Origin of the sequence: Streptomyces sp. NPDC005393 (genome assembly GCF_040606675.1) — a bacterium.
Taxonomy (GTDB): domain Bacteria; phylum Actinomycetota; class Actinomycetes; order Streptomycetales; family Streptomycetaceae; genus Streptomyces.
On sequence record NZ_JBEXFG010000031.1, the window covers coordinates 1 to 55,506 of the forward strand.

The window sequence follows — 55,506 nt, forward strand, 5'->3', positions numbered from 1 at the left end:
ACCCCCGAGCCCTACGGCCTCACCGGTTAGAGTGCGCAGCGATGACCGCTGACCGTTTCCACCGGGCCCTCGGGAGCCTGCGCGGACTGGCCGTGCCCCCACGGTCCGCCCGCCGCCCGCCGCGTCGGCCGTCCCGGCCGCACGCGCGGCGGCGGCACCGGCGGCAGGTACGGACTCAGCGCCTTCTGCGGCCTGGCCGCCGGCCACCGGATGACTCTCTTCGGCCTTACGCGCCGCAGCGTCCGGCTCGGCCGCCGACACACCCTCCGCCCCGGCCTCGCCGACCGCGGGCCGGGGCGCCGACGCGTCCGCGGTCTCGGCCGCACGCGCGGCGGCGCCCGCCCCGGCGGCGGGCACGGCGTCGGCCGCAGGCGCGGCCCCCGCCCCGGCGGACCGGGTGGGGGGCGTCAGGGGGCTGGGGCGGAGTTCCAGGGGGCGGGGGGTCATGTCGCGGGCGCCGTGGACCAGGTCCGGGCGGACCGCCATGACCGCGCCGACCGTCAGCGCCGTGATGGCCGCCTCGCCGATGCCGATCAGCACATGGACGCCGACCATCGCCGTGAAGACCTTGTCGATCGGCACGTCCGTCGTCCCGCCGAGCGCGTAGATCGCGGTGAAGGCCACCGCCGCGGCCGGTACGGAGACGAGGGCCGCCACGAAGGACGCGACGGTGACCGTACGGCGCCGTCGCGGGCCCAGCTTCAGCAGGGCGCGGAAGATCCCGTACGCCACGACCGTGGTGACCACGGCCATGTCCGTGATGTTGACGCCGAGCGCGGTGAGGCCGCCGTCGGCGAAGAGGACGCCCTGCATCAGCAGTACTACGGAGACGCACAGCACCCCCGTGTACGGACCGACGAGTATCGCGGCCAGCGCGCCGCCGAGCAGATGCCCGCTGGTCCCGGCGGCGACGGGGAAGTTCAGCATCTGGACGGAGAAGATGAAGGCCGCGACAAGACCGGCCAGGGGCGCGGTGCGCTCACCGCCCCCTCCGCCACCGCCACCGCCAGCGCTCCCGCCCGCGCCCGCCGTGTCGGCCAGCTCGCCGCGGGCGCCGCGCAGGCTGACGGCGACGGCGACGGCGGCGACCGCACCGGTCGCCAACGAGACCGGGGCGTCGATGAATCCGTCGGGCACATGCATGGCGAGGCTCCGCTCCTGAGCTGCGGGTATCCGCTCGATGGTAGCGCCTACCTGCAAACAGCTCGCAAGAGCGCAGTCAGCGCGAAAACGGAAACACCGACGGCGGCCTTCCCGGAAGAAGGCCGCCGCCGTCGGCTGGGTTCACGCACCCACTAGACGCGCGTCAGCTCCGCGTCCTGCTCCGTCCGCGCCGGGGAGGCCGACTCGAGCTGCTTCCGCAGGCCCTCGCCCTCCACGTCGACGTTCGGCAGGGCCTTGTCCAGCCAGCGCGGCAGCCACCACGCAGACTTCCCGAGGAGCGCCAGCACCGCCGGGACGATGGCCATACGGACCACGAACGCGTCGAAGAGGACCGCGGTGGCGAGGCCGAAGCCGATCATCTTCACCATCGACTCGGACGAGCCGATGAATCCGGCGAAGACGCTGATCATGATGACCGCGGCGGCGGTGACGACCCGGGCGCCGTGCCGGAAGCCGGTGACGACGGCCTGGCCGGGCCGCTCGCCGTGGACGTAGGCCTCCCGCATCCGGGTCACCAGAAAGACCTCGTAGTCCATCGCCAGACCGAAGACCACACCGATCATGAAGATCGGCATCATGCTCATGATCGGGCCGGTCTCCTCGACGTTGAACAGGCTCGCCGCCCAGCCCCACTGGAAGACCGCGACGACCGCGCCCAGCGCCGCGACGACGGACAGCAGGAAGCCGAGCGCCGCCTTGAGCGGGACCAGCACGGACCGGAAGACGACCATCAGCAGCAGGAAGGCCAGTCCGACGACGAGGGCCAGATACGGCATCAGCGCGTCGTTCAGCTTCTGCGAGACGTCGATGTTCATCGCCGTCTGGCCGGTCACCAGCACCTCGGCACCGGTGTCGGATTTGAAGGAGCCCGCGTGGTCCCGGATGTCGGAGACGACCTTCTCGGTGTCGACGCTGCTCGGCTTGTACTTGGGTACGACCGTCAGCATCGCGGTGTCACCGGCCTTGTTGAAGACGGCCGGGCCCACGCCGGCGACGCCGTCCAGACCGGCGATGGTCGTGCGGACCTTGTCCACCGCGGCCTTGGGGTCGTCGCTGCCCTTGGCGTCGCCGGCCACCATCAGCGGCCCGTTGTAGCCGGGGCCGAAGCCGTCGGAGATCATGTCGTACGCCTTGCGCTTGTGGCTGCTGACCGGCTGCGAGCCGTCGTCCGGCAGACCGAGCTCCAGGCTGAGCGCGGGGACGGCGGCCGCACCGAGGCCGACCACGGCCAGCAGCAGCACCGCCACGGGGCGGCGCAGGACGAACCGCGCCCAGCGGGTGCCCATGTTGGGCTTCTCCTCGGCGCCCGAGGCGCCCGAGGCGCCCGAGGCCCGCTCCTCCATCCGCCGGCGCGCCTTGCGCCCGTACACCCGCTTGCCGACGAAGCCCAGCAGCGCGGGGATGAGGCTGATCGCGATGAGGACGGCGATGACGACCGTACCGGCCGCGGCGAAGCCCATCTTGGACAGCATGGGGATGTTGACGACCGCGAGGCCGACCAGCGCGATGACGACCGTGAGACCGGCGAAGACGACCGCGGAGCCCGCGGTGCCCACGGCACGCCCGGCGGCTTCCTCCCGCTCCCGCCCCTCGGCCAGCTCCGCGCGGTAGCGGGAGACGATGAACAGCGCGTAGTCGATGCCGACCGCGAGGCCGATCATCATGGCCAGCGTCGAGGTGGTGGAGGAGAGCCCCAGGGTGGTGGCGAGCGCGGTGATCGAGGAGATCCCGATGCCGACGCCGATGAGCGCGGTCAGCAGCGGCAGTCCGGCGGCGACCAGCGAGCCGAAGGTGATGGCGAGGACGACCGCGGAGATCGCGATACCGATGACTTCAGTGGAGCCGGTCTCCGGCATCTCCTGCAGCGCGTCACCGCCGATCTCCACCGTCAGACCCGACTTCTGGGCCTTCTCTCCCGCCTCCGTCAGCCCGTCCTTGGCGGCGTCCTTCAGCTCCAGGGCGTTGACCTTGTAAGTGGTCAGGATGTACGCCGTGGAGCCGTCCTTGCTGACGGCCTTGGTCTTGTACGGGTCGTCGACCGAGGCGACCTGCGGAGAGCTGGCCTTCAGGTCGGCGACCGTCTCGTTGACCACGGCCTTGTTGTCCGGGTCGGTCATCTTCTCGCCGCCCGGGGCGCGGAAGACCACACGGGCGGTGGCGCCGTCGGCGTTACCACCGGGGAAGCGCTGTTCCAGCAGGTCGAAGGCCTTTTGGGCCTCCGTGCCCGGGATGGAGAAGCTGTCATTGGCGGGCGGCGAGGCAGTGGCGGCGCCGACGCCCGCGACCGCCAGCAGCGCCACCCATATCAGGGCGACGAAGCGGCGGCGCCGAAAGGCGAACCGGCCGAGTTTATAGAGGAACGTGGCCACGAGGAGAGGTGCTCCCGTCGAGTAGGTGTCACTGGCAGGGGTGGGTGAACCAGACCGGCGACGAGAGCGGCGCGCCGATCGGGACCTTATGGGTTGTGGGTGGTGCAGGTGATGCGGGGGGAAAGGGGCTATGCGCCGAGAGCGGGGAGGATCACGGCGTCGATGTATTCCTGGAGATACGCGAGGTCGGGCTCCTTGGCCTCGATCAGCGGCCGGGCGACATACGCGCCGCACATCATGTGCGGGACATAGCCGAGGGCGGGTGCGTCCGGGGCGATCTCGCCCCGGTCGACGGCGCGCCCCAGCAGCGCGTTGAGCGCGGCGATCTCGGGATAGAACAACAGCTCCCGCAGGGCCTCCTGGAGGTCCTCGTTGTCATGGATGGCCTGGGCGAGCCCCCTCATGAGCGCGGTATCCCGCTCCCGGGCGCTGTCGGAGCACCGCACGATCTCGTGCAGATCGCCGCGGAGCGATCCGGTGTCGATCTCCTCGAGCGAGACGGGCTTGGTCTGCCGCAGGGCGGTGACGACCAGCTGGGGCTTGCTCTTCCACTGGCGGTAGAGCGTGGCCTTGCTGGAGTGCGTACGGGCCGCGACGGCATCCATCGTCAGTGCCTCGTAGCCGACCTCTCCGAGAAGCTCGATGACGGCCTCGTACAACTCCCGCTCGCGCTCGGGGGAGAGCCGAGTGCGGCGCACCTGGGCAGTGGGCCGGTCTTCTGTCTGGTGGTCCGTAGCGTGCACGCCGCGCCTCCCTCCGAACGAAACGGTTTCGTACCGCTCCAGCATACGTCCGGCCGTATCGAAACTGCCACGTTTCGCTCGTGGTGTCGGTCACAGAACCGAGTTGCTCCGAACGGCCTAGCTCGAAAACATGGGTAGGTGAGCAGCGACTCCGTGAGCGACGCACGCGAGGCCACCGGGCGGCACCAGGCCACGAAACCCGCACCTTCGCCTCGCGGGCGGAGAAGCGAACAAAAGGACGCCGTGAGCGACGCACGCAAGGCCACCGGGCGGCACCAGGCCACGAGACCCGCACTTCCGCCGCCTCGGGGGCGGAGAAGCGAGCAAGAGGAGACCGTGAGCGACTCCGTGAGCCACACACGCGACAGGGACCGCGCGTATCTGCGGTACCCGCATCTGCACGGCGACTTGCTGTGCTTCGCGGCCGAGGACGATCTGTGGGTCGCTCCACTGACCGCCCCCGGGAAGCCTCCCGGGCGGGCGTGGCGGCTGACCGTGGACCGTACGCGCGTGGGCCATCCCCGGTTCTCCCCCGACGGCTCGCAGATCGCTTTCACCACCTGGCGCAGCCTGGATCCGGAGGTCCATCTCGTCCCCGTGGACGGCGGTCCGGCCCGCCGGCTGACCTACTGGGGCAGTACGGACGCCCGGGTCTGCGGCTGGACGCCGCCCGACCCGGACGGCACCTCGCACATCCTGGCCGTCTCCTCGCACGGCCAGCCGTTCTCGCACTTCTCCTGGGCCTACAGCCTGCCCACCGACGGGGATCCCGGGGGGCGGCTGCCCTGGGGGCCGGTGTCCGATATCGCGGTCGCCGACTTCGGCGGTGAGCGCCGCACTCTGCTGCTGACCGGCAAGCCGCCGCATGAGCCGGCCACCTGGAAGCGCTACCGGGGCGGCGCCATGGGCCGGCTGTGGCTGCACGGCACCCGGCTCGTCCCGGAGCTGGAGGGCCATCTGGACGCGGCGATGTTCGTCGGCGGCCGGATCGCCTTCCTCTCCGACCACGAGGGCATCGGCAATCTCTACTCCTGTCTGCCCGACGGCTCCGATCTGCGCCGCCACACCGACCACGCGGACTTCTACGCCCGGCACGCCTCGACCGACGGCTCACGCGTCGTCTACCAGTGCGCGGGCGAGCTGTGGCTGGTGGACGATCTGAGCCCGGACGGTGTGCCGCGCAGGCTCGGGGTGCGGCTCGGCGGGGCGCGGGCCGGGCGGCGGTCCTACCAGATTCCCGCCGCCTCCCACATCGACTCGCTGTCCGTGGACGCCACGGGCCGGGCGAGCGCGGTGTGCGTCCGCGGCAGCCTCTACTGGCTGACGCACCGCGACGGCCCCGCCCGCACCCTCGCCGACACCCCGGGCGTCCGGGTGCGGCTGCCCGTGATCCTGGGCTCCACCGGACGCGTCGCCTACGTCACGGACGCGGAGGGCGAGGACGCGATCGAGATCAGCTTTCTGCCCCGGGCCAGCGAGCCGGGCGAGCCGCGCCGGCTGGCCGCCGGGCAACTGGGGCGGGTGCACGAGGTGGAGCCCTCGCCGGACGGGGACCGGCTCGCGGTCGCCTCGAACGACGGACAGCTGCTCCTGGTGGACACCTCGGCGGAGGGGGACGGCCAGGTCACCGAGCTGGTCCGGTCGCTCAACGGGCCGGTGGGCGACTTCGCCTTCTCCCCCGACTCGGCGTGGCTGGCCTGGTCCCATCCCGGCATCGGCCGCTCACTGCGCTCGATCAAGATCGCGCGGCTGACCGACCGGACGATGGTGGACGTGACCAGCGGGCGGTTCGAGGACGAGGAGCCGGTCTTCACCAGTGACGGCCGCTATCTCGCCTTCCTCTCCTGGCGCGGTTTCGACCCCGTCTACGACGTGCACACCGGTGACCTCTCCTTCCCGCTCGGCTGCCGCCCCTATCTCGTACCGCTGTCCTCCGCGACGCCGTCGCCCTTCGCGCTGTCCCCCGAGGGCCGCCCGGCGGCCGGCGGGCTCGACCCGGACGACAGCGGGGGCGAGGGCGAGGGCACGGTGACGGTCGAGGTGGAGGGGCTGGCCAGCCGGGTCACGGTCTTCCCCGTCTCCGCCTCGAAGTACTCCTCGCTGTATCCGGTCAGCGGCGGCGGTCTGGTGTGGCTGCGCTGGCCGATCTCGGGCGCGCTCGGCGAGACGTTCGCCAATCCGGCCGACACCTCGGCCCGCCCCACCCTGGAGCACTTCAATCTGGCGAAGGCCAAGCGCACCGAACTCACCAGTGAACTGGACTGGTTCGCGGTCAGTGGCGACGGCTCTCGGCTGGTGCTCCACGACGACGGCGATCTGCGGGCGGTGCCCGCGACCGAGACCGCCGACAGCGACTCGACCGTCCAAATCGATATGCGGCGCATCCAGCACACCGTCGAACCGGCGGCCGAGTGGCGGCAGGCGTACGAGGAGGCGGGCCGGATCACCCGCGCCTACTTCTGGGACCCGGGAATGTGCGGCATCGACTGGGACGGAGTGCTCGACCAGTACCGGCCGCTGGTCGAACGGGTCGCCTCGCCGGACGAGTTCGCCGATCTGCTCCGCGAGGTGCTGGGCGAGCTCGGCACCTCGCACGCGTACGTCGCCGCAGCGCGGCGGAACGAGGGCCCGGCCCACTACCAGCGCCCCATCGGACTGCTCGGCGCCAACTTCACCCGCACCAAGGAGGGGGCGTGGGTGGTGGCCCGCATTCTGCCCGGCGAGTCCTCCGACTCCCGGGCGCGCTCGCCGCTCGCGGGCTCGGGCATCCGGGAGGGCGCCAGGCTCACCCATGTCGACGGGCGCCCGGTGGATCCGGTGGCCGGTCCGTATCCGCTGCTGGCGGCCGCGGGCGGGACGACGGTGGAGCTGACGTTCAGCTCGCCGGACGGGGAGGGGCCGCCGCGCCGGGTCGCGGTCGTCCCGCTGGTCGACGACCGGCCGCTGCGCTACCAGGACTGGGTGGCCAAGCGGCGGTTCGTCGTACGGGAGTTGAGCGACGGGCGGTGCGGCTATCTGCACATCCCCGACATGGGCGGCTCGGGCTGGGCGCAGTTCAACCGGGATCTGCGCCGTGAGGTGTCGCTGCCCTCGCTGATCGTGGACGTACGGGGCAACGCGGGAGGCCACATCAGCGATCTGGTGATCGAGAAGCTCACCCGCACCGTGATCGGTTGGGACCTCACGCGCAACGCCCAGCCCGTCTCGTACACCAGCAACGCACCGCGCGGCCCGATCGTCGCGGTCGCCGACGAGATGACCGCCTCCGACGGCGACATGATCACCGCGGCCTTCAAGGTAGAGGGCATCGGCCCGGTGGTGGGGCTGCGCACCTGGGGCGGGGTGGTCGGAATGACCGGCCGGCACCGGCTCGGGGACGGTACGGCGATCACGGTGCCGATGAACGCCGCGTGGTTCGAGGCCTATGGCTGGGGCATCGAGAACCACGGGGTGGAGCCGGACATCGAGGCGCCGCGCTCGCCGCTGGACTGGGCGGAGGGGCGCCATCCGCAGCTGGGCCTCGCCGTCCGTACGGCACTTGAGCTGCTGGACCGGCATCCGGCGGCGACCCCGCCCGACTACTCGGACGTGCCGGACCTGCGTCGCCCGAAGCTGCCGCCGCGCCACCGGAATTGAGCGCACCGGAATTGAGCGTGCGAAGGGGCGCATCCGTCACGGATGCGCCCCTCCCGCACTCTTCTTGCGCCGCCTGCTGCCGGCGTCACATCTCTTCGAAGGGCTCCTGGTCCTGCATCTCGTCGCCCCGGCCCTGACGGCGCTCACGGCTCATGCGCTGGGCCTGCTCGCGGTCCTCGGGACGGCCCTGCTGCGGACGGCCCTGCTGCGCATGGTCCTGCTGATGGGCGCGCTCGCCCATCCGCTCGCCGGACTCCTGGCCGCGCCGCGGCTCCTGGCTCCGCTCGCCCTGCGTCTTCCGCTCGCCCTGCGTCTTCCGCTTGCCCTGCTGAGCCTTCTCGTTGGACTGGTCCTTGGTGCCCATCATGTCACTCCTCATCGGGTGAAAGGGGTCGGGCCCGACCAGAGTTACACGCACCGACATACTCCGCATTTCGGATCGACGGAGGTGAAGAAGGCGCAGGTCAGCGCGGTTGACAGAGCGTTACTGGTGACGCTGAGTGCCTGCCGCCCTCGCCTTCTCGTCGGCCGCGCCGCCCTCGCCCACCAGACCGCCCCGCTCGCCTCGCGTCGCCGCCAGCCGCGGCTCGGCCCGGCGCATCTCGCGCTGCCCCACCGTCGCGATGAGCGCGGGCAGATAGCCGCGCACCGACTGCATTCCGCGCAGCCACCACTGCGCGTACACATGGGCGGACCGGCGCTCGATCCCGGCCACCAGCCGGTCCACGGCCGGGCCCAGCGGATAGGTGCGGTTGGCGGGCCAGGGCAGCCGCTGCCTGAGCTCCCGCATCACCTCGTCCCGGTCGGCGCCGCGCACCATGTCCGTATCCGTCCAGCTGAGATAGCCGACGCCCACCCGCACGCCGCGATGGCCCACCTCGGCCCGCAGACAGTGCGCGAACGCCTCCACCCCCGACTTGGAGGCGCAGTACGCCGTCATCATCGGTGCGGGCGTGATCGCGGCGAGCGAGGCGATCTGCAGCAGATAGCCCCGGCTGGCGGTGAGCGCGGGCAGGAAGGCGCGGGCCGTGGTGACGCTGCCCAGCAGATTGACCTCGATCACCCGCCGCCAGGCCGTCTCCTCGGATTCGAGGAACGGACCGCCCTGCGCGACACCCGCGTTGGCGCAGACGATGTCCACCGCGCCGAACCGCTCCACGACCTCCCGCGCGACCCGCGCCATCGCCTCGGAGTCGGTGACATCGGCGCACCAGTGGGCGGAGTCGGCCGGCAGCCGCTCCGACACCCGCTTCAGTTCGTCCGGCTCCAGACCCACCAGGGCCACCTTGGCGCCGCGCGCCGACAGCTTGCGGGCGAGCAGTTCGCCGACGCCTCGCGCCGCTCCCGTCACCACCGCGACCTGGCCCTCCAGGCTCCTGCGCGCACTCATGTCGTCTGCTCCTCAGCTTTTGCGGTCGGTGATTTCGGGGCCGACGCCGCGGGGTCCGCGTACGAGATGACGAGGTCACGGATGACCCCGGCCACGGCCGCGGGATCCTCGACCGGGGTCATATGGCCGAGCCCCGGCAGCTCGGTGAGGCCGGTGCAGCGCGGCAGCCCGGCGGCGAGCTCCTGTGCGAGTGCGGGCGGAGTGAGCCGGTCGGCGGTGCCGACGATGACGGCCGCGGGCATGGTCAGTTCGGCCATCCCGGCCTCCAGATCCAGCTCGTCGAGGACCTGCGCCCATGCGGCGCGTACGGCGCGGGGGCAGTCGTGCACGATCCGCGCGCACGCCTCCACCATGGCAGGCTCCGCGCCCGGCCCCAGCGTCCCGTAGTGCAGCAGCCGTTTGCCGAGCGGCGTGACCGGGCCGAGCGGAGCGCGCGAGCCGAGGATCGCGCGCTGCACCCGCGTCCGTACGCGCGCCGAGCGCAGCGGCACCACCCGCGCCCGCTCCACCAGCCGTGAGGCGCCCGTGCTGCACAGCACCACGGCGGCGGCGCGTTCGCGCAGCTGCGGGCGTCCGGCGGCGGCGAGCAGCGTCATCCCGCCCATGGAGTGCCCCGCCACCACGGCCCGCTCACCGGACGGGAGGGCCTGTTCCAGCACGGCCACCAGATCGTCGGCGAGGGCGTGGGTGGTGTAGCCGCCGGGGCCCGGGGCCGGGCTGCGGCCATGGCCGCGCTGGTCGTACACGATCACCCGGTGGTCGGCGGCCAGTTCGCGGACGACCGGCGCCCAGAAGGCGGTCGAGCAGGTCCAGCCGTGCGCGAGCACCACGGCGGGGGCGCCCACGGGCCCGTGCACCTCCGCGTACAGCCGGGTGCCGTCGGCCGAGGTGACGGTCAGATCATGGGCGGGCGCGGGCGGGGCGTACGGTCCGGAGGTCACGTACGGGGGCTTCCTCATCGGGACGACCCCCGCTCCGCGGCGGCCGGCACGACGGCAGCCTCGGATCCGCTCTCGCCCTGCGGCCGCAGCACCTTGTACTCCTCGGGGTGCACGCGCCGGGTGACCTTCTTGAACTCGCTGGTCGTGCCCGGCCAGAGGGTCGTGTTACGGCCGTTGTCCAGGTACCAGCTGTCACAGCCGCCCACGTTCCAGACCGTCCGCCTCATCCGTTCCTCGATCCGTTCGTTGTAGTCCCGCACCGCCGACGGCTTGGCGTCCATCGCGACCTTCCCGCCGAGGGTGTCCAACTGGCGCAGATAGTCGGCCATGTAGTTCAGCTGCGCCTCGATGATGAGGATCATCGAGCTGTTCCCGAGCCCGGTGTTGGGCCCGATGATCGTCATGAAGTTGGGGAAACCGGCCGCGCTCGTGCCGCGCAGCGCCTCCATCCCGCCCTTCCACTCCTCCGCGAGCGTCGTGCCGTGCGCCCCGGTCACACGGTGCGCGATGGGCATATCGGTGACGTGGAAGCCGGTCCCGAAGACGATCGCGTCCGCCTCGGTCTCGGTGCCGTCGGAGGCGACGAGGGTGGAGCCGCGCACTTCCCTCAGCCCGGCCGCGACCACGTCCACATGCGGCTGGGCGAGCGCGGGGTAGTAGTCGTTGGACAGCAGGATCCGCTTGCAGCCGATGCGGTAGTCAGGCGTCAGCTTGGCGCGCAGCACCGGGTCCTTGACCGCCCGCTTCATATGCGCGCCGGCCAGCCGCTCGACCATCCCCAACTGGCCCGGCCGCTTGGTGAAGGCGCCGACCTGCAGCTCCCGTATCCCCCACAGCACCCCGCGGCGCAGCGCGCGGGTGGCCGGAATCCTGGTGTGCAGCCAGCGCTCGACGCCGCTGATCCGGCGGTCCATGCGCGGCAGCACCCAGGGCGGGGTGCGCTGGAAGAGGGTGAGATGCCCCACCTCGTCCTGGATGGCGGGCACGATCTGGATGGCGGAGGCACCGGTGCCGACCATCGCGACGCGCTTGCCGCGCAGATCGAAGCCGTGGTCCCAGCGCGCGGAGTGGAAGACCTTGCCGGGGAAGCCGTCGAGGCCCGGGATGTCGGGGACCTTGGGATCCGACAGCCCACCGGTCGCGTTGACCACGACATCGGCGGTCAGCGTCCCGCCCGCGGTCTCGATCTCCCAGTGCAGCGCGCCGGCATCCCAGCGCGCGGCCAGCACCTCGGCGTCGAAGCGCAGATGCGGACGCAGCCCGAAGGCGTCGGCGACCCGCTCCAGGTACCCCCGGATATGCGGCTGGCCGGAGAAGGTCCGCGGCCAGTCGGGGTTGGGCGCGAAGGAGAAGGAGTAGAGGTGCGACGGAACATCGCAGGCACAGCCCGGATAGCTGTTGTCCCGCCAGGTCCCGCCCACCTCGCCCGCCCGCTCCAGGACCACGAAGTCGGTGATGCCCTCACGGCGCAGCCGTACCGCCGCGCCCAGGCCACCGAATCCGGATCCGACCACCGCCACCCGTACATGCTCATGCGTCAGCCCAGCCATGCCGCCGCCTCTCGCCACGAACTACTCGAACCACTCGGAAACAGACCGTGCCAGCGATCACTGGCACGATGGGAGCGTAGGGCAGGGATCTACCGAGCGGTAGGGGTCGCGCGGAAGGAAGTTACCGCCGGTCGCACCCGTCGGTGGCGGCATAGGCTGCCCTCGTGGCGACGAGCGAGGCGGACGAGACGGACGAGGTACGCGAATACCGCATGGCGGAACTGGCCGACAAGGCCGGGATCACCGTGCGCACCCTGCGCTTCTACCGGGAGCGCAAGCTCATTCCGCCACCACGCCGCGACGGCCGTATCGCCTGGTACGACGACCACCATCTGGCCCGGCTGCGGACGATCGCGGCGCTGCTGGAGCGCGGCCACACCCTCGGCGGGATAGCCGAGTTGATCGCCGCCTTCGAAAGCGGCCGCCGGGACGTGGGCGAACTGCTCGGGCTGCCCGGAGCCGCCTCGTCCGGAACCGTCCCGTCCTGGTCGGAGGAGACCCCGGTCCGGCTCACCCCGGAGGCACTCGCCGACTACTTCACCGGCGAGGTGACCCCGGACAACCTCATCGCCTCACTCGACATCGGCTATCTCACGGTCGACGGCGACGAGATCGTGCACATCAGCCGCCGACTGCTGGACGCCTCCCGTGCCCTGGTCGACCGGGGTGTGCCACTGGCCGCCGTCCTCGCGGCCGGACGCGACGTACGCGAGCATGTGGACGCGATCGCCGAGACCTTCGCGGCGCTGCTGCGCACCCATGTGCTCGCCGACGCCGGGGAGCGCGGCGAAGAGCTCGGCGAGACCATGGAGCGACTGCGGCCGCTCGCCAAGAGCGTGGTGGACGCCGAGCTGTCGATGGCCATGGACCGCAGGATGCGGGCCAACCCCGACGCGCGGCCCGGCGCCCAGCCCCCGCCGACCGCCACGGACGCGGTAGCCGCCGCGGCCACCCCGGACGCCCCGGCCCCGGCGAACACCGCGGACGCTCCGGCCCCGGCGGACACCGGAGACGCTCCGGCCCCGGCGGACACCCCGGACGCCCAGGACCCGGCGGACACCCCGGACGCCCAAGACCCGGCGGACACCCCGGACGCCCAAGACCCGGCGGACACCCCGGACGCCCAAGACCCGGCGGACACCCCGGACACCCAAGACCCGGCGGACACCCCGGCCACCCAGGACCCGGCGGACACCGGAGACGCTCCCGCCCCGGCGGACACCGCGGACGCCCAGGACCCGGCGGACACCGGAGACGGGCCGGACGCGTCCCCACGCTGCGGGCCGACCTGGGCCGCGTCAGCCTGGGATCATGAGCGAACTGCCGCGCTACCGGTACGAGGAGCTGGCCGACCAGATCCAGGAGGAGGTCCGGTCAGGGAAGCCGGCGAAGGGCGCCGCCCTGCCCGCTGAGCGCCGCATGACGGAGGTGTACGGGGTCCGCATCGGGACCGTGCGCCGTGCCGTCGCGCCGCTCCGGGAACGGGGCATGGTCGCGACCCTCCCCGCGAAGGGGACCTTCGTCATGGGGGCCGGATCGGCGACCGAAGAGGACGGCGGAGAGAAGTCGCTCTGTAGGCCGCGCGTCGGCCTATCGGTCGAATACGACCGTCACCGGGGCGTGGTCTGACCAGCGCTCCGCGTGTGTGGCCGCACGCTCCACGTACGCCTTCACGGCACGGCCGGCGATGCCGGGCGATGTGCAAACCAGGTCGATGCGCCAGCCCGCGTCGTTGTCGAACGCCCGGCCGCGGTAGGACCACCACGAGTACGGACCGGCGACGTCCGGATGCAGCGCGCGCACCACGTCCACGTACGCCGCCTCCTCGAAGACGCGGCTCAGCCACGCGCGCTCCTCCGGCAGGAAGCCGGACTTCTTCTGGTTGGCCTTCCAGTTCTTGAGGTCGGCCTCCCGGTGGGCGATGTTCCAGTCGCCGCACACCAGCGCCTCGCGCCCGCCGGCCGCCGCCCGCTCGCGCAGCTCCTTCAGGTACGGAAGGAACTCCGCCATGAAGCGCTCCTTCTCGTCCTGCCGCTCGGTGCCGACCTCCCCCGAGGGCAGATAGAGGCTGCCGACGGTCACCCCGGGAAGGTCGACCTCCACATAGCGGCCGCTGCCGTCGAACTCCGAGGATCCGAAGCCGACCCGTACGCCCTCCAGCTCGCGCCGCGCGTACACCGACACCCCGGCCCGGCCCTTCGCCGCCGCCGGGGCATGCACCACATGCCAGCCGTCCGGCTCGCGGACGGCCTCGGGAAGCTCCCGCGGCTCGGCACGTACCTCCTGGAGGCACACCACATCGGCCGCGGTACCGTCAAGCCAGGGCACGAAGCCCTTCTTGGCAGCGGCGCGCAGCCCGTTTACATTCACGGTCGTCACGGTGAGCACACCGGCACGATACGACACATAAACCCCACGCTCGCCACGACCGCATAGAAGTACGATACTCTGTATGAATATCCGAACCATCCGGTACGACCACCCCGACGCCGTCAAGCTCAATGAAGAGGTCCAGGCGGAGTACGCCGAGCGCTACGGCGAGGGGGATCTCACACCCATGGACGCGGGCCACTTCGACCCGCCCCACGGCCTCTACCTCATCGCCTACGACGAGGACGGCACCCCGCTCGCGAGCGGCGGCTGGCGCAGCCAGAAGCGGAGCGAGGAGGGCTACGCGGACGGGGACGCCGAACTCAAGCGGATGTTCGTGGTCCGCGCGGCGCGCGGCCAGGGGCTCGCCCGGCTGATCCTGGCGGCGCTGGAGGACAGCGCCCGCATGGCGGGGCGGGTGCGGATGGTCCTGGAGACCGGCACCATGCAGCCCGAGGCCATCGGGCTCTACACCTCATGCGGCTATGAGCCGGTGACGAAGTTCGGGCTCTACCGCTTCGAGGAGAGCAGCCGCTGCTTCGCCAAGTCGCTGGTCCTCAGCGGTGCGGCTCACCAGAAGAACCAGCCGGGGGTCGCGCTGTAGACCTGCGGTGTGTGGTCGCAGCTCCGTTCGTCGAACCCCTGGGCCGCGATCCGGGCCGCCTCGCGCTCGCCGCGGGCGTCGACTCCGTCCGCCGCGACGATCAGCGCGGCGATGACGGCGAGGAAGACCAGCGGGACCGCGGCAGTCCTCGTGTGCGCCTCCCGACACTGGGTCACGCCCACCACGGCCGTGACCCCGGCCGCCAGCACCGGCCCCAGGGCCGTACAGGTGAGATGGTCGACCGCGGGCGAGGCATGGCGGAAGACATAGTCGCGGCCCCCGCGCAGCCGCTCATAGAGCGCGGCAGCGGTGAGCGGGAGGCCGAATCCGGCCACATGGTGCGCCTTGAGGGAAGGACCCGCCCCGGCCGCGGAGCGGGTCCCCTTTCCGGCCGTACGGATCACCCCTTGCCGGCGAACTTCTTGCTGATCGCGCCGAACACGGCCTTGGCCTCGGCCCCCAGATGCGGGCCCGCGAGCCAGGTGTGTCCGTACGAGCCGATCGAACTGTTGGACACCAGCACCGTCTTGCCACCGTGGTTCACGAACCAGCCGCCGCCCGACGTACCGCCGGTCATCGAGCACCCGATCCGGTACATGGTGGGCGCGGTGGGCGAGAACGACAGCCGGCCCGGCCTGCTGGTGCAGTTGAACATCTTCGCCCCGTCGTACGGCGGGGCCGCCGGGTAGCCGTACGCGCCGATCGAGCTCACCCGGTTCGCCGACGGCGCCCCGAACCACACCGGCACGGAGGCCCCGACCGTCTCCTGCAGCGACTTGCCGCCGCCGTTCTCCGGCTTCACACGCAGCACCGCGAAGTCGTACGAGGACGCCGTACCGCCGGTCTCGCCGCCCGCGTCGATCCACTCCGACGAGGTCTGCGACCAGTCCGCCCACCACACGCCGTACGGAGTGACCTCCCGCTGCGCGGCGGTCTGGGCCTTGTTGGCCGACAGCCCGCCGTCGTTGTACGACGGCACGAACACGATGTTCCGCATCCAGCCGCCCTTCTTGCCGGAGTGCACGCAATGGCCCGCGGTCCACACCAGATTCGACTTGCCCGGGTGGGCCGGATCGTCGACGACCGTGCCGGAGCACACCATCGGCCCCTCGGGGCTGTCGAAGAAGACCTTCCCGACCGGCGCCATGTTCTGGTGGTACGGCCGCGAGACCTGCTTGGCCGGCACGGCGGGCGGCTCGGGATCGGTGGCGGCCTGGTTCTGGCCGGCGGCCTGGGTGGAGACGGTGTTCGGCGAGTCCTTCGCCTTGGCCATCCTGGACGGCTGCCAGAAGTTCTTGATCACAGGGTTGGCGAAATCCGATGCCCTGCGAGCCCAGTTGTCCCAGTTCTTCCAGCCGCTCTCCTTCCACTTCTTCAGATCGCCCAGACTCGTCGGAACGCCCTTCGGCAGCGTGATCCCGTCCTTGGCCTGCTGCCCGTCGGAAGCGGCCGATGTGCTCGACGCGGACCCGGCCTTGTCGTCACCGGGCCCGCAGGCCGAGGCGGAGACCACCAACAGCGCGGTCATGGCAGCGGCCGCCGCGGTGGAGCGGCGTATGAGTGGCATGGAGCCTTATCCCCCTGTGTGGTGCTGTGATGTGCTCATGTGCTCTGCACTACGGCGCTTTCGCGCCAAGGTCCCACTGGGACAGGCACCTACTATGCCCGCGCCTCTGGCCAGGGCCATCACCTGTCTCACAGCCAGCACACAACACGAACGGTGTCAGCACGATTCCATGACATCGAACGCTCTTTCACCCCGCCCGCCTGGCACCGCCCGCGGCGGCCGAAGGAGCCCCGGCGCCTCAGTGGCCGGGAGTTGGGCTCAGCCCAAAATTCCCGTGGCGCGCGCAGACCGCAGCCACATCGGAAACTCGCTCATCAGCGCGTCGTAGAGCACCTCGTCCGGCACAGCGGAGGGGGTGTTGCCCACGGGGAAGAAGCCGGCGTTGTCCACGGGCCGCTTGGTCGGGACCGGCAGATCGTCAAGTTTGCGCAGAAAGTCGAATTGCTTGCCCTCAGGGTCGCCGAAGCCGATGAACTGCCAGAAGATCGGCAACCGGGCGGCCGTGCACAGCACATGCTCGGCAGCCGTACGGGACGTCGGACCGCCATCGGTCTGGAAGATCACCAACGCCGGGGCAGTGCACCCCGAGGCCGCGTAGTGGTCGATGACGGCCTGCATGGCCAGGTGGTAATTGGTGCGCCCCATCCGCCCGTAGCCGTCATGCAGGGCGCCGATACGGCCCTCGTAGTCGTCCAGGCCGACCTCGGCGATGCCGTCGATCTCCGTGGAGAAGAAGACGACGGGCACCACGCCGTCGTCGTCCAGATTCGCCGACAGGCCAAGGGCCTGCTCCGCCAGCCGCTGAACGGCGCCGCTCTTGTAGTGCCGCCCCATGCTGAGCGAGCGGTCCAGGACGAGATAGACCGCCGCCCGCTGCCCGGCGAGGCCGGACTTCTCCAGCGATATCCGCGCGGTCTTGTACAGATTGACCAGCCGCGGGGCGACCGTCTGCACCTTCTCCAAGCTGACGGCCGAGGATCCGGCAGCGGCCGGACGAGATCGCTTGGTGTAGTCAATGGCCATATTTCTCCCCCAGGCGAAGGCGCGCGACACGACGCGCTTACCGTACGCCGCCGTTGTCGGACCTTACGGGGAAATCAGCAGCAACATGGCCATCGTCAGCTGGGTGACTCCCCGCGGCTTGAAGGCCCAGGAGCGGGCCGTGGAGAACGGGAGGCGGTCCCGGGGGCAGCCGGCGGCGAAGACGCCCAGCAACACGCCGCACCTCCATCGAGCCGACATCTCCTTTGGTCGGCCGCGGGCCCCTCGAAACAAGAAAATCCCGCCCGATCTCACGATCGGACGGGATCTCCCACTGCGCTGTGGACCTGAGGGGATTTGAACCCCTGACCCCCTCGATGCGAACGAGGTGCGCTACCAGTCTGCGCCACAGGCCCTTGCGACGAATGAAACTCTAGCATCCCCTCCGGGATGCTTGGAAATCCGTTCCCCGCTGGTCAACGGAGTGGCTGTCACTCGTTGGCCGCACGCGGCCGGTCCTCGTCGGCGTACTGGTCGAAGAGGGGCGTACGGCCGCGTTCGCGGGGGCGGCGGGTGGGCGCGGGGTGGGAGGCGGGGGCCGGGGCGGGGGTGGGGTCGGCGGTGCTGGAGCGGGCGGAGCTCCAGGCGTCGGGGGCGGCCAGGTCGACGCTGCCGGTCGCGCGGGGGGCGACGGGCGCGGTGACGTACGTCGGCAGTGGTACGGGCACCGGCTCCCAGCCCTCCCCGGCGGCGGGGCCGCGCTCGCGCTCGCGCTCCTGGTCCACCCACTCCGCGTGATCGGTCTGCTCGACCAGGGCGCGGCGCCCGGCCGCGTGCGCGGAGGTGGGCGGGGCGGGGGCGGGCTCGGCTTCGGCGGGGGCGGGCGGGTCGGCGGGGCCGTCGGCGGCGGACGGGCCGTCGGCGGGCGGGTGGGTGCGCGGGCGGCGCTCGCGCAGGCGCTGCGCGGCCTGCTCGGCGCGGCGCTGGTCCATGGTGAAGGCGAAGCGGCGCCGCTCCTGGGAGCGGAGGTAGGCGATATAGGCGCTGAGCAGTATGGCCGGGATGGCCGGGGCCCACAGGAAGGCGAGGCCGCCGACGGCGGCGACGACCGCGCCGAGGGTGAAGGCGAGGAAGAGCATCACGGTGGTACGGCGCCGGCGCGCGAGCACCCGCGCGCGCCGCACCCGGTCCACGGCGCTCCCCCCGGTGGACGGCGGCGCGGCCTCGCCGGGCCCCGGCGGGGGCGACCCCGCCGCGGCACCCGTCGGCGCCGGGGCGCGCAGGGTCACGGGGTCGGCGAAGGCCCGGACGTCGACCGCGTCGGTGACGGCTTCCGGGTCGGCCGCGAAGCGCTCCGGCTCGGCGAGGCCGCCCCCGGCGTCGGGGGCGGTTGCGTCCTCGGCGGTGCGCTCCGCGGGGACATCCGCCGGGTCCCCCGGGCGCTCGGCGTCCTCGAGGCTCTTGGCGTAACGGCGCTCCATGCCCGCCCGTCCGGACAGCAGCCGGATGGCGGTACTGAAGCGTTCCGTCGGACGGGCCTCATTGAGCTCGTCCTGCCTACGAAGCCACATCGGCACCAAATAGGCGGCCCAGGCCCCGACGATGACTGCGTAGATGAGGCCACTGCTGCTCACGCTCACACGGTAGAGGGGTCCGCATGAGGCCATCTGCCAATTGGCGCGGTGTGTCGCACGATCTGGCTGATATCTCGAAAGTTTTTTGTGATTGTTGGGCTGACCCGGTTGGGAATGTGAGCAATTTAATCGAACAGATATTTTATTTCTGTGATGCCCCTGGTCGCGTCCGGTGCCACCGCTCCAGCAGGCTCTCCGACAGTTCCTCCGCCGTGAGCGCGAAGACCAGATGGTCGCGCCAGGCGCCGTCGATGTGGAGATAGCGGGGCCGCAGCCCTTCCTCGCGGAATCCGAGTTTCTCCACCACACGGCGGCTGGGCATGTTCTCGGGCCGGATGCACACCTCGATACGGTGCAGTCCGACGGTGCGGAAGCAGTGGTCGACGGCGAGCGCGACGGCCGTCGGCATCACCCCGCGCCCGGCCACCGCGTGGTCGACCCAGTAGCCGACATGGCCCGAGCACATCGAGCCCCAGGTGATCCCGGCGACCGTCAACTGCCCGGCCAGCCGCCCCCGGTACTCGATGACGAACGGCAGCATCCGCCCGGCGTGGGCCTCGGCGCGCAGATGGCGGACCATCTGCCGGTAGGTGGGCCGGTGGGTGACCGGACCGCCCGGCGGGGGCGGCGGAATCGTCGCCTCCCAGGGCCGCAGCCACTCCCGGTTGCGCTGGTTGACCTCGCGCCAGGCGCGCTGGTCGCGCAGCTTTATGGGGCGGAGGACCGTATCGCCGTCCGCCAGCACGATCGGCCAGGGGGCGTTCAGCTCGGGCTCCCGGCCGGACCGGCGGAGGCGGTGGGTCTGGGGTGATCGCCGCCGTGGATCTGGTCGACCGCGTGGACCAGCAGCCGGCCGAGGACCGTAAGGCCGTCACGGACCCCTCCGGTGGAGCCGGGCAGGTTGACGACCAGGGTCGTGCCGGCGACTCCGGCGAGCCCCCGGGACAGCGCCGCGGTGGGCACCTTGGCGAGCCCCTCGGCGCGGATGGCCTCCGCGATGCCGGGGATCTCGTAGTCGAGGACGCGACGGGTCGCCTCGGGGGTGCGGTCGGTGGGGGTGAGGCCGGTGCCTCCGGTGCTCACCACGACGTCGTACGCGGCGGCCACGGCCTCCCGCAGGGCCGCCTCCACCGGGTCTCCGTCGGGCACCACGCGCGGGCCGTCCACCGCGAAGCCGAGCGCGGCCAGCCCGTCGGCGATCAGCGGGCCGCCCCGGTCGGCGTAGACCCCGGCGGCGGCACGGTTGGAGGCGGTGATCACAAGGGCGCGATACGCCGGTGAGCCGGTCATGCCCGGCTCCAGTCGCCGGACTTGCCGCCGGTCTTCTCCTCCACCCGTACGTCCGTGATGACGGCCCCCTTGTCGACGGCCTTGACCATGTCGATCACCGTGAGGGCGGCGACCGAGACCGCCGTCAGGGCCTCCATCTCGACGCCCGTGCGGTCCGTGGTCCTGACGGTGGCGACGATCTCCACCGCGTCATCGGCGACCGTGAGGTCCACCTTCACGCCCGAGACGGCCAGCGGATGGCACAGCGGGATCAGATCCGGGGTGCGCTTGGCGCCCATGATGCCCGCGATACGGGCGGTGGCCAGGGCGTCGCCCTTGGGGACGCCCTCGCCGCGTAGCAGTTCGACGACGCGCGGCGCGACGAGCACACGGCCGCTCGCGCGGGCGGTGCGCGCGGTGACGTCCTTGGCCGAGACGTCGACCATGCGCGCGGCGCCCGCGGAGTCGAGGTGGGTGAGGTGGTCCTGGGCGCTGCTCATCGTTCTCCCGGTCCGGGCCAGGTGGCTCCTGTGGGACGACACCGTACCCGCCGCGGCCGGGCGCTAGGTGAGCAGGATGACGTCCACCTCGGCCCCCGGGGCGACCCCGGTGACCTCCTCGGGGACGACGATCAGCGCATTGGCCTGGGCCAGGGCCTTGACCAGGTGCGATCCCGCGCCGCCCACAGGGGTGACGGTGGCCGGCCGGTCCGCCGCCGCCGGCTCGTACCAGCCGCGCAGGAACTGGCGCCTGCCCTCGGGGGAGGACGCGACGCCCTCGGGGCAGACCGCGCGCTCCGTAGGGCGGTGGACGTCTCCGCCGCCCAGCATGGTGCGGATCACAGGGCGCACGAAGAGCTCGAAGGAGACATACGAGCTGACCGGGTTGCCGGGCAGGGCGAGCAGCGGGATGCGGTCCGGGCCGACGCGGCCGAAGCCCTGGGGCTTGCCCGGCTGCATGGCGACCTTGCGGAACGCGACGTCGTGCATCGCCTCCTTGACCACGTCGTACGCGCCGACGCTGACACCGCCGCTGGTGACCACGATGTCGGCGCGGACCAGCTGGTCCTCGACGGTCGAGCGCAGCGTCGCGGCGTCGTCGATCACGGCGCCCACCCGGTAGGCGATCGCGCCGGCCTCCCGGGCGGCGGCGGTGAGCTGGAAGCTGTTGGAGTCATGGATACGGCCGGGGCCCGCTTCCTCGCCGGGCTGGACCAGCTCACTGCCCGTGGACAGCACGACCACGCGCGGGCGGGGGCGGACCTTGACCGTGGCGCGGCCGACCGCGGCCAACAGCCCGATCTGCGGCGCCCCGAGGACCGTCCCGGCGCGCAGCGCGAGCTCGCCCGCGCCCGCGTCGCTCCCCCGGGTGCGCACATGCTGCCCGTCCTGGACCGGCCGGAAGACCCGCACCCTGCCGCTTCCGCCGTGGGGGTCCGCACCGCGCGCGAGCATGTGCGTGACCGGGCCGCTGTCCAGACCGCCGTCGGTCCACTCGACGGGGACGACGGCCTGGCCGCCGGGCGGCAGCGGGGCGCCGGTCATGATCCGGGCCGCCTCGCCCGGGCCCACGGTGGGCAGCTCACCGCTGCCCGCCGCGATATCGCCGACGACGGTCAGCACCGCGGGATGCTCCGCCGTCGCGGCGCCGACGTCAGCGGTACGGACGGCATAGCCGTCCATGGAGCTGTTGTCGAAGGGCGGAAGGGCGACGGGGACGGTGACGTCCTCGACCAGGACACAGCCCTGGGCGTCGAGCAGCTGCAGCTCGATGGGCTCCAGCGGGTGGATCCGCCCGAGGATGTCGTCGAGGTGCTCGGTCACCGTCCAGACCCGGTCCCGGTCCTCGGTGGCGCCCTGATCGGCGGCCCGTGCCGCGGTGCTGCTCAAAGTGCTACATCTCCTCGGTGACGTAACGACGAAGCCAATCCCGAAACTCCGGGCCCAAGTCTTCACGTTCGCACGCGAGTCTGACAATGGCACGCAGATAGTCGCCACGGTCGCCTGTGTCGTAACGGCGCCCCTTGAAGACGACGCCGTGCACCGGGCCGCCGAGGTCCGGATCGGAGGCGAGCGCCTGGAGGGCGTCGGTGAGCTGGATCTCGCCACCGCGCCCCGGCTCGGTCCTGCGCAGCACGTCGAAGACGGCCGGGTCGAGGACATAGCGGCCGATGACGGCGTAGCTGCTGGGCGCGTCGGCGGGGTCGGGCTTCTCGACCAGGCCGGTGACCTGGACGACGCCCTCCTCCAGGGTCGGCTTGACGGCGGCGCAGCCGTAGAGATGGATCTGCTGGGGATCCACCTCCATCAGGGCGATGACGCTGCCGCCGTGCTGCTCCTGGACCTCGACCATCCCGGCCAGAAGCGGGTCGCGGGCATCGATGAGGTCGTCGCCGAGGAGGACGGCAAAGGGCTGGTCACCGACGTGCGGGGCGGCACACAGCACCGCGTGGCCGAGGCCCCTGGGGTCGCCCTGGCGGACGTAGTGCATGGTCGCCAGGTCGCTGGACTCCTGGACGCGGGCGAGTCGGGTCTCGTCGCCCTTGCGGGTCAGGGCCTCTTCGAGCTCGTAATTGCGGTCGAAGTGGTCCTCCAGGGGTCGCTTGTTACGACCGGTGATCATGAGGACGTCGGACAGCCCGGCGGTGACGGCTTCCTCGACGACGTACTGGATCGCCGGCTTGTCGACGACCGGCAGCATCTCCTTGGGGGTGGCCTTGGTGGCCGGAAGAAAGCGGGTACCGAGGCCCGCGGCAGGGATGACAGCCTTGCTGATCCGAGTACGCGATTGAGTCATGTCCTGAACCCTATCTGGTGCCTTTGCGGCGAATGATGAGGATTCGGTGAATGTGACATGAGACAGGGAGTTTGCGCACCCAGTGATCAATATCGACGCTAGTAAGCGCGCATTGCGGCGACGTCTCCTGACGGTGAGAGCCAGGTTGACTGCGGATGACATCGAGGCAGCCCGGACCTCTCTGGCGTGTCGCGCGCTGGAGCTTCCGGAGCTCGCCGGGGCGGCCACGGTGGCGGCGTATGTGTCCATGGGGAGCGAGCCCGGCACGCACGCGCTGCGGGAGGCGCTGCGCGCGCGGGGCGTGCGGGTGCTGCTTCCGGTCCTGCTGGAGGACAACGATCTCGACTGGGGCGAGGACGAGGGGCCCGGACGGCTGGTGCCCGCCCGCCACGGACTGCAGGAGCCGGCGGGGCCGCGGCTGGGCCCCGAGGCGGTCACCCGGGCGGACGTGGTGCTGCTGCCCGGGCTCGCGGTGGACCGGCGCGGCATGCGGCTGGGCCGCGGCGGCGGCTCGTACGACCGGGTGCTGGCCCGGCTGGCGCGGGCGGGGGCCGATCCGGCGCTGGTGGTACTGCTCTACGACGGCGAGCTGCTGGACGAGGTCCCCGAGGAAGGCCACGACCGGCCCGTGCACGCGGCCGTGACGCCCTCGGGGGTCCACCGGTTCACGCCGCGGCCGCGCTGAGAGGCGCCCGAAGGCGTCTCACAGCGGGGCCGCGAGGTTCGGGCGGGGCCCGGAGCCGGCCGGGCGGGAGCGCCCCGCACACGGCCGCCGGGCCCTTCGGGGGGCTAGGGGGTCAGTGCCAGCTCGTCGTCCGTCGACTTGTCCACGGCGCTCTTGCTGAACGCCCATGGCAGCAGCTCGCCCTTGGCCCACTTCTCGGTCTGGTCCGTGTAGTGCGCGTGGTAGGCGTGCCCGGAGGCGCCGGTGAGATTGACCCAGCGCGACTTGTCGAGGTTGTCGAGGTTGACGACCATCCGCATCGAGGGGACCCAAGTGACGTCGTAGCCCCCCGCCGCGTTCCACCCGGTGGCGTTGACCGCCGCCTCGCCGCCCGAGAGGTTCCAGGGGCCGCGGTTGAGCATCCACTGCACCACGCCGGGGCCCTCGGTGCCCAGCGTCTGGTTCTTCAGGGTCAGCCGGTGCAGCCGGCCCCAGCTCCAGCTGTTGATGTCCTTGCCCAGCTTGGCGGTGAGCTCGGAGCGCGCGGCCCTCATGGCCTTCGCGAGAAGCTCGTCACGGTTGGCCGCGCCGGGGTTGTTGCGGGTGCCCGCCGTCTTCCACCAGCTGTTGCCCGGGTCCTTGACAATGTTCCGGACGACCTCGTACCAGCGGTCGCCGCCGTCCGGCTGCGCCATGTCGGGGTCGCGCTTGCCGCACTCGCGCACCAGCCGGGTGTTGCCCTCCAGGTCCTCCAGCGGACCGGAGTCGTCGGCCGGGCGGACCCGCAGACACTGGCCCTTGACCCGCAGCTCCTTGGGGAGCTTGTCGCCGAAGGCGAGCTTGAGAGTGTTGCGCCAGACGGCGTTGAAGTACGCGGCGGCCGCCGAGTCGGAGTCCTGGGTGTAGTCCCAGCTCTCCAGGAGCTGCTGCGCCCGGCGTACGTAGTCGTCCTTGATGTTGATCTTGAGCAGATAGGGCGTCAGCAGTTTGGCGATCTCACTGCTGTTGTCCATCTGCATGGACTGCATGTCGTCGGTGGAGACCTTGCCGCCGTCCTTGACCTTCGACTCGATGAGGTCGCCGATGCGCTGGCTGCGCGCGCCGTAGCCCCAGTCGTCGGTCAGCAGGTACGGGTACTTCTTCTTGTCTATGACGGCCTGGTTGGCGGTGACGATATAGCCGCGCTTGGGGTTGTACTCCCAGGGCAGCGCCGACTGCGGAATGAACTTGCTCCACTTGTAGCGCGAGTCCCAGCCGGGCGCCGGGTAGCGGCCGTCCCCCTTGGCGCGCACCGGGATCCGGCCGGGGGCCTGGTAGCCGATGTTGCCCTTGGTGTCGGCGTAGATGAGGTTCTGGGAGGGGACCGAGAAGTCCTGGGCCGCCTTGCGGAAGTCGCTGAAGTTCTTGGCGGTGCCGAGCTTGAAGACCGCGTCCATGGTGTTGGACGGGGTGAGCGCGGTCCACTTCAGCGCCACCGCGTAGCCGTCGCCGCGGTCGGGGGCCACATCGTCGGCGCCGCTGCCGACCGGGGCGTTCTTGCCGACGTCCGTCAGCTCGTCGTCGCGGTCCGAGACGATCGGGCCGTTGTTGCTGGTGCGGACGGTGATCGTACGGCTCCTGCCGCCCGCGACCTTGATGGTCTCCTCGCGGGTCGTGAAGGGGAGCTGCTTGCCGTCGTAGAGGTAGCCGTTCGCGGTGACCTTCTCCAGATAGAGGTCGCTGACGTCGGCGCCGAGGTTGGTCATGCCCCAGCTGACGTTCTGGTTGTGACCTATGACGACCCCGGGCATACCGGCGAAGGTGAAGCCCGCCGCGTCGTACGGACAGGCGCTGGAGACCTGCTTGCAGTGCAGACCCATCTGGTACCAGACGGACGGCAGCTGCGGGGCGAGGTGCGGATCGTTGGCGAGCAGCGGCTTGCCGGTGGTCGTGTACTGGCCGGAGATGACCCAGGAGTTGGAGCCGATGCCGGTGCCGTTCGGGCCGAGCAGCGCCGGGACCTGGTCCAGGGTCTTGGAGAGCGAGGACAGCTGGCTCTGCAGCCCCTGGGCGGCTCCGGTGGCCCCGCCCCCGGCGCTGGTGCCGTCCGTCGTGCTGGTCGCGCTCGCCTGGGGGTCGAACTCGTCGGTGGCCTCGTCGAGGGCGCCGCCCTGGACGATCGGCTTGTTCCGGCTGTACGGGTAGGGCGGATAGAGCTCATCTATCTGCTGGGCGCTGAGCCTGCTGGAGGCCAGCGCCCGGTCCACCTCGTCCTGCATATTGCCGCGCAGATCCCAGGCCATCGCCTTGAGCCAGGCGACCGAGTCGACCGGGGTCCACTTCTCCGGCTTGTAGCCGTCGTTCTTGAAGTCCAGCGCCGCGTACTCGACGGACAGCGCCTTGCCCTGGTGGTCCTTGAGGTAGGCGTTGACCCCGTCGGAGTAGGCGCGCAGATACTTCTTGGTGGTCGCCGACAGCTTGGTGTCGTACTCCTGCTGGGCCACCCGGTGCCAGCCCAGGGTGCGCAGGAACGCGTCGGTCTCGACCTGGCCGGATCCGAACATTTCCGACAGCCGACCCGCCGTCATATGGCGGCGGACGTCCATCTCCCAGAAGCGGTCCTGGGCCTGGACGAACCCCTGGGCCCGGAAGAGGTCCTCAGGGGTATTGCCGTAGACCTGCGGTATCCCATAGCCGTCACGTTTGACCTGTACGGGGCCGGACAGCCCCTTGAGCTGCAGCGATCCCGTGGTCTCCGGGAAAGAGGCACGCACGGTACTGATGCTCCAGTACGTGCCGTAGCCGACGCCTCCGATGAGCAGCAGCACGACTGCTATCACGATCAGGCGGACGCGTCGGCCCTTCTTCTTACGAGGAGAGCCGGTTTTGTTGGCGGGCATCGCTGTCCTTCGAGGGGCAGGGTTGATCCTGGAGTGCTGGAGCAACCATAGGCGCAGGGCTGTCGCCGCCCCGACGCGGAGTCATGACTGACGCCCCGCACCGGCCACCCGGCCGTGCGGGGCGGCCACCCGGCCGGGCTCCTACACCTCGGCGAACGACCCGCGTAGGAGGCCCGCGTCAAGAACCCGTAAAATGTTAGGTAAGGCAATGAAGTTCCGGTCGGCCGGGAACCGCACGAACCGTTCCCGCCGCTCGCGTGAGAAAGGTTCGGCCCCTGACTGTTCACCACCTCAATGAACTGCTGCTGATCTGCTCCCTCGTCCTGCTCGTCGCGGTGGTGGCCGTAAGGGTCTCCTCCCGCAGCGGGCTGCCCACCCTGCTGATCTACCTGGGAATCGGCGTCGCCATCGGCACGGACGGGATCGGCGTCACCTTCAACGACGTCGAACTGACGCAGGTCATCGGCTACGCCGCGCTCGTCGTGATCCTGGCCGAAGGCGGCCTGAGCGCCAAGTGGCGCGAAATCAAACCCGTCCTGCCGACGGCCGCCGCGCTGTCCACCGTGGGTGTCGCGGTGAGCGTGGGGGTCACCGCGGCGGCGGCGCACTATGTGGTGGGACTGGACTGGCGGCAGGCGCTGATCATCGGCGCGGTGGTGTCGTCCACGGACGCGGCGGCGGTCTTCTCGGTGCTGCGCAAGGTGCCGCTGCCCAAGCGGCTCAGGGGCGCTCTGGAGGCCGAATCCGGCTTCAACGACGCCCCGGTGGTGATCCTGGTCGTCGCCTTCTCCGCCCGGGGCCCCATGGACCCCTGGTACTCCCTGATCGGCGAGATCGCCCTGGAGCTGGCGATCGGCGCGGTGATCGGCCTCGCGATCGGCTGGCTGGGAGCGTACGGCCTGCGGCATGTGGCGCTGCCGGCCTCGGGTCTGTACCCGATCGCGGTGATGGCGATCGCCGTGGCGGCGTACGCGGCGGGCGCGCTGGCGCACGGGTCCGGCTTCCTCGCCGTCTACGTCGCCTCGCTCCTGATGGGCAACGCGCGGCTGCCGCACTGGCCGGCGACGCGCGCCTTCGCCGAGGGGCTGGGCTGGATCGCCCAGATCGGCATGTTCGTCCTGCTCGGGCTGCTCGTGACCCCGCACGAGCTGGCCGATGACATCTGGCCCGCCCTCGTCGTCGGACTGGTGCTGACCGTGGTCGCCCGGCCGTTGTCGGTGCTGATCAGCACGGCGCCGTTCCGGGTGCCGTGGCGGGAGAAGGCACTGCTGTCCTGGGCCGGACTGCGCGGTGCGGTGCCGATCGTGCTCGCGACCATCCCGATGGTCGGCGAAGTGCCCGGCAGCCGCCGGATCTTCAACATCGTCTTCGTACTGGTGATCGTCTACACCCTGGTCCAGGGGCCGACGCTGCCCTGGCTCGCCACCCGGCTGCGGCTCGGGGAGCAGGACGCCACCGCCGATCTGGGCATCGAGTCGGCGCCGCTGGAGCGGCTGCGCGGGCATCTGCTGTCGGTGTCGATCCCCAAGGGCTCCAAGATGCACGGGGTCGAGGTCGGCGAGCTGCGGCTGCCGCCCGGGGCCGCGGTCACCCTGGTCGTACGGGAAGGGACCAGTTTTGTGCCGCTGCCGTCGACCGTATTGCGGCGCGGCGACGAGCTCCTGGTGGTGGCCACGGACCCGGTGCGCGACGCGGCGGAGCAGCGGCTGCGGGCGGTGGGCCGGGGCGGCAAGCTGGCGGGCTGGCTGGGCACGGGCGGGGTCTGACGAAGCCGGGACCGGGCGACGTGCCGGACGTGGAATCGATCATCGAATGACCTGCCGCAGTGGACTGACGGGCAGGAATACTGCACTATGGAACGTCGTTAGCACTCACTGAGTGAGAGTGCCAGGAGGAAGCACGTGCCGACCTACCAGTACCAGTGCACCGCGTGTGGCGAGGGCCTCGAGGCGGTGCAGAAGTTCACCGACGACGCGCTCACCGAGTGCCCCAGCTGCCAGGGACGCCTGAAGAAGGTGTTCTCGGCCGTCGGCATCGTCTTCAAGGGCTCCGGCTTCTACCGGAACGACAGCCGCTCCTCCTCCAGCTCCAGCAGCTCGGGCGCCGGCTCGGCCAAGCCGGCGGCGAAGAGCGATAGCGGAAGCTCGTCGTCCTCCTCGTCCTCGGACTCGTCGTCCTCGTCCTCGGACTCGTCGTCCGGGTCGGGCTCGTCCTCACCCTCCTCCTCGACGTCCTCGACATCGAGCAGCAGCAGCTCGGCCGCCTGATTCTTCACAAGACACCCCGCCGCGTCCCCTGGGGACGCGGCGGGGTGTCGTTCGTCAGGGCGCGCCTGGCTAGGGTGACCGCATGGCTGAGACCAGCAGCGGACACGCAGACATAGGGGTCATCGGGGGGTCGGGGTTCTATTCGTTCCTCGACGATGTGGCCGAGATCACGATAGAGACTCCCTATGGGGCGCCGAGCGATTCGCTCTTCCTCGGCGATATCGCGGGACGGCGGGTCGCCTTCCTCCCCCGCCACGGCCGCACGCACCATCTGCCGCCGCACCGGATCAACTACCGCGCCAACCTCTGGGCCCTGCGCTCGGTCGGGGTGCGGCAGGTGTTCGGCCCGTGCGCGGTGGGCGGGCTGCGGCCGGAGTACGGACCGGGGACGCTGCTCGTACCGGACCAGCTGGTGGACCGTACGAAGGGGCGTACCCAGACCTACTTCGACGGCGAGCCGCTGCCGGACGGACGGAGGCCAAATGTCGTGCACACCACCTTCGCCGACCCGTACTGCCCGGTGGGGCGGAAGGCGGCCGTGGAGGCGGCGCGCGGCCGGGACTGGGAGCCGGTGGACGGCGGGACGATGTGCGTGGTCGAGGGGCCGCGCTTCTCCACCCGGGCCGAGTCGCGCTGGCACGCGGCACAGGGCTGGTCGGTGGTCGGCATGACGGGCCATCCCGAGGCGGTGCTCGCACGGGAACTGGAGCTCTGCTACACGTCGCTGACGCTGGTCACCGATCTGGACGCGGGGGTGGAGACGGGCGAGGGCGTCTCGCACACCGAGGTGCTGAAGGTGTTCGGGGAGAACGTCGGACGGCTGCGTGAGGTGCTCTTCGACGCGGTGGGCAAGCTGCCGGACACCTCCGGGCGGAACTGTCTGTGCAGCCGGGGGCACGAGGGCTGGGACCTGGGGATCGAGCTGCCGTAAGGCGCGTCGGGGCGGCGGGGCGGTGCGGGTGTCGCTCGCCCGGGCGAGCGAGTTGTCCACAGCCCAGGGGTCGTCCACAGGCCCGAGCGGAATCGGGCGGGGGCGGGCATCGTGAGGGAGCCAGAAGCTCCCGGTCCCTCACGGCAGGCGGTGATGTGCCATGTCCCATCCGTCCCCCACGCTCGCGTTACCCCGCTCCGCTCCCCCGGCCCGAGCGGTCCCGCGGTTCGGCCCGGTGCGGGTCGGGCGCGACGGCGGATACCGGGTCCGGCGGGCGGTGCGGCGGCGACGGCGCGCGATGGCGGCCGGGCTGGCGCTCACGGCCGCGGCGCTCGCGGCGGCGGCACCACCCGGCCAGGACCCTACGGACCGGGCGTCCTCACCGGCGCCCGCCCCGGCGGCTGAAGGCCGGCCCGGGAGCCGGACCGACGAGCCGCGCCCCGCCCTGGTGTCCGCACCGGTCCGGATCGCCGACGCGGCCGCGGTGCGGCTGCTGCACCCCGGCGACCGAGTGGATGTGCTGGCCGCGCCCGCGCCCGACTCCGCCGCTCAGAGGCATGGGTCCGGCGCCGCCGCGCGGATGGTCGCGCGCGGGGTCACGGTGGCCTCTGTCCCTGGACCCAGGGGCGGCGGGGCCGTGGACGGTGATTCCCCGGCCGGCGACTCCGCGGGCGGCGGCGCGGGGGACGCCGGGGACACCGGGGCCTCGGCGGACGGCGGGGCGCTGGTGGTGCTGACGGTGCCGAGAGAGGCGGCGGCCGCGCTGGCCGGTGCCGCGGCCACCTCCCGATTGGCGGTGGCGCTGTGCCGCTCCTGACTCCCCCGCCTCGCCTGATGCCCCTGTTCCCCGCCGGTGTAGGTTGCGGAATGGTCCGCTCCAGCACCGGCGCGGCGAAAGAGAGGCAGTGGGTTGAGCAAGGAGAAGGTGACCGAGGAGAAGCAGAGCGTCGTGGAGGGCTTCAAAGCCTTCCTGATGCGCGGCAATGTGATCGATCTGGCTGTCGCGGTCGTCATCGGAGCCGCCTTCACCGCCGTCGTGAACTCCATAGTGAAGGGCTTGATCAATCCCATAGTCGGGGCCTTCGGCACGAAGGACCTCGAGAAGTACCGCTCCTGTCTCAAGGCGCCCTGCGAGATGAACGCCACGGGGGGTATCGTCCGGGGCATCCCGATCCTCTGGGGCACCGTGCTCAGCGCCGTGCTGACCTTCCTGATCACGGCGGCGGTGGTGTACTTCCTGATGGTGCTGCCGATGTCGCGCTATCTGGCGCGGAAGGCCGCCAGGGAGGCGAAGGCGGAGGAGGAGCAGGCCGAGACGGAGGCCGCGGAGATCACCCTGCTCCGCGAGATCCGCGACGAGCTGATGGCGCAGCGCGGCAGCGGTGCCGGTCTCCGCAGCGGCAGCGACACCCTCTAGGGCACCGTCAGAGATGGTGGGGCGGCTTCTCATCGAGGAACCGAGCCAGATCCGCGGCACTGTCGGCGCTGTCGCCGCCAGCAACCCGCTCACCCCACCCGCGGTCCGTATCGTCCGGTGACTGCTGCGACAGTGGATCTCCGAAGTCCAGCGCGGCGGCAGGATCGCGCGGTCCAGGGGCGGGGGCGGTGCTCATGCCTCAAGAGTACGGCCGCGCGAGCGGCTCGGTGTACCGGCCGAGCTCGTCCTGCCACCACAGGTCCCGGCCGGGCGTCCAGGACACCGGGCGGCCGAGCCGGTGGACCACCAGCACCGACCGCACCTCCGGGCAGCCGGTCAGCGCCCGGTCGACGAGCTGCTTGAGCGGCTGCGGCTTCCCGCAGCGCTGCTCACCGTTCGCGGTGATGACCACCCTGGCCCCCATCTCCCGGATCCGATCGCGCAGTTCATGGGCGCGCAGCCCCACAGGGAGGCTGCCGCGGACGACATCGAGCCGGCCGCAGGCGAGCGTGGCGATCACGGATTCGGGCACCAGCGGCAGATGGACCGCCACCCGGTCCCCGGCGCGCACCCCGAGCCGAGTCAGGGCGGCCGCGGCCCTGGCCGCCTGGTTGAGCAGCTCGGCATGGGTGAGCTCCTCGGTGCGGTCCGGCTCGCTGATCCAGCGGAGGGCCACCCGGGCTGTCTGCCGCGTATCGGCGGCCAGTGTCGGGAGCTCCTCCGTCCGAGAGGCACGAGGCACGGCGGTCTTCTTTCGGACGGGGGCGAACGGCATGTCACACAGACTGCTGCCAAGCCATCAACGTCTGATGAACGTCCCCTACACGGGGGTCGGAGGCTCTCTCCAGGGGCTCGCGGACCCGGCTCGCGCCGCGCGGCCGCGATCGCGGGAGGCTCTGTGCCCGGTCCGTCCTCGCCTCGCTCCACGACCAGGGCACGGCTTCCCGTGCTACGCATAGCTTCCATGAATGCCGACCGGGCCATCCCCGCATCTCCCCATCCCGACCGGGCCGACGGGCTGACGGATGTCCGAGGGCTGCGCGTCGGCCACGCCCAGCGGTCCGGCGGCGGCTGGCTGACCGGGACGACCGTCGTGCTGGCGCCCGAGGGCGGGGCGGTCGCCGCGGCCGATGTGCGCGGGGGCGGCCCCGGCACCCGGGAGACCGACGCCCTCGATCCGCGCAATCTCGTCCAGCGCGTCGATGCCGTGGTGCTGACCGGCGGCAGCGCGTTCGGCCTCGACAGCGCCTCGGGGGTGACCGGTTGGCTGGAGGAGCACGGCCGGGGCTTCAGGGTCGGCCCCGATCCGGCGCAGGTCGTCCCGGTGGTGCCGGCCGCCGCCCTCTTCGACCTGGGCCGGGGCGGCGACTGGCGTGCCCGGCCGGACGCGGCGCTGGGCCGTGAGGCGATCGAGGCCGCGGCCCGTTCGGAGCCGGGCGCGCCGGTCGCGCAGGGGAATGCGGGCGCGGGCACGGGCGCGGTGGCCGGCGGGCTCAAGGGCGGCACGGGTTCGGCCTCCACGGTGTTGCCGTCCGGCATCACGGTGGCCGCGCTGGCGGTGGTCAACGCGGCGGGCTCGGTGGTCGATCCACGGACGGGTGTGCTGTACGGGCAGGTGTACGAGCCGTCTGACGACGGCGGGCCGCACCGGCTCGGGGAGGCCGAGCACGCCGAGGCGCTGCGTCGGCTGGCCGCCGCGCGGGCCGAGTCGGAGCGGCGCCAGGCCGCGTCCGTACACCCCCCGCTCAACACCACCCTGGCCGTGGTCGCCACCGACGCCGCGCTCACCCGGGCCCAGGCGCACAAGCTCGCCGGCACGGCGCACGACGGGCTGGCGCGGGCCGTCCGGCCGGTGCATCTGCTGTCCGACGGCGACACCGTCTTCGCCTTGGCCACGGGCGACCGCCCGTTGGTGCCGGACGGCGGCCAGGACGGCACCGGGGATCCGGCGTTCGGGGTGCACCGGGAGAGCGGGGTGCTGAACGAGGTGCTGGCGGCGGGGGCGGATGTGCTGACGCGGGCGGTGGTCAAGGCGGTGCTGGCGGCGGAGGGCGTGGACGGCCCGGGGGGCGTCTTCCCCGCGTACCGCGATCTGTACGGCCGTTGACCCGGCCGCCGGGAGAGCCGGGCGAGTACGACCGAAGATGAGGAAACGGGGGAGAGACATCACCATGGACACCGATCTGCTGATCATCGGCGGGGGTCCGGCCGGTTGTGCCGCCGCCGTGATGGCGGCGAGCCTTGAGATGCGGTCCGTGCTGATCGAGTCGGACGACGCCCTGTGCGGTGCGCTGCGGCGCATCCCGGTGGTGGGCAATGTCCTCGGCTTCACCAGCGGTCCCGGGCTGGCGGCGGCGATCGAGGCCGATGTGGCGCGCTGCGATCCCTGCCGGGTCTCCGTGGGCCGCCGGGCCACGCGCGTCGACGCCTTCGACGACCGGGTGGAAGTCACCGTGGAGCCCGCACGGGCTCATGCGTCGCGGCTGACCGCGCCGTACGCGGTCGTCGCCACGGGGGTCGGGCCGCTGGGGCCTGAGGATGTGGGGTGGCTCAGCGGCGCCGAGGGCCGGGCGCTGTCCCCACTGTGGGAGGCGGATCCGGCGGAGCTCGCCGACCGCACCGTGCTGGTCCTGGGCGCGGACCGTCCCCTCGGCACCCTGGCCCGTGCCCATCCGGAGCTGACGACCCGCTTGCTGGTCGCGTATCCGCCCGAGGACGCCTACAAGACCGAGGAGATCAGGCGGGACTCGCGGGTGGAGCCGGTGGCCGTGCGGCGGCTGGAGTTCGGGTCCTCGTCGGCCGCCGCTCCCCCGGCGCCGATCACCGCCGAGGTCCTGACCGTGGAGGGCGAGCGGCGCACCCTCACGGCCGATATCGCGTTCCTCAATCTGGGCAGCGCACCTGCGCCTCCGGGCGGGGCCGTCGCCGTCGACCCGTCCGGGTACTGTCCGCCCGCGCGCCAGCACCCCAGGGTCTTCACCGCGGGTGATCTGCGCTCGGCGCGCTTCCAGCGGATCGCGACCGCCATGGGATCAGGCGGCGAGGCCGCGCTCGGCGCCTATTACGCCTCGCGCGGCCTGCCCACGGACATCGGCGCCATGGCGCCGGGTGGAGCGGGGGGTGGCTGAGATGCGGTCAGACCGCGACCGCCACCTTCGGCTCGTCCTCGGTGGCGCCGCTCGGGGCGGCGGCCCCGCCACCGGCCGGGGCCGTGGTGATCTCCGGCTCCGCCGTCTTCCGCAGCCCCTTGAGGAAGACCACCAGTCCGGCCGACACCGCCGTGCCCACCGCGATGGCCAGCAGGTAGAGGAACGGCTGGCCGATCAGCGGGACCACGAAGATGCCTCCGTGCGGGGCGCGCAGCGTGCAGTCGAAGGCCATCGACAGCGCGCCGGTGACCGCGCCGCCCACCATCGACGAGGGGATCACCCGCAGCGGGTCCGCCGCGGCGAAGGGGATCGCGCCCTCGCTGATGAAGGAGGCGCCCAGCACCCAGGCGGCCTTGCCGTTCTCCCGCTCGGTCTTGGTGAACAGCCGTCCGCGCACGGTGGTGGCCAGCGCCATCGCCAGCGGCGGGACCATACCGGCGGCCATCACCGCGGCCATGATCTTGAGGCTGCCGGTGGACGGGTCCGACACCGCGATACCGCCGGTCGCGAAGGCGTACGCGACCTTGTTGACCGGGCCGCCCAGGTCGAAGCACATCATCAGGCCGAGGATCACGCCGAGAATGATGGCGTTGGCGCCGGAGAGGCCGTTGAGCCAGTCGGTCATCGCCTTCTGGGCGGAGGCGATGGGCTTGCCGATCACCACGAACATCAGGAAGCCGACGACCGCCGAGGAGATCAGCGGGATCACCACGACCGGCATGATGCCGCGCAGCGCCGCCGGGACCTTGAACCGCTGGATGCCCATGACGACCGCGCCCGCGATCAGACCCGCGACCAGACCGCCGAGGAATCCGGCCTTGATGGTGGTCGCGATGAAGCCGCCGACGAAGCCGGGGACCAGACCGGGCCGGTCGGCCATGCCGTAGGCGATATAGCCCGCGAGGACGGGCACCAGGAAGGTGAACGCCGCACCGCCGATCTGGAAGAGCAGCGCCGCCCAGCTGGCGGTCTCGGTCCAGACGAAGTGGTCCGCGACGGACTTGGCGCTCGCGATCTCGTAGCCGCCGATCGCGAAGGCGAGCGCGATCAGCAGACCGCCCGCAGCGACGAACGGGACCATGTAACTGACGCCCGTCATCAGCCACGTGCGCAGCCGGGTGCCGAAGCCGTCACCCGCGCCGTCCGCGTCCATCGGCGCCGAGCGCTCCGCCGTGGCGTCGGCCGGCGCGCTGATCTCGCCGCGCGCGGCCTTCTCCCGCGCCTCGGCGACCAGTTCGGCGGGGCGGTTGATGCCCGCCTTCACCCCGACGTCCACGGTCGGCTTGCCGGCGAACCGGGCCTTGTCCCGCACCTCCACATCGTGCGCAAAGATCACCGCGTCGGCGGCGGCGATGGTGGCGGCGGGGAGCTTGTCGAATCCGGCCGAGCCCTGGGTCTCGACCACCAGCTCGACGCCCGCCTCACGCGCGGCGTTCTCCAGCGACTCGGCGGCCATATAGGTATGGGCGATACCGGTCGGGCACGAGGTGACGGCGACGATCCGGAAGGGGGCCGTCGGCTCCGGCGCGGCGCTCTCGGAGACGGCGGCCTCCGGGGCGGCGGCCTCGGGAGCGGCAGCATCCGGCGCGGCGGCCTCCGGCGCGGCGGCCTGCGCAGCAGGGGTTTCCGCGGCGGGGGCCGCCGGGGCGGCCGGCGCCTCGGCCTCGGCCCGCTCGTCGCCGCGGATCAGGGCGGCCACCTGCTCCGGCTGGTCGGCCGCGCGCAGCGCGCCGGTGAACGAGGCATTCATCAGCTGTCGCGCCAGGCTCGACAGAATCGTCAGATGATCGCTGTCCGCGCCCGCAGGGGCCGCGATCAGGAAGATCAGATCGGCCGGTCCATCCGCCGCGCCGAAGTCGATGCGGGTCGTGCTGCGCCCGAAGGCCAGCGTCGGCTCGGTGACATGTTCGCTGCGGCAGTGGGGTATGCCGATGCCGCCGTCCAGACCGGTCGGCATCTGTTCCTCGCGCGCCGCCACGTCGGCGAGAAAGCCGTCGAGGTCGGTGACGCGGCCGGCCGCGACCATGCGTTCGGCGAGCGACCGGGCGGCGGCTTCCTTGGTGTCGGCGGACAGGTCCAGGTCGACCAGATCCGCGGTGATCAGCTCACTCATCTCGCGGCTCCCTTGTGTGCGGTGCCGCCCTGGGGCAGGCGGACGGACGGAGTGGGGACTGGGGGGTGGGAGTGGGTCGGGCCGGTCACGCGGGCTCCTTGAGAACGCGATCCAGCGGGACAGCCGCCGTCACGACGACGGCGGACGGGTCGAGGTCGGCCGGGGTCGGCATCGCGCTGCCCGGCAGCTGCACCGCCGCCGCGCCATGGGCCACGGCCGAGGCGAGCGCGGTGGGTCCGGTGCCGCCCGCCGCGAGGAATCCGGCGAGCGAGGCATCGCCCGCCCCGACGTTGCTGCGGACGGCGGCGACCCGCGCCGTGCCGAAATAGGTGCCCGTCTCGTCGATCAGCAGCTGGCCGTCGGCGCCGAGGCTGGCCAGGACGGCGCGGGCGCCCAGCCCTCGCAGTTCCTCGGCCGCCTTGACCGCCTCGCCCACGGTGGCGAGCGGACGGCCGACGGCCTGGGCCAGCTCCTCGGCGTTGGGCTTCACCACATCCGGGCGCTCGCGCAGGGCGGCGGTCAGCGAGGGGCCCGAGGTGTCCAGCGCGATCCGGGTGCCCGCCCGGTGGGCCCGAGCGACCAGCTCGGCGTACCACTCGGGCGCGAGTCCGCGCGGCAGGCTGCCGCAGCAGGCGATCCAGTCGGCGCCGTCGGCCCTCGTCCGTACGGCCTCCAGCACCGCCTCGGCCTCGCCGTCGCTCAGCTCGGGCCCGCCCGCGTTGAGTTTGGTGAGGGTGCCGTCCGGCTCCGCGACGGAGATGTTGACCCGGGTCGAGCCCGCCACGGGCACGCCCGCCGCCTCGATGCCCAGCTCCCCCAACAGCCGGGCGAGCAGCGCGCCCTCCGGTCCGCCGACGGGCAGCACGGCGACTGTGCGGTGCCCGGCTGCTGCCACGGCGCGCGAGACATTGACGCCCTTGCCGCCGGGGTCGACCCGGTCGGTGGTGGCCCGCAGCACGGCGCCGCGCTCCAGCGCCGGGATCTCGTACGTACGGTCCAGGCTGGGGTTGGGCGTGACGGTGAGAATCATGCGCGCGCTACTTCCGTGCCCTGCTGCTCGATGGCGAGGGCGTCCTGTGGGCTGAGCCCGGTGTCCGTGATGAGCAGATCGACGTCGTCGAGGCCGCCGAACCGGGCGAAGTGCTCCTGGCCGAACTTGGCGGAGTCCGCGAGCAGCACCACCCGTCGGGCGGCGGCGATCATGGCGCTCTTGACGGCCGCCTCGGCGAGGTCGGGGGTGGTCAGCCCGCCCTGAAGCGAGAAGCCGTTCGTCGCCAGGAAGAGGACATCGGCCTTGAGCTCGCCGTAGCCGCGCAGCGCCCATGCGTCCACGGCGGCGCGGGTGCGATGGCGGACCCGTCCGCCGACGAGATGCAGTGCGATACCGGGGTGGTCGGCGAGGCGGGCGGCGATCGGCAGCGCATGTGTGACGACCGTGAGACCGGCCTCCAAGGGGAAGGCTGCGGCGAACCGGGCCGCCGTCGAGCCCGCGTCGATGATGACGCTGCCGTCGGAGGGCAGTTCGGCGAGGGCGGCGCGGGCGATGCGGTCCTTCTCATCGGCGGCGGTGGACTCGCGCTCGGCGAGGTCGGGCTCGAAGTCGAGCCGGCCGGCCGGGATGGCGCCCCCGTGCACGCGGCGGACGAGCCCCGCCCGGTCGAGGGCCCGCAGATCGCGCCGTACGGTCTCGGCGGTGACCTGGAACTCCTCGGCGAGTGACAGGACATCCACCCGTCCGCTTTCGCGGGCGAGCCGGAGGATCTCCTGCTGACGCTCCGGTGCGTACATGTGGGTTTACGTCCCTTCCATGCCCGAACCTGTGATTTCGCGGCCAGATTACGTCGCTACTTCTGGAAAGTAAACAGACTCGGGCACCAAACAAACTCGGCCGGGCATCACCGGCTCACGACCGCGCAGCCCCGCCCCCGGACATGCCCCCGGACATGCCGACGGAGGGCGGATCATCAACATCGGCAGCTGTATGGCCGAGCGCGTCGCCTTCCCCGACGGCAGCCTCTACGCGACCAGCAAGACCGCGCTGACCGGGCTGACCAAGGCCCTGGCCCGCGAGCTCGGCCCGTGCGGGATCATGGTGAACCTGGTCCACCCCGGCCCGGTCGACACGGACATGAACCCCGCCGACGGCGAGGGCGCCGCCCTGCAGAGCGGCTTCACCGCGCTCGGCCGCTTCGGCCGGCCCACGGAGATCGCCGCGACCGTGTCCCACCTCGCGGGCGACAGCGGCCGCTACATCACCGGGGCGTCGATCGCCGTGGACGGCGGCTTCGCCGCCTGATCACCCGACGGCCGGCCGGCCGGACACGAGAGCTGGACAAGAGCGGCCGGACAAGAGCGGCCGGACAAGGGGCGAGCCCCGGCGCTGGGGGGGGAGATGCGCCGGGGCTCGGTCTATGGGGTGCATGTGGTTCATGCGGTCCGAGGGTCTTGGGACCCCGGAGGGCGGGGTCTGCCTGTACGTATAACTCAAGCGGCGGCGTCGAAACCGGTCTGGCGCGCCATTTTCTTCAGCTCAAGCAGCGCATGCTTCTCGATCTGGCGGATCCGCTCACGGGTGAGGCCATGCTGCTTGCCGACCTCCGTCAGCGTGCGCTCCCGGCCGTCGTCAATGCCGTACCGCGCCTTGATGATGGAGGCGGTGCGGTCGTCGAGGCGGCCGATCAGGTCCTCCAGCTCCTCGCTGCGCAGCAGCGTCATCACCGACTGCTCGGGCGAGACAGCCGAGGTGTCCTCCAGCAGATCGCCGAACTGGGTCTCCCCTTCGTCGTCGACCGACATATTCAGACTGACTGGGTCACGCGCCCAGTCGAGCACATCCGAGACCCGCTCCGGGGTGGAGCCGAGCTCCTTGGCGATCTCCGCGTGCTCCGGCTCACGGCCGTGCTCACGGTTGAACTCCCGCTGCACCCGACGGATCCGGCCGAGCTCCTCGACCAGATGCACGGGCAGCCGGATCGTACGGGACTGGTCCGCGATCGAGCGCGTGATGGCCTGGCGGATCCACCAGGTCGCATACGTCGAGAACTTGAAGCCCTTGGTGTAGTCGAACTTCTCCACCGCGCGCACCAGGCCCGCGTTGCCCTCCTGGATCAGGTCGAGCAAGGGCAGCCCACTGCGCGGGTACCGGCGCGCCACGGCCACGACGAGGCGCAGGTTGGAGCGGATGAAGACGTCCTTGGCGCGGGCGCCCTCGGCGGCTATCGCCTCCAGCTCCTCACGGCTCGCACCCGCGGCGGGGGCGTCCTCAACCTTTCCGTCCAGGATCTGCTGGGCGTATACACCCGCCTCGATGGACTGGGACAGCTCGACCTCCTTCGCCGCGTCCAGCAGCGGGGTGCGAGCGATCTCGTCGAGATACATGCCGACCAGGTCGCGATCGGCGATCTCCCCGCCTGTGGCGCGAACACTGTTGGCCCCATCAGCGCCACCACTGGTGGCCTGATTACGGGCGACGGCACGGGTTGCCATGCGTGCTCCCTTACAGATGGATCGGGCGCGGACTACGGACGGACCTTCCTCTGCCGGGTGCCCCGTCCGATGGAAACAACGACTGGAATCCGGACAGAATTCCCATGCCGCACCCACCTTTTTATGATCATGCAGTATCCTGTCCGGCCACAGGGCCGTCCGCGCGGCGTCGGAGCATCGGGAAGCGCAGGTCAGACCCCCTCCGCGCGGTTGTCCCGCCCCTCCCCCGCTTTCTCGCCCACCCCTCAGGACGAATCTCGTGGGTCCCGGGTTGCCCGGAGACGTCCGCGGGCTGAGTTGCCGGGTGCGGCGTATGGGTGTGCGCTGGAAAGCGACAGGTCAGGGCGGGGTGCGGCGACGAGGAGGAGGTCCTGCCCATGAACGCCCCCACAGCCACCCCACTGGATGAACGTCGTCATCGACGGATGCATGCCCCGCGCCTCCACCCCTCCGCCTCCTGGGTGGTCCCGCTCACCCTGGGCATCTTCTTCGGCGGCTACGCGATCTTCATCGACCACAACCAGGGGTCGACCCTCCTCGCGGCCGGCCTCCTCGGCCTGGTGGCGGCCGTGGTCGTCGGAGCGGTCTGCTACGGCGTCGGCAGGGTGCAGTCGGGCCTGATGCCGGAGGTCCGGGCGACGCTGTACGGGACGGTCCTCGGGTCCGCGATCGGCTTTCTGTACTCCCTGAGCGGGGCGTCGGTGTACCGGGCCTCGGCCATGGGGCTCGGGGTGGGTCTGGCGATGACGGCCATGTCGTTCTACGTGTTCCACATGCGGTCGAACTAGGCACCGGCGGAACGCCGGACGAGTCGGCGCCCCGAAGCAGCTCAGCCGAACTGCACCGACCGCTTCGCCAGCCCCATCCAGAACCCGTCGATCACGCTGCGGTGGCTGCCCAGCTCCGACTCCGCCGCACCCAGCGTGACGAACAGCGGCGCGAAGTGCTCGGTACGCGGATGCGCGAGCCGCCCCGCCGGGGAGGTGTGCTCGAAGTCGAGCAGGGCGTCGATGTCCTGCCCGCCGAGGGCGCGCTGCCCCCAGTCGTCGAACTCGGCCGACCAGCTCGGCGGCGTCGGGCCCGTCTCCCGCAGCGCGGCGAGGTTGTGGGTGAAGAAGCCGCTGCCGACGATCAGCACGCCCTCGTCCCGCAGCGGCGCGAGCTTCCGCCCGATCTCCATCAGCCTCCGCGGGTCGAGGGTGGGCATCGACACCTGGAGGACGGGGATGTCGGCGCCCGGATACATCTCGACCAGCGGGACGTACGCACCGTGGTCGAGCCCCCGGTCCGGAATGTCCTGGACCGGCGTGCCCGCCGTACGCAGCGTCTTACGGACGCGCTCGGCGAGCTCGGGGGCGCCGGGCGCGGCGTACCGCACCTGGTAGTAGTGGCGGGGGAAACCCCAGAAGTCATAGACGAGCGGGACCTGTTCGGTGGCCCCGATGGCCAGCGGCGCCTCCTCCCAGTGGGCGGAGATCATAAGGATGGCCGTGGGCCGGGGCAGCTCCGCGGACCAGGCGGCGAGCTGGCCGGGCCAGACCGGATCGTCGGCGAGCGGCGGCGCACCATGGCTGAGGTAGAGGGCGGGCATGCGCCCGTCGGACACGGACATGACGACCCCTCGAACGAGATACCGAGAACCACATACTTGAAGCCTCAAGCAAGCATGCCCCACCGTACCGCGCACTTGTTTAAAGTTCAAGAAGTACACTTACAATAAGCACTGTGGACAACGCCATGAAGACCCCCGCAGACGCCGAAGAGCCGCGCTGGCTGACCGATGAGGAGCAGCGCACCTGGCAGGCGTATATCCAGGCCAGCATGCTTCTGGAAGACCATCTCGACCGTCAGCTCCAGCGCGACGCGGGCATGCCTCATGTGTACTACGGACTGCTGGTGAAGCTCTCCTGGGCGCCTCACCGCCGGATGCGGATGACCGAGCTCGCGGAGGCCGCCAAGATCACCCGCTCCCGGCTGTCCCACGCCATCGCCCGGATGGAGAAGGACGGTTGGGTGCGGCGCGAGGACTGCACCTCCGACAAGCGCGGGCAGAACGCCGTCCTCACCGACAAGGGCTTCAAGGTGTTGCAGGAGACCGCCCCCGGCCATGTCGCCGCCGTACGGATGGCGCTCTTCGACCGGCTCGCCCCGGAGCAGATCGCGCAGTTCGGTGACGTCTGCCGGATCATCGCCGACGGTCTGCAGCCGGAGGGCGCCGATCTGCCCTGGCTGCGCTGAGCGGCCCCGGAACGCGGGCACCGGAACCCAGACACCCGCAGGCCCCGCTCCACGAGGGAGCGGGGCCTGCGCCTCCGTACGACCGCCTCCGTACGACCGCTTGGGTACGACCGCCTCCGTACGACCGCTTCGGTACGACCGCCTCCGTACGACCGCTTCGGTACGACCGCCTCCGTGCGACCGCTTGGGTACGACCGCTCAGAGGCCCCGGCTCAGTGCGCCATGACCGGAACGGCTTCCTCGGCCGCCCCGTCACCGGAGCCCGCCACCGTGCCGCCGCCGTCCTTCCCTCCGGAGTTGATCAGCGTGACGGCGATCGTGGCGGCCAGCACCAGGATGCCGACGGCCCACCAGATGGCGGTGGTGTAGCCGTGCACCATCGACTGCAGCGCCAGCGCCTTGCGCGAAGGCGCCGCGAGCGCGTGCGACTTCGCGTACTCGGTGGTGGCGCTGGCGGCGATGGTGTTGAGGAGCGCGGTGCCGATGGCGCCGCCGACCTGCTGCGAGGTGTTGACCATCGCCGAGGCGACACCCGCGTCATGCGGCTGGACACCGTGCGTGGCCAGGCTCATCGCCGGCATGAAGGCCGTTCCCATGCCGAGACCCAGCAGCAGGATCGCGGGCAGGATCAGCCCCGGGTACGAGGTGTCCAGGTCGAGCTGGGTCAGCAGCAGCATGCCGGCCGAGGCGGCCAGGAAGCCCGGCCCCATCAGCAGCCGGGCCGGGACCCGGGTCATCAGCCGGGCGCCGATCTGCGTCGAGCCGGTGATCATGCCCGCGACCATCGGCAGGAAGGCGAGGCCGGTTTTGACCGGGCTGTATCCCTTGACGATCTGCATGTAGTAGGTGAGGAAGAGGAACAGGCCGAACATGCCGATGATGGCGAGGCCCAGCGAGGCGTAGACACCGCCGCGGTTCCGGTCGGTGACCACGCGCAGCGGCAGCAGCGGGGCCTTCACCCGGGACTCGACGACCGCGAAGGCGGCCAGCAGTACGGCGGCGGCGATGAACAGCCCGACGGTCGGGCCGGCGGACCAGCCGTCGGACTCGGCGCGGGTGAAGCCGTAGACCAGCGAGACCAGACCCGTGGTGGCCAGGACCACGCCGGGGATGTCCAGCCGGGACGGGTTACGGCTCTCGACGGGCTCGCGGATCACGGCGATCGCACCGGCCGCGGCGACGATGGCGAAGGGGATGTTCACGAAGAACGTCCAGCGCCAGTCCATGTACTCGGTGAGCACACCGCCGAGGATCAGACCGACGGCGCCGCCACCGCCCGCGATGGCACCGAAGATGCCGAACGCCTTGGCGCGCTCCTTGGCGTCGGTGAACGTCACGGAGAGCAGCGAGAGCGCGGAGGGCGCGAGCAGCGCGCCGAACGCGCCCTGCAGCGCGCGGGCGCCGAGCAGCATCGAGCTGTTGAGCGCGGCGCCGCCCACCGCCGAGGCCGCCGCGAAGCCGACGAGGCCCACGATGAAGGTCTGCTTCCGGCCCCACAGGTCCGCGATCCGGCCGCCGAACAGCAGCAGTCCGCCGAAGGCGAGGGCGTAGGCCGTGATGACCCACTGCTTGTTGCCGTCGGAGATGTTGAGATCGGCCTGCGCGGAGGGGAGCGCGATGTTCACGATGGTCGCGTCGAGCACGACCATCAGCTGGGCGAGGGCGATGAATATCAGCGCTTTCCAGCGCCGGGGATCGACGAACTGAGCCGTTTCGGGCATGGCTGTGCCTACCTAGCGGTGCGGAGAGTGACAAATGGGACGTGTGGAGCCGGTCAGGCCGGCTCAGGCCGTTGGGACACGAGGGAGCGTGAGGTGAAGACGCAGGCACAGAAGACCTGTGAACGCGCGAAAAGTAGGCGGTGACGGTGCGGTGCGATGCGATCGGCCGTCGTGCGCTCTCTGTTACGGCCGGTGCTGCAGATCCTCCAAGGTGGCGGCGGAGCCGGGTAGTTCGGAGCGCGCCGGGGCCGACAGACCGTCCAGGAACAGCTGCAGATGCCGGTGCACAAATTTGTCGAAGTTCACGCAACCGCTGCCGGGCAGCGGCCGGGTGAGCTGAGTGAGGGCGACCATCAGATCACCGACGTCGATGTCGGTGCGCAGAAGGCCGGCAGCGCGCGCCGCCACCATCAGGGCGTCGATACCGGCGTCCAGACGGTCGCGGGCGGCGATGTGGTCAGGGTGCTCCTTGTCGATTCCGTCGGAGAGCAGCGGACACAGCGCGCCGATCCGCTCATCCGCCGCCGCGTGGACGAAGCGGCACAGCGCCCGGAAGGCGTCCGGCTCCTCGGCCAGGGCCGATTCGGCCTGTTTGGCGACGCGGGACATCACCGAGAGGGTGACGTGATGGATCAGGTCACGGCGGTCCGGGAAGTGCCGGTAGATCGTGGCATTCCCGACACCGGCCCGTCGAGCGATTTCATCGAGCGGGACCTCGGCCCCGTGCTCGACGAGCACTTCGCGGGCGGCGGCGACGATCCGCTCCCGATTACGCAAGGCGTCCGCGCGCAGCCGGGGCTGCGCGGACTTCGCGGTCGTGGCGGCCATGGCAGCACTCCTTTCTGCGTACGGCATCCATGCGTACGGCGTACGGCGTCTCCGCGTACGGCGTACGGCGTCTCCGCGTACGGCGTACGGCGACTCGCGTCCCGGTCTCGACGCTTCGACGTTCAACTTTTCCGGGGAGTCGGTCCCCGTTTGTGTGATCACCGGTTTAAACGGGGAATCAGTCCCCGGAATATCCCCGTCCGCAGGTGACCTGCCTCACACTCATCCGAGGGCGATACCGCCCGGACGGACCAGCCGATTCCCCCGCACGGCGGCACCCCACGGGCGTCCCCGCCCGCCCGCCCACACCGTGGTCGGCAATGGAGCAGACCCGCGAGACCACCCGCCCCCGCATACGAATACGCAGGCCCCGCCGGGGCAGCGCATTCGCCACTGCCGCCGTGCTCACGGTGGCAGTGGTGGCCCCGGCGGCGACGCCGCGTCCCGCGACCACCACGACGCCCACGCGGGCCCCGGCGCTCTCGGCGAAACCGGCCGCCGGCTCCCTCGGACCGTGCGCCCTCGCCCCGGGCCATGGGCTCCAGATGTCCGAGGGAATCCCCACCGGGCGCGGCTACAGCCGTAGTACGGGCACGATCAACGCCCTCAACCTCATGATCGACTTCCCGGACGTCCACGGCAAGGGCACGGCCCGCCAGCGCTTCGAGGAGTTCTTCCCGCAGACCTCGCGCTGGTTCGCACAGAGCTCGTACGGGCGGCTCGACTACCGCCCCGCGATGCCGATCGACCGCTGGCTGCGGATGCCGCACTCCTTCCGCTCGTACGGCATCAAGCGCGGCAGCCCCTTTGAGCCCGGCTATCGCAAACTGGCCGCCGATATCGCCGCCGCGGCCGACCGTAAGGTCGACTTCCGCCGCTACGACCTGGTCAACGTCCTGGTCACGCCGAACGCCGGACCGCCGGCCGCGCACGCCGTCCTGTCCGTCACCTACGCCGACAACCAGCGCGCCCCGACCGCCGACGGTGTTCCGCTCGCCAATGTCTCCTTCGTCTACAGCCGCCAGGACGACGGCTCCGGCTCGCTGCGCCGCACCGGCTTCCGCGTCCTCCCGCACGAGAACGGCCATGTCTTCGGGCTGCCCGACCTCTACACCCGGGGCGGTGGGGACAAGGTCGGCCACTGGGATGTGATGTCCGAGGACTGGGGCGTCGGCAACGACCTGCTGGCCTGGCACAAGTGGAAGCTCGGCTGGCTCGGCCCGCACCAGGTGGCCTGCGCCGCCCGCGCTGGCGCCACGGCGCATATGCTCGCCCCGCTGAGCCGCCCGGACGGGACCAAGCTGCTCTTCGTTCCCCTCTCGCCGTCCACCGGCTACGCCGTCGAGGCGCGCGAGAGCGGCGGCAACGACGAGGCCATATGCAAGCCCGGCGTCCTTGTCTCCTGGGTGGACACCCGTATCGACTCCGGCAGCGGCCCCGTCACGATCATGGACAGCACCCCCGGCGGCCATGGCTGCACCCATGAGCGCAATGTCCATCCCGGGCTCAGCGACGCGGCGTTCGGGCCCGGCGAGACCTTCACCCGGACCGCGGACGGCACGCGCGTGCGCATCCGTGTCACCGGGCGGGACGCGAGGGGCGACTACGGGGTCGAGGTCACCCGTCGCGCCAGTGCCGGCGCCCGAGGCTGATCAGCAGCAGTTGCTTGCGCGCGGTGGCGGCCACCTGCCGCTCGATCTCGGGACGGTCCGGCTGGGCCTCCAGAAAGGCCGTCGCCGTCATCACCATATGGTCGACATAGAGCTGCGCAAGGATCCGGACATCTTCCGGCGACCAGCCCTCCGACGCGAGCCGCGGGGTGAAGGCGGCCGCGACCTCGTCCGCGAACCGCCCCAACTCGGTGGCGATGGCCTCCCGTACGGCACGCACGCCGCCGTGCCGCTCGCGCGCGATGAAGCGGATATGTGCTGGATAGCGGCGCACATGCTCGGCGACCGCCTCCACGGTGGCATCGATCCGCTCCTCGTCACCGGCCTGGTCGGTGAGTATCGCGCGGATCATATGGTGCAGACTGCTCAGCGACTCCTCGACGAGCGCGACGCCGAGATCGCTCAGATCCCGGAAGTGGCGGTAGAAGGCGGCGGGGGCCACCCCCACCACCCGGGTGACCTCGCGCAGACCCAGGCTGCTCAGGCTCTGGTTCTCCAGCAGCCGCAGCCCCGCATCCAGCAGCGCGCGCCGCGTCTTCTCCTTCTGGGCCTGCCGGACCCCGGACGTGTGACTCATATCATTCAGTAAACAGCCGTTCGCTGACTTCTGCCAGTCCTGTGCGGGGTACTCTAGAACTCAGTGAACAGTTGTGAATCCAACTGTTCACCGAACAACAACTCGCACGCCATCCGCAACCGGATCCGTCACTACGAGAGAGGCTCACATGCTCTTCATCGTCGCAGCCCTCGCCTTGATGGGGGTCCTTCTGGGCGCGGCGGCGCACACCCCGCTCCCACTGTTCCTCGCCGCCGCAGGCGCCATCGGTGCCTGGCTGTTCGTCTTCTTCATCCGTGAACGCACCGGGCACAAGGGGAACTGACCCATGGCAATCACCGCACCATCCCGCACGTCGCCGGCCAGGGCGCGCCGGGACGCCGACGGCATGGCCGTCGCCTCGTTCGTCCTCGGCCTGATCGGCCTGCTGCTGTTCAACGCGGTCTTCGGGCCCTGCGCCATCGTCCTCGGGACGCTCGCGCTCGCCCGCGAGACCCGCCGCCGGGGCCGGGCGCTGCTCGGACTCGCGCTCGGCATCGCGGATGTGGTTCTGCTGATCGTTCTGCTGACGCTGAACCACTCCGTCTTCTGGCAGTTCGGCGGCTGATCCACGCCCCGCCCCCGACATACCCGCGGCCGCGCACACACCACTGCGCGGCCGTCGGTGTTTCCGCTGAGGCGCTCAGGCGTTTCCACTCAGTGGAAGGGCCGTTGCCGACGCGTGACGCCCGTCACCACGCCGGCCGCATGACCGCATTCGCAAGAACCAGTGGTACTCACAGCGGCAGTTCTCCCACCCGCGCGGCCGACTTGGCCTGGCCGGTAACGTGAACCAGGTGACTCGGCTCCACCCGAGCCGGGACAGTCCGGAGCCTCCGACAAACCCGGAACGGTTCACTTCCGAGGCGCGACCTCGGCCATGCGCGACCACCCCTGCCCCTCCGTCTCGACGTTGATGATGTCGGGCGTCTCGGCGACGACGTCCGGCATCCACGCCATGGCCGTCTTGAAGTGGTCGGAGTCGACGTGCTCGACACCCGCCTCCGGGGACGCGAACGCCTCCAGGAGGACGAAGCGGTTCGGATCGGCGGCGTCCACGGACCACTCGAAGAAGAGGTTGCCGGGTTCGGCGCGGGTCCCGGCGGTGAAGTCGGCCACCCGGTCGAGCCACTGGTCGCGGAACTCGGGGCGGACGGTGAACCGTACGGCGATGAAGATCATGCGGAACTCCTCGTACGACAGAGGGGCGGACCCTCTCAACAGTGTCAGTCGGTGAACAGACTCACCAGCAGGGCGGCATTGAGCGCCACGACCACGGCGCTGACCGCCCAGGCGCAGTACGTGGTCGCGCGCCGATTGACCCAGCCGCCCATGACGGCGGGATCGCGGGTGAGCAGGACCAGCGGAACCAGGGCGATAGGGATGCCGAAGGAGAGGATGATCTGGCTCATGACCAGGCTGGCCGTAGCGCTGCCGCCGGCGGCGAGCACCGCGATGGCGGGCGCCATGGTGAGCAGCCTGCGCAGCAGCACGGGGATCCGCCGGCCCAGGAAGCCGCCCATCACCACCTCTCCCGCGTACATGCCGACGCTCGTGCCGGCGAGGCCCGAGACGAGCAGCGCCAGGGCGAAGACGAGGGCCGCCATGGGGCCGACGAGCCGCCCGTACGCGTCGTGCGCCGCGCCGAGGGAGGTGGCGGCCTCCGGGGCGCCGGGATGGAACAGCGTCGCTGCCGACACCAGCAGGGCCACGTTCACGGCGCCCGCCAGGCCCATGGCGAGCAGGACGTCTGCCCGTACGTGGCGCAGCAAGCGGTGGCGGAGCAGCCGGTCGCGGTCGCCCGGCGGGCCACGGTCCGCTCCGGGCGACCCTGGGTCGAGGGACAGGCTGTAACGGTCGCTGGTGAGCCCCGAGTGCAGGTAGATGACGTGCGGCATCACGGTGGCGCCGACGATTGCGCCGGCCAGCACCAGGCTCTCGGCTCCGGACAGACGGGGCATCAGTCCGTCGGCGGCCGTGGCCAAGGGGGCTCCGGTGCCGAGCGCCTGGCTGAGAAACAGCGCCAGCAGACAGGCCAGGCAGGCCGCCATGAGCACCTCGAAGCGGCGTCTCCCCCGGCCGCCCATCGGCATGAGCGCCAGCGAGGCCGCGCCGATGACGAGGCCGCCGAGCCACAACGGGAGCCCGAAGAGCAGGTGGAGGGCGATGGCACCACCGACGACCTCCGCGAGGTCGGTCATCATGACGACCGCCTCCGCCTGCACCCACAGCCCCCACACCACCGGTCTGCGGTACCGGGTGCGGCACAGCTCCGGCAGGCTCCTGCCGGTGGCGACACCGAGCTTGGCGGAGAGGTACTGGAGGAGCATCGCCACGACATTCGCGGCGAGCAGCACCCACAGCAACAGCGGGCCGAAGGTGGCACCCGCCTGGACGTTGGTGGCGAAGTTCCCCGGGTCGACGTACGCGATGGCGGCGACGAAAGCGGGTCCGAGGAGGGTGTGCGACACCCCCGCCCGCAACGGCGGCCGCCGCTCCCCCGGCGTACGGCCGCCGTCCTCGGCCCCCGCGCCGGGACTCCTGGCGGAGGCAGGCGAGGGCTGGTCGGTGTGGGTCGTGAAGGGATCAGCCGTCATGATGTCGCCGCGCTCCTTGTCACTGGGATGCGCCCGTAGGGGCTCGGGGAACCGCGCGCCCGGCCGCGATCGAGCCGCGGCTGGCGGCGGACCGCAGACGCGGCGGCGCGCGGCCGGCTGCGGTCAGGAAATGTTGGAGGGCCGGGGCAGCCCCTCGGCGAGGTCCCCGATCTCCGGCGAGTGAATGGATCCCGGGTTCCCGATGACCTCCTCGACCACCAGCGTCTCGGTGGTGAGCAGCAGCGCGGCGATCGACGCGGCGCTGAGCAACGCGCTACGCGTGACCTTCACCGGGTCGATGACCCCGCGCAGGTGCAGGTCGGCGTAGTCGCCGCGCAGGGCGTCCAGGCCGCTGCCGACGGGCAGCGCGGCCACCCGCTCCTCCGCCTCGTCGGGGTCGAGACCGGCATTGATCGCGATCCACCGCAGCGGCGCGGCGAGCGCCTTGGCGACGATGGCCCGACCCACGGCGGCGTCCGTGTCAGGAAGTTCGGGATCGCCGTGACCGGGCCCGTCCAGCGCCACGATGGCGGCGCGCGCGTGCAGCAGGGCCGCGCCACCGCCCGCCACGACGCCGTCCTCGGCCGCCGCCCGGGTCGCGGCGAGCGAGTCCTCCAACCGCATCTGCTTCTCCCGCAGTTCGACGTCGCTCGCGGCGCCGACCTGGATGACGGCGACGCCGCCGGAGAGCTTGGCGATGCGTTCGCCGAGCTTGTCACGGTCGTGCTCGTTGACGGCACGTTCCAGTTCGGTCTTGAGGTTCTCGATGCGTTCGGCCACCCGCTCGTCGCCACCCGCGCCGCCCAGCACGGTGGTGGACCGCTCGGTGGCGATGACCTTCTCGGCGCGGCCGAGATCCTCCAGCGTGGCGCCCTCCAGCGTGCGCCCGGCCGAACCGGTGATGACGCGCCCGCCGGTAAGCGCGGCCATGTCCTCCAGCTCCGCGATCCGCCGGAAGCCGAAGCCGGGCGCGCGCACCGCGAGCGAACGGAAGGTGCCGTGCGCCGCGTTGGTGACGAGCATGCCGAGCGCGGACCCCTCGACGTTCTCCGCGATGACGACCAGCGGGGAGCCGGTGCGGGTCACCTGCTCCAGGACAGGCATCAGCTCCTGCACCTTGCTGATCTTGGTGTCGCAGTAGAGGAGGTACGGGTTCTCCAGTACGGCCTCCATGCGCCCCTGATCGGTGACCATGTACGGGGAGATCCAGCCGTTGTCGAAGTCCAGGCCCTCCGCGTACTCGACGCTCAGGCCGAACGCCGACGACTCCTCGACCGTGACGACGCCACTGCGTCCGACGCGGGTCACGGCCTCGGCGATGGCCCCGCCGATGGCCGGGTCGTTGTTGGCGGACAGGGCGGCCACGCGCACCAGTTCGTCGTCCGAGCGGACCGGGCGCGACTGGGCGGTCAGGGAGGCGACGGCGGCCGCCACGGCGGCCTCGATGCCGTTCTTCAACAAGACAGGATTGGCACCGTCGTTGACCGCCCGCAGTCCCTCGCGGACGATCGCCTGGGCGAGCACGGTCGCGGTGGTGGTGCCGTCACCGACGTCCCCGTTGGTGCGGGTGGCCACCTCCTTGACGAGCTGGGTGCCCATGTTGGCGAAGGGGTCCTTGAGCTGGATCTCCCGGGCGATGGTGACGCCGTCGTTGGTGATGGTGGGTGGCCCGGTCAGCTTCTCCAGGACCGCGTTGCGGCCCTTGGGGCCGAGGGTGACGCGCACGGCGTCGGCCAGCGCGTTCACCCCACTCTCCAGCAGTGCGCGCGCTTCGGCATTGAAGCGCAGTTCCTTCGCCATGGCGGTGTCGTCCCTTCCGTCCAGCGGGATACGTCGAGGGGTGTACGGGGTGCATGCGTGTCGGTGGAGCGGTGGCGGCGGCCCGTGCGGTCTCCGTGGTGCGCCGACCCTCACAACGGGTCCACGGATGGGCCGCCGCCACCTGTACGGGGCGGTGCCGGTTCAGGGCACCAGCACGGCGCGCCCCCTCACACGGCCCCGGTCAAGGTCGTCCAGGGCCCGGTCGAAGGCGTCCAGCGGGTAGGTGACGGTGTGCAGGGTGACCAGGCCGCGCGCCGCGAGGTTCATCAGCTCGACCAGGTCGGTGTACGAACCGACCAGGTTCCCGATGAAGTTGATCTCGGTGGAGATGATGTCGATGGTCGGCACGGACAGGGTGCCGCCGTAGCCGATGACGTAGTAGTCGCCGGCCCGCCGCAGCATCCGTACGCCGTCCTCCAGTGCCCCGCCCTCGCCGACGAAGTCGAGGACGGCTTCGGCGCCCTGGCCGCCGGTGAGCGCGGCGACCTGGTCGGCCTGGCTGCCGTCGGCGACGACGGTGTGGTGCGCGCCGAGCGTCTCGGCGAGCTTGAGCGCCTGGGCGGAGGTGTCGACGACGATCAGCTCGGCCGGGGTCAGGGCGGCCAGCACCTGGATGCCGATGTGTCCGAGCCCGCCCGCGCCGATCACCACGGCCTTGTCGCCGGGCGCGAGCCTGTGGGCTGCCTTCTTCGCCGCGTGGTACGCGGTGAGCCCGGCGTCGGCGAGCGCGGCCACCTCCGCCGGGGCGAGTCCCGGGTCGAGCGGGACGACCGCGCGGGCGTTGGTGCGCAGGTACTCCGCGAACCCGCCGTCCGCGTCGATGCCGGGGAAGGCGCTCGCCGCGCAGTGCACGTCGTCGCCGCGCCGGCAGGCCGCGCACAGCCCGCAGGTGACCAGCGGATGCAGGATGACGGGGTCACCGGGTGCGAGACCGGTGACCGCCGCGCCGACCTCGGCCACCCAGCCCGCGTTCTCGTGCCCCTGGATGTACGGCAGGGCCACCCCGCTCTTGGCCTCCCACTGGCCCTCGATGATGTGCAGGTCGGTGCGGCACACCCCAGCGCCGCCGATCCTGACGATCACGTCGAGGGGCCCGGCGACCGCCGGGTCGGGTACGTCGTCGAGTACCGGAGTGCGCTCGTAACCGTGCAGTCGTACGGCCTTCATGCCGTTCCTTCCTTTCTGCCGCCGCCCGCTGCCGTATCGCAGTCGTCCGGCCCGTAGCGGGTGACCAACAGGCCCTCGCACACCAGGGTGTTGGCCTCGATGCCGACGCCCGCGGTACGGCCCCGGCGCAGGTGTCCCTCCAGAGCCACGGTGGGCACGGCGTTCCCCTTGTCGTCCGCGAACAGCGGGGCGCCGGGGTCCGTCGGCAGGCCCAGCAGCGAGCGGCGCTTGCGGACCGTGACCGTGAGGCGCTCGGGCAGGTCCCCGAGGACCGCGTCGCCGAGTTGTCGCAGGGTCCAGCCGCGCTCCAGGAGCCGTCGGCCGAGCCGGGCCTGCCCGGCGAGGTGCCCCTTGCGCAGGAAGACGGCGCGCAGTTCCTCCATGCGGTCCGGATCGGCGAGGCCGGGGAACGCGTCGGCGAAGGCCTTGCCGCAGCCCACGCCCTCGTTGATCTCGTCGGAGGCGAAGTGGTCCTCCAGGATCACCCGGCACTCCCCCGCCCAGGAGAGCCCGACCAGCGCGCGCCGGGCGTCCTCCACCATCAGCCAGGCGAAGTTGGGGGCGCAGAAGTAAGTGGGCAGCCGGAGTCTGGCCTCCACCGAGCCGTCGGAGCCCACGCTGACGGATCGCACGAAGCCCAGGTCAGTGATGGGCCGGTCGAGTTCCGGGTCGAGCACCGCCGCCAGTGCCGCGTTGACGGCGGTGACCCGGTCGACCGCCGCGGTGACAGCGGTCATGCCGCCGCCACCGCACCGGAGGCGGGTACCTGCGCGCTTTGGGGAACCTTCAGGTCGTACAGCCGCGCGTGGTTGAGGCCGAGGATCTTGCGCTTGACGTCGGTGGTGAGGACGCCGTACTCGGGCTGGAGGTCCTCGGGGATCTGGAAGTCGACGAACCGCTCGACGAGCCACTTGGGGCTCCAGATCGCGTAGTCGCTCCCGAACACGATGCGGTCCTCGTCGAGCCAGTACAGCAGCTCGCCGATGATCTGGGCGAAGTATCGGGGGCGGGTGTGGATGAACGGCATCACGACGGACAGGCCCGCGTAGACGTTCGGTTCCTGGGTGGCGATCCAGCAGAAGTCGTCGAGACGGGGCAGTCCGGAGTGCTCGACGATGAAGTTCAGGCCGGGGAAGGCGCTGGCCGCGTGGTCGATGTCGGCGACGTCGAAGGCGTCCCGGTTCAGCGGCCAGATGGTGGGGCCCTTGTGGACGTGGATGTTGCGGATGCCGAGCCGCTCGCACAGCGCCAGATAGTCCTGGGCCTCCGGGTCGGACAGCTTCCAGCCCTTGGAGGAGCCGCGCCACTCGGCGGTGTAGAGCTTGACGCCGCGCAGGTTCCACTCGGCGTGCAGCTTCTCCAGGCGCTCCAGGCCCGACTCGCCCTCGCGCGGGTCGAAGGCGCCGTTGACGATCAGCCGGTCGGGGTGCTTGCGGGCCAACGCGCCGTTCCGCTCGACGGTGTTGAAACCCTCACGGTAGAACTCGCCGAGATACGTCGGCTGGAAGATCGCCCAGTCCGCGTACCCGGTGTCGAAGATGTCGTGGATCAGGTCCTGCTCGCTGTACTTGCGGAACTTCTCCAGCGGCCAGACCCACTCCTGCGGGCTGAGATTGCGCTGGTAGTCGTAGAAGCAGCGGATGAAGCCCTCGCCGTACTTGTTGGCGATGTTCTCCTCGCTGGCGTCCCAGAAGTGGATGTGCCCGTCAACGATGAAGTAGTCGACGCCGTCCTTGCGGTACATGGCCTGCTGCCTGCCTTCCTGCTGAGTGCGGCTGCGCCCGTGGCGGTCAGTCGACGGGGACGAGGTCGAAGTCGATGTACTCGGCCGCGTCCTCGGGGTTGGCGAAGAGGATGGTGCGGTCGTCGAGGTGGACCATCCGGCCGTAGTGGGTGGACATGATCTCCTCGAAGTCGCTCACCTCGAAGTCGAAGCCGAGGGCGTCGGAGATCTCCTCGAAGTCGAAGGTCAGCAGGCGTTCGCCGTCCACCCGGATCATGGAGGGGTAGTCGGTGACGGTGACGTGCTCCTTGGTGCGCATGACGTCGGCCACGACATGGCCGTTCTGGTTGTTCATCAGCGTGACGCCGCACCGGTTGGAGGAGCTGCGGTCGGAGGAGAAGGCGGAGGGGGGCTTGGTGTTCACCGCGGGGTCCCTTCTGCGGAGGCGACGGAGAGGCCGAAGCCGTCCATGAGTCGTACGAACCGGTCCTTGGCCCGGTCGAGACTGTCCTCGAAGCGCAGGACCTTCTCGTCGGCCTGCGACCACAGCGGCTGAAGGCGGCGGGCGGCGTCGAGCGTGGGCGGCAGCCACTGGCACAGCCAGCGCTCGGCGGTGGCGCGGTTGGCCTCGCCGTGCTTCTCGTCGCCGAGCAGCAGCTCGAACAGGGCGCGGGTCCAGCGCAGGTCGCGGTCGTAGTCACCCTCGCCGGCGCCGATCACGGACGGGGTGGTGAAGTCGCCGTTGCGGGCGGCGATCTGCATGACCAACTGGCTGCGGAACAGCTCGCCCACGAGCGGCTCGAAGACGAGGTTGGTGGCGAAGGCAGCCTCCGCCCAGTCCTGCACGGCGGTCAGCCGCTCCACCGTCTCGCGCACGCCCTGCCAGACCGGGTCGCTCTGCCACGCCTGGATGTGCGCGGAGCCGTCGAAGGAGGGCAGTTCCTCCTCGATGTCCAGGTTGTAGAGAGCGAGGTCCTGGGCGAAGCGGAGCTTGTGGGTGCCGTTGACTGCGAGGACGTTGTTGATCATGTTGGTGGGGGCGGACCGCTGGATCGCCACGAACACGTGCATGCCCAGGCCCTGTTCGGCGTGCATCCAGGCGCCGACGTTGCGCTCCACGAAGTGCGTCCACGTGGGCGTCCACTGCTGGTAGGCGTCGGCCTTACGGGCGTTGGCGAGGTTCTGCTGGATCTGCCGCACGACGTTGGCGTTGTTGCGGAAGATCG

53 protein-coding genes, 1 tRNA gene and 2 pseudogenes (1 of these 56 only partly in view) are annotated in these 55,506 nt (G+C 71.3%); 18 read left to right on the top strand and 38 right to left on the bottom strand.

Annotated features, from left to right (window positions below; translation table 11 throughout):
* The 3 genes from ABZS71_RS23530 to ABZS71_RS23540 form a co-directional block, all read right to left on the bottom strand.
* Positions 1 to 1,143, bottom strand: a 1,143-nt coding sequence (locus tag ABZS71_RS23530) for an energy-coupling factor ABC transporter permease (protein WP_356213207.1), incomplete at its 3' end; no start/stop codon positions are given.
* Between the two features lie 152 nt (positions 1,144 to 1,295).
* Positions 1,296 to 3,533 carry an MMPL family transporter gene (locus ABZS71_RS23535; RefSeq protein ID WP_356213210.1) on the bottom strand — a complete coding sequence of 746 codons (2,238 nt, stop codon included), beginning with the start codon at positions 3,531 to 3,533 and terminating at the stop codon, positions 1,296 to 1,298.
* A gap of 128 nt (positions 3,534 to 3,661) precedes the next feature.
* Positions 3,662 to 4,231, bottom strand: coding sequence for a TetR/AcrR family transcriptional regulator (locus tag ABZS71_RS23540; protein WP_355858324.1), 570 nt, complete (start codon positions 4,229 to 4,231; stop codon positions 3,662 to 3,664).
* A 381-nt stretch (positions 4,232 to 4,612) separates the two neighbouring features.
* Here ABZS71_RS23540 and ABZS71_RS23545 point away from each other — a divergent pair, with 381 nt between their 5' ends.
* A complete protein-coding gene (locus ABZS71_RS23545) occupies positions 4,613 to 7,912 on the top strand; it encodes a S41 family peptidase (RefSeq protein ID WP_356213213.1) in 3,300 nt (1,099 codons plus the stop codon).
* 85 nt (positions 7,913 to 7,997) lie between these two features.
* Here the strand turns inward: ABZS71_RS23545 and ABZS71_RS23550 are convergent, their stop codons facing one another.
* The 4 genes from ABZS71_RS23550 to ABZS71_RS23565 form a co-directional block, all read right to left on the bottom strand.
* Entirely contained in the window at positions 7,998 to 8,279 is a 282-nt protein-coding gene (locus tag ABZS71_RS23550) for a hypothetical protein (protein WP_356213216.1), read from the bottom strand.
* A 117-nt stretch (positions 8,280 to 8,396) separates the two neighbouring features.
* On the bottom strand, positions 8,397 to 9,302 hold the full coding sequence (locus tag ABZS71_RS23555) for an SDR family oxidoreductase (protein ID WP_356213219.1): 906 nt from the start codon (positions 9,300 to 9,302) through the stop codon (positions 8,397 to 8,399).
* Positions 9,299 to 10,261, bottom strand: a complete 963-nt coding sequence (locus ABZS71_RS23560) for an alpha/beta hydrolase (protein WP_356213222.1) — start codon at positions 10,259 to 10,261, stop codon at positions 9,299 to 9,301. The genes ABZS71_RS23555 and ABZS71_RS23560 overlap by 4 nt, the downstream gene beginning before the upstream one ends.
* Positions 10,258 to 11,793: an NAD(P)/FAD-dependent oxidoreductase gene (locus tag ABZS71_RS23565; RefSeq protein WP_356213225.1), complete on the bottom strand. Its 1,536-nt coding sequence runs from the start codon at positions 11,791 to 11,793 to the stop codon at positions 10,258 to 10,260. The genes ABZS71_RS23560 and ABZS71_RS23565 overlap by 4 nt, the downstream gene beginning before the upstream one ends.
* Before the next feature lie 212 nt (positions 11,794 to 12,005).
* On the opposite strand from ABZS71_RS23565, the pseudogene ABZS71_RS23570 reads away from it, so the two are divergent.
* Together ABZS71_RS23570 and ABZS71_RS23575 are read left to right on the top strand one after the other, a co-directional pair.
* Positions 12,006 to 12,674, top strand: a pseudogene (locus tag ABZS71_RS23570) (MerR family transcriptional regulator); the annotation flags it as partial.
* A gap of 430 nt (positions 12,675 to 13,104) precedes the next feature.
* A complete protein-coding gene (locus tag ABZS71_RS23575) occupies positions 13,105 to 13,422 on the top strand; it encodes a winged helix-turn-helix domain-containing protein (RefSeq protein WP_356213228.1) in 318 nt (105 codons plus the stop codon).
* Here the strand turns inward: ABZS71_RS23575 and ABZS71_RS23580 are convergent.
* Complete coding sequence (locus tag ABZS71_RS23580) at positions 13,384 to 14,181, bottom strand: exodeoxyribonuclease III (RefSeq protein ID WP_356213231.1); 798 nt, start codon at positions 14,179 to 14,181, stop codon at positions 13,384 to 13,386. The two genes, ABZS71_RS23575 and ABZS71_RS23580, sit on opposite strands and share 39 nt — an antisense overlap.
* 64 nt (positions 14,182 to 14,245) lie before the next feature.
* Here ABZS71_RS23580 and ABZS71_RS23585 point away from each other — a divergent pair, with 64 nt between their 5' ends.
* Complete coding sequence (locus ABZS71_RS23585; protein ID WP_356213234.1) at positions 14,246 to 14,767, top strand: GNAT family N-acetyltransferase; 522 nt, start codon at positions 14,246 to 14,248, stop codon at positions 14,765 to 14,767.
* On the opposite strand, the gene ABZS71_RS23590 is transcribed toward ABZS71_RS23585, so the two are convergent.
* The 11 genes from ABZS71_RS23590 to galU form a co-directional block, all read right to left on the bottom strand.
* A complete protein-coding gene (locus ABZS71_RS23590) occupies positions 14,734 to 15,171 on the bottom strand; it encodes a hypothetical protein (RefSeq protein ID WP_356213237.1) in 438 nt (145 codons plus the stop codon). The two genes, ABZS71_RS23585 and ABZS71_RS23590, sit on opposite strands and share 34 nt — an antisense overlap.
* Positions 15,168 to 16,334: a hypothetical protein gene (locus ABZS71_RS23595; RefSeq protein ID WP_355858298.1), complete on the bottom strand. Its 1,167-nt coding sequence runs from the start codon at positions 16,332 to 16,334 to the stop codon at positions 15,168 to 15,170. The genes ABZS71_RS23590 and ABZS71_RS23595 overlap by 4 nt, the downstream gene beginning before the upstream one ends.
* 258 nt (positions 16,335 to 16,592) lie before the next feature.
* Entirely contained in the window at positions 16,593 to 17,357 is a 765-nt protein-coding gene (locus ABZS71_RS23600) for a VWA domain-containing protein (protein ID WP_356213240.1), read from the bottom strand.
* A gap of 63 nt (positions 17,358 to 17,420) precedes the next feature.
* Positions 17,421 to 17,552, bottom strand: a complete 132-nt coding sequence (locus tag ABZS71_RS23605) for a hypothetical protein (protein WP_355858304.1) — start codon at positions 17,550 to 17,552, stop codon at positions 17,421 to 17,423.
* A gap of 105 nt (positions 17,553 to 17,657) precedes the next feature.
* Positions 17,658 to 17,731 (bottom strand) — tRNA-Ala (locus ABZS71_RS23610).
* Between the two features lie 75 nt (positions 17,732 to 17,806).
* Positions 17,807 to 18,949, bottom strand: coding sequence for a gephyrin-like molybdotransferase receptor GlpR (glpR, locus tag ABZS71_RS23615; protein WP_355845172.1), 1,143 nt, complete (start codon positions 18,947 to 18,949; stop codon positions 17,807 to 17,809).
* A gap of 142 nt (positions 18,950 to 19,091) precedes the next feature.
* A complete protein-coding gene (locus ABZS71_RS23620) occupies positions 19,092 to 19,715 on the bottom strand; it encodes a GNAT family protein (protein ID WP_355845521.1) in 624 nt (207 codons plus the stop codon).
* Entirely contained in the window at positions 19,712 to 20,239 is a 528-nt protein-coding gene (locus tag ABZS71_RS23625) for a MogA/MoaB family molybdenum cofactor biosynthesis protein (protein WP_356213243.1), read from the bottom strand. Before ABZS71_RS23625 ends, ABZS71_RS23620 begins: the two co-directional genes overlap by 4 nt.
* The gene (gene moaC / locus ABZS71_RS23630) at positions 20,236 to 20,718 is read right to left on the bottom strand and encodes a cyclic pyranopterin monophosphate synthase MoaC (protein WP_355845178.1); all 483 of its coding nucleotides are present in this window, start codon (positions 20,716 to 20,718) and stop codon (positions 20,236 to 20,238) included. Before moaC ends, ABZS71_RS23625 begins: the two co-directional genes overlap by 4 nt.
* Positions 20,719 to 20,781: 63 nt before the next feature.
* Positions 20,782 to 22,107, bottom strand: a complete 1,326-nt coding sequence (gene glp, locus ABZS71_RS23635) for a gephyrin-like molybdotransferase Glp (protein ID WP_356213246.1) — start codon at positions 22,105 to 22,107, stop codon at positions 20,782 to 20,784.
* Between the two features lie 4 nt (positions 22,108 to 22,111).
* Positions 22,112 to 23,014: a UTP--glucose-1-phosphate uridylyltransferase GalU gene (gene galU, locus ABZS71_RS23640; protein ID WP_355845184.1), complete on the bottom strand. Its 903-nt coding sequence runs from the start codon at positions 23,012 to 23,014 to the stop codon at positions 22,112 to 22,114.
* Positions 23,015 to 23,099: 85 nt separating this feature from the next.
* Between galU and ABZS71_RS23645 the strand changes: the two genes are divergently transcribed.
* The gene (locus tag ABZS71_RS23645; RefSeq protein ID WP_356213397.1) at positions 23,100 to 23,699 is read left to right on the top strand and encodes a 5-formyltetrahydrofolate cyclo-ligase; all 600 of its coding nucleotides are present in this window, start codon (positions 23,100 to 23,102) and stop codon (positions 23,697 to 23,699) included.
* A gap of 104 nt (positions 23,700 to 23,803) precedes the next feature.
* Here ABZS71_RS23645 and ABZS71_RS23650 read toward each other — a convergent pair whose 3' ends face one another.
* Positions 23,804 to 26,557, bottom strand: a complete 2,754-nt coding sequence (locus ABZS71_RS23650; RefSeq protein WP_356213249.1) for a penicillin acylase family protein — start codon at positions 26,555 to 26,557, stop codon at positions 23,804 to 23,806.
* A gap of 257 nt (positions 26,558 to 26,814) precedes the next feature.
* Between ABZS71_RS23650 and ABZS71_RS23655 the strand changes: the two genes are divergently transcribed.
* The 5 genes from ABZS71_RS23655 (at position 26,815) to mscL (ending at position 31,172) form a co-directional block, all read left to right on the top strand.
* A complete protein-coding gene (locus ABZS71_RS23655; RefSeq protein ID WP_356213252.1) occupies positions 26,815 to 28,323 on the top strand; it encodes a potassium/proton antiporter in 1,509 nt (502 codons plus the stop codon).
* Positions 28,324 to 28,458: 135 nt separating this feature from the next.
* Positions 28,459 to 28,824 carry an FmdB family zinc ribbon protein gene (locus ABZS71_RS23660; protein WP_356213255.1) on the top strand — a complete coding sequence of 122 codons (366 nt, stop codon included), beginning with the start codon at positions 28,459 to 28,461 and terminating at the stop codon, positions 28,822 to 28,824.
* Between the two features lie 82 nt (positions 28,825 to 28,906).
* Positions 28,907 to 29,755 carry an S-methyl-5'-thioadenosine phosphorylase gene (locus ABZS71_RS23665; RefSeq protein ID WP_355845196.1) on the top strand — a complete coding sequence of 283 codons (849 nt, stop codon included), beginning with the start codon at positions 28,907 to 28,909 and terminating at the stop codon, positions 29,753 to 29,755.
* Between the two features lie 160 nt (positions 29,756 to 29,915).
* The gene (locus tag ABZS71_RS23670; protein ID WP_356213258.1) at positions 29,916 to 30,572 is read left to right on the top strand and encodes an RcpC/CpaB family pilus assembly protein; all 657 of its coding nucleotides are present in this window, start codon (positions 29,916 to 29,918) and stop codon (positions 30,570 to 30,572) included.
* 108 nt (positions 30,573 to 30,680) lie between these two features.
* Positions 30,681 to 31,172 (top strand): large conductance mechanosensitive channel protein MscL, encoded by a 492-nt coding sequence (gene mscL / locus ABZS71_RS23675; RefSeq protein ID WP_356213400.1) that lies wholly within the window; start codon positions 30,681 to 30,683, stop codon positions 31,170 to 31,172.
* Between the two features lie 7 nt (positions 31,173 to 31,179).
* Here mscL and ABZS71_RS23680 read toward each other — a convergent pair whose 3' ends face one another.
* The gene (locus tag ABZS71_RS23680; protein ID WP_355845202.1) at positions 31,180 to 31,368 is read right to left on the bottom strand and encodes a hypothetical protein; all 189 of its coding nucleotides are present in this window, start codon (positions 31,366 to 31,368) and stop codon (positions 31,180 to 31,182) included.
* 3 nt (positions 31,369 to 31,371) lie between these two features.
* On the bottom strand, positions 31,372 to 31,914 hold the full coding sequence (locus ABZS71_RS23685; protein WP_356213261.1) for an AMP-binding protein: 543 nt from the start codon (positions 31,912 to 31,914) through the stop codon (positions 31,372 to 31,374).
* 222 nt (positions 31,915 to 32,136) lie between these two features.
* Here ABZS71_RS23685 and ABZS71_RS23690 point away from each other — a divergent pair, with 222 nt between their 5' ends.
* Both ABZS71_RS23690 and ABZS71_RS23695 read left to right on the top strand, forming a co-directional pair.
* On the top strand, positions 32,137 to 33,279 hold the full coding sequence (locus tag ABZS71_RS23690) for a P1 family peptidase (RefSeq protein ID WP_356213264.1): 1,143 nt from the start codon (positions 32,137 to 32,139) through the stop codon (positions 33,277 to 33,279).
* A 64-nt stretch (positions 33,280 to 33,343) separates the two neighbouring features.
* The gene (locus ABZS71_RS23695; protein ID WP_356213267.1) at positions 33,344 to 34,300 is read left to right on the top strand and encodes an FAD-dependent oxidoreductase; all 957 of its coding nucleotides are present in this window, start codon (positions 33,344 to 33,346) and stop codon (positions 34,298 to 34,300) included.
* A 7-nt stretch (positions 34,301 to 34,307) separates the two neighbouring features.
* Here the strand turns inward: ABZS71_RS23695 and ABZS71_RS23700 are convergent, their stop codons facing one another.
* From ABZS71_RS23700 to ABZS71_RS23710, 3 genes are all read right to left on the bottom strand, one after another.
* A complete protein-coding gene (locus ABZS71_RS23700; protein WP_356213269.1) occupies positions 34,308 to 36,434 on the bottom strand; it encodes a fructose-specific PTS transporter subunit EIIC in 2,127 nt (708 codons plus the stop codon).
* 85 nt (positions 36,435 to 36,519) lie between these two features.
* On the bottom strand, positions 36,520 to 37,464 hold the full coding sequence (pfkB, locus tag ABZS71_RS23705; RefSeq protein ID WP_356213272.1) for a 1-phosphofructokinase: 945 nt from the start codon (positions 37,462 to 37,464) through the stop codon (positions 36,520 to 36,522).
* Positions 37,461 to 38,222, bottom strand: a complete 762-nt coding sequence (locus tag ABZS71_RS23710; protein ID WP_355845224.1) for a DeoR/GlpR family DNA-binding transcription regulator — start codon at positions 38,220 to 38,222, stop codon at positions 37,461 to 37,463. Before ABZS71_RS23710 ends, pfkB begins: the two co-directional genes overlap by 4 nt.
* Positions 38,223 to 38,382: 160 nt before the next feature.
* Here ABZS71_RS23710 and ABZS71_RS23715 point away from each other — a divergent pair.
* A pseudogene (locus tag ABZS71_RS23715) lies at positions 38,383 to 38,730 on the top strand (SDR family oxidoreductase); the annotation flags it as partial.
* A gap of 188 nt (positions 38,731 to 38,918) precedes the next feature.
* Here the strand turns inward: ABZS71_RS23715 and ABZS71_RS23720 are convergent.
* Positions 38,919 to 39,920, bottom strand: coding sequence for a sigma-70 family RNA polymerase sigma factor (locus tag ABZS71_RS23720; protein WP_356213274.1), 1,002 nt, complete (start codon positions 39,918 to 39,920; stop codon positions 38,919 to 38,921).
* A 377-nt stretch (positions 39,921 to 40,297) separates the two neighbouring features.
* Here ABZS71_RS23720 and ABZS71_RS23725 point away from each other — a divergent pair, with 377 nt between their 5' ends.
* Positions 40,298 to 40,708: a hypothetical protein gene (locus tag ABZS71_RS23725; protein ID WP_356213277.1), complete on the top strand. Its 411-nt coding sequence runs from the start codon at positions 40,298 to 40,300 to the stop codon at positions 40,706 to 40,708.
* A gap of 41 nt (positions 40,709 to 40,749) precedes the next feature.
* Here ABZS71_RS23725 and ABZS71_RS23730 read toward each other — a convergent pair whose 3' ends face one another.
* Positions 40,750 to 41,532 (bottom strand): class III extradiol ring-cleavage dioxygenase, encoded by a 783-nt coding sequence (locus tag ABZS71_RS23730; RefSeq protein WP_356213280.1) that lies wholly within the window; start codon positions 41,530 to 41,532, stop codon positions 40,750 to 40,752.
* A 125-nt stretch (positions 41,533 to 41,657) separates the two neighbouring features.
* Here ABZS71_RS23730 and ABZS71_RS23735 point away from each other — a divergent pair, with 125 nt between their 5' ends.
* On the top strand, positions 41,658 to 42,158 hold the full coding sequence (locus tag ABZS71_RS23735) for a MarR family transcriptional regulator (RefSeq protein ID WP_355845530.1): 501 nt from the start codon (positions 41,658 to 41,660) through the stop codon (positions 42,156 to 42,158).
* Positions 42,159 to 42,370: 212 nt separating this feature from the next.
* Here ABZS71_RS23735 and ABZS71_RS23740 read toward each other — a convergent pair whose 3' ends face one another.
* On the bottom strand, positions 42,371 to 43,879 hold the full coding sequence (locus ABZS71_RS23740) for an MFS transporter (protein ID WP_356213283.1): 1,509 nt from the start codon (positions 43,877 to 43,879) through the stop codon (positions 42,371 to 42,373).
* A 183-nt stretch (positions 43,880 to 44,062) separates the two neighbouring features.
* Complete coding sequence (locus ABZS71_RS23745) at positions 44,063 to 44,707, bottom strand: helix-turn-helix domain-containing protein (protein ID WP_356213286.1); 645 nt, start codon at positions 44,705 to 44,707, stop codon at positions 44,063 to 44,065.
* A gap of 320 nt (positions 44,708 to 45,027) precedes the next feature.
* Here ABZS71_RS23745 and ABZS71_RS23750 point away from each other — a divergent pair, with 320 nt between their 5' ends.
* The gene (locus ABZS71_RS23750) at positions 45,028 to 46,359 is read left to right on the top strand and encodes a M6 family metalloprotease domain-containing protein (RefSeq protein ID WP_356213289.1); all 1,332 of its coding nucleotides are present in this window, start codon (positions 45,028 to 45,030) and stop codon (positions 46,357 to 46,359) included.
* On the opposite strand, the gene ABZS71_RS23755 is transcribed toward ABZS71_RS23750, so the two are convergent.
* The gene (locus ABZS71_RS23755; RefSeq protein ID WP_355845245.1) at positions 46,325 to 46,954 is read right to left on the bottom strand and encodes a TetR family transcriptional regulator; all 630 of its coding nucleotides are present in this window, start codon (positions 46,952 to 46,954) and stop codon (positions 46,325 to 46,327) included. The two genes, ABZS71_RS23750 and ABZS71_RS23755, sit on opposite strands and share 35 nt — an antisense overlap.
* 148 nt (positions 46,955 to 47,102) lie before the next feature.
* On the opposite strand from ABZS71_RS23755, the gene ABZS71_RS23760 reads away from it, so the two are divergent.
* Both ABZS71_RS23760 and ABZS71_RS23765 read left to right on the top strand, forming a co-directional pair.
* Positions 47,103 to 47,258 (top strand): hypothetical protein, encoded by a 156-nt coding sequence (locus tag ABZS71_RS23760; protein WP_355845248.1) that lies wholly within the window; start codon positions 47,103 to 47,105, stop codon positions 47,256 to 47,258.
* A 3-nt stretch (positions 47,259 to 47,261) separates the two neighbouring features.
* Positions 47,262 to 47,540, top strand: a complete 279-nt coding sequence (locus ABZS71_RS23765; RefSeq protein ID WP_355845251.1) for a DUF4190 domain-containing protein — start codon at positions 47,262 to 47,264, stop codon at positions 47,538 to 47,540.
* A 287-nt stretch (positions 47,541 to 47,827) separates the two neighbouring features.
* Here ABZS71_RS23765 and ABZS71_RS23770 read toward each other — a convergent pair whose 3' ends face one another.
* The 8 genes from ABZS71_RS23770 to ABZS71_RS23805 all read right to left on the bottom strand — a co-directional run.
* A complete protein-coding gene (locus ABZS71_RS23770) occupies positions 47,828 to 48,154 on the bottom strand; it encodes a putative quinol monooxygenase (protein ID WP_355845254.1) in 327 nt (108 codons plus the stop codon).
* A 44-nt stretch (positions 48,155 to 48,198) separates the two neighbouring features.
* Entirely contained in the window at positions 48,199 to 49,569 is a 1,371-nt protein-coding gene (locus tag ABZS71_RS23775) for an Nramp family divalent metal transporter (protein ID WP_355845257.1), read from the bottom strand.
* A gap of 123 nt (positions 49,570 to 49,692) precedes the next feature.
* The gene (gene groL / locus ABZS71_RS23780) at positions 49,693 to 51,369 is read right to left on the bottom strand and encodes a chaperonin GroEL (protein WP_356213292.1); all 1,677 of its coding nucleotides are present in this window, start codon (positions 51,367 to 51,369) and stop codon (positions 49,693 to 49,695) included.
* Positions 51,370 to 51,531: 162 nt separating this feature from the next.
* Positions 51,532 to 52,557: an NAD(P)-dependent alcohol dehydrogenase gene (locus ABZS71_RS23785; protein WP_356213295.1), complete on the bottom strand. Its 1,026-nt coding sequence runs from the start codon at positions 52,555 to 52,557 to the stop codon at positions 51,532 to 51,534.
* A complete protein-coding gene (locus tag ABZS71_RS23790) occupies positions 52,554 to 53,294 on the bottom strand; it encodes an iron-sulfur cluster assembly protein (RefSeq protein ID WP_356213298.1) in 741 nt (246 codons plus the stop codon). Before ABZS71_RS23790 ends, ABZS71_RS23785 begins: the two co-directional genes overlap by 4 nt.
* Entirely contained in the window at positions 53,291 to 54,301 is a 1,011-nt protein-coding gene (locus ABZS71_RS23795) for an amidohydrolase family protein (RefSeq protein WP_356213301.1), read from the bottom strand. Before ABZS71_RS23795 ends, ABZS71_RS23790 begins: the two co-directional genes overlap by 4 nt.
* Positions 54,302 to 54,347: 46 nt before the next feature.
* Positions 54,348 to 54,704 (bottom strand): propane 2-monooxygenase effector subunit MimD, encoded by a 357-nt coding sequence (mimD, locus tag ABZS71_RS23800; protein WP_355845272.1) that lies wholly within the window; start codon positions 54,702 to 54,704, stop codon positions 54,348 to 54,350.
* On the bottom strand, positions 54,701 to 55,506 hold the 3' portion of the coding sequence (locus ABZS71_RS23805; RefSeq protein WP_355845275.1) for an aromatic/alkene monooxygenase hydroxylase subunit beta. 316 nt of this gene lie beyond the right edge of the window; the window shows 806 of its 1,122 coding nt (coding positions 317–1,122); the start codon falls outside the window, past its right edge; the stop codon is at positions 54,701 to 54,703. The genes mimD and ABZS71_RS23805 overlap by 4 nt, the downstream gene beginning before the upstream one ends.

What these genes read in the sequence shown, in the direction of transcription:
- ABZS71_RS23550 (WP_356213216.1), bottom strand. Translation starts at nt 8,279, where the DNA reads ATGATGGGCACCAAGGACCAGTCCAACGAGAAGGCTCAGCAGGGCAAG.
- ABZS71_RS23555 (WP_356213219.1), bottom strand. Translation starts at nt 9,302, where the DNA reads ATGAGTGCGCGCAGGAGCCTGGAGGGCCAGGTCGCGGTGGTGACGGGA.
- ABZS71_RS23560 (WP_356213222.1), bottom strand. Translation starts at nt 10,261, where the DNA reads ATGAGGAAGCCCCCGTACGTGACCTCCGGACCGTACGCCCCGCCCGCG.
- ABZS71_RS23565 (WP_356213225.1), bottom strand. Translation starts at nt 11,793, where the DNA reads ATGGCTGGGCTGACGCATGAGCATGTACGGGTGGCGGTGGTCGGATCC.
- ABZS71_RS23575 (WP_356213228.1), top strand. Translation starts at nt 13,105, where the DNA reads ATGAGCGAACTGCCGCGCTACCGGTACGAGGAGCTGGCCGACCAGATC.
- ABZS71_RS23585 (WP_356213234.1), top strand. Translation starts at nt 14,246, where the DNA reads ATGAATATCCGAACCATCCGGTACGACCACCCCGACGCCGTCAAGCTC.
- ABZS71_RS23595 (WP_355858298.1), bottom strand. Translation starts at nt 16,334, where the DNA reads ATGCCACTCATACGCCGCTCCACCGCGGCGGCCGCTGCCATGACCGCG.
- ABZS71_RS23600 (WP_356213240.1), bottom strand. Translation starts at nt 17,357, where the DNA reads ATGGCCATTGACTACACCAAGCGATCTCGTCCGGCCGCTGCCGGATCC.
- ABZS71_RS23625 (WP_356213243.1), bottom strand. Translation starts at nt 20,239, where the DNA reads ATGACCGGCTCACCGGCGTATCGCGCCCTTGTGATCACCGCCTCCAAC.
- moaC (WP_355845178.1), bottom strand. Translation starts at nt 20,718, where the DNA reads ATGAGCAGCGCCCAGGACCACCTCACCCACCTCGACTCCGCGGGCGCC.
- galU (WP_355845184.1), bottom strand. Translation starts at nt 23,014, where the DNA reads ATGACTCAATCGCGTACTCGGATCAGCAAGGCTGTCATCCCTGCCGCG.
- ABZS71_RS23650 (WP_356213249.1), bottom strand. Translation starts at nt 26,557, where the DNA reads ATGCCCGCCAACAAAACCGGCTCTCCTCGTAAGAAGAAGGGCCGACGC.
- ABZS71_RS23665 (WP_355845196.1), top strand. Translation starts at nt 28,907, where the DNA reads ATGGCTGAGACCAGCAGCGGACACGCAGACATAGGGGTCATCGGGGGG.
- ABZS71_RS23670 (WP_356213258.1), top strand. Translation starts at nt 29,916, where the DNA reads ATGTCCCATCCGTCCCCCACGCTCGCGTTACCCCGCTCCGCTCCCCCG.
- ABZS71_RS23680 (WP_355845202.1), bottom strand. Translation starts at nt 31,368, where the DNA reads ATGAGCACCGCCCCCGCCCCTGGACCGCGCGATCCTGCCGCCGCGCTG.
- ABZS71_RS23690 (WP_356213264.1), top strand. Translation starts at nt 32,137, where the DNA reads ATGAATGCCGACCGGGCCATCCCCGCATCTCCCCATCCCGACCGGGCC.
- ABZS71_RS23695 (WP_356213267.1), top strand. Translation starts at nt 33,344, where the DNA reads ATGGACACCGATCTGCTGATCATCGGCGGGGGTCCGGCCGGTTGTGCC.
- ABZS71_RS23700 (WP_356213269.1), bottom strand. Translation starts at nt 36,434, where the DNA reads ATGAGTGAGCTGATCACCGCGGATCTGGTCGACCTGGACCTGTCCGCC.
- pfkB (WP_356213272.1), bottom strand. Translation starts at nt 37,464, where the DNA reads ATGATTCTCACCGTCACGCCCAACCCCAGCCTGGACCGTACGTACGAG.
- ABZS71_RS23710 (WP_355845224.1), bottom strand. Translation starts at nt 38,222, where the DNA reads ATGTACGCACCGGAGCGTCAGCAGGAGATCCTCCGGCTCGCCCGCGAA.
- ABZS71_RS23720 (WP_356213274.1), bottom strand. Translation starts at nt 39,920, where the DNA reads ATGGCAACCCGTGCCGTCGCCCGTAATCAGGCCACCAGTGGTGGCGCT.
- ABZS71_RS23725 (WP_356213277.1), top strand. Translation starts at nt 40,298, where the DNA reads ATGAACGCCCCCACAGCCACCCCACTGGATGAACGTCGTCATCGACGG.
- ABZS71_RS23730 (WP_356213280.1), bottom strand. Translation starts at nt 41,532, where the DNA reads ATGTCCGTGTCCGACGGGCGCATGCCCGCCCTCTACCTCAGCCATGGT.
- ABZS71_RS23735 (WP_355845530.1), top strand. Translation starts at nt 41,658, where the DNA reads ATGAAGACCCCCGCAGACGCCGAAGAGCCGCGCTGGCTGACCGATGAG.
- ABZS71_RS23740 (WP_356213283.1), bottom strand. Translation starts at nt 43,879, where the DNA reads ATGCCCGAAACGGCTCAGTTCGTCGATCCCCGGCGCTGGAAAGCGCTG.
- ABZS71_RS23745 (WP_356213286.1), bottom strand. Translation starts at nt 44,707, where the DNA reads ATGGCCGCCACGACCGCGAAGTCCGCGCAGCCCCGGCTGCGCGCGGAC.
- ABZS71_RS23750 (WP_356213289.1), top strand. Translation starts at nt 45,028, where the DNA reads ATGGAGCAGACCCGCGAGACCACCCGCCCCCGCATACGAATACGCAGG.
- ABZS71_RS23755 (WP_355845245.1), bottom strand. Translation starts at nt 46,954, where the DNA reads ATGAGTCACACGTCCGGGGTCCGGCAGGCCCAGAAGGAGAAGACGCGG.
- ABZS71_RS23760 (WP_355845248.1), top strand. Translation starts at nt 47,103, where the DNA reads ATGCTCTTCATCGTCGCAGCCCTCGCCTTGATGGGGGTCCTTCTGGGC.
- ABZS71_RS23765 (WP_355845251.1), top strand. Translation starts at nt 47,262, where the DNA reads ATGGCAATCACCGCACCATCCCGCACGTCGCCGGCCAGGGCGCGCCGG.
- ABZS71_RS23770 (WP_355845254.1), bottom strand. Translation starts at nt 48,154, where the DNA reads ATGATCTTCATCGCCGTACGGTTCACCGTCCGCCCCGAGTTCCGCGAC.
- ABZS71_RS23775 (WP_355845257.1), bottom strand. Translation starts at nt 49,569, where the DNA reads ATGACGGCTGATCCCTTCACGACCCACACCGACCAGCCCTCGCCTGCC.
- groL (WP_356213292.1), bottom strand. Translation starts at nt 51,369, where the DNA reads ATGGCGAAGGAACTGCGCTTCAATGCCGAAGCGCGCGCACTGCTGGAG.
- ABZS71_RS23785 (WP_356213295.1), bottom strand. Translation starts at nt 52,557, where the DNA reads ATGAAGGCCGTACGACTGCACGGTTACGAGCGCACTCCGGTACTCGAC.
- ABZS71_RS23790 (WP_356213298.1), bottom strand. Translation starts at nt 53,294, where the DNA reads ATGACCGCTGTCACCGCGGCGGTCGACCGGGTCACCGCCGTCAACGCG.
- ABZS71_RS23795 (WP_356213301.1), bottom strand. Translation starts at nt 54,301, where the DNA reads ATGTACCGCAAGGACGGCGTCGACTACTTCATCGTTGACGGGCACATC.